This is a genomic window from Marinobacterium maritimum (assembly GCF_039523155.1).
Taxonomy (GTDB): domain Bacteria; phylum Pseudomonadota; class Gammaproteobacteria; order Pseudomonadales; family Balneatricaceae; genus Marinobacterium; species Marinobacterium maritimum.
In genome coordinates this window covers 230,524-288,194 of sequence record NZ_BAAAET010000001.1, presented here as the reverse complement: position 1 = coordinate 288,194, position 57,671 = coordinate 230,524, and the positions used below count along the sequence as shown (strand labels likewise).

Here is a 57,671-nt window from a genome sequence, read left to right as displayed (position 1 = left end):
GAACTTCCGCGGCTACTGCGGCACCCTGAGCGCCGGTATCGTGCGCCCGGGTGACGAAGTCACCGTACTGCCGTCCGGCAAGTCCAGCAAGGTGAAGTCTATTGTCACCTTCGACGGCGAACTGCAGGAAGCCTTCGCGCCCATGGCGGTGACCCTGACACTGGAAGACGAAATCGATATCTCCCGTGGCGACATCATCGTACACAGCAAGCAGGTGCCGGAATCCACGTCCAAATTTGGCGCCCACCTGGTGTGGATGTCCGAGCAGGAACTGGTCCCGGGCCGCAGCTACGAGATCAAGCTGGCCAGCACCCGTACCGCAGGTCGCATCAGCGCTATCCGCCACCGCATCGACGTCAACACGCTGGAACAGATCCCAGCCGCTACACTGAGCCTGAACGAGATCGCTCAGGTAGAAGTCACACTGGAGCGTCCGGTGGTGGCTGACGATTACCGCCGTCACAAGGGCACAGGCTCGTTCATCGTGGTGGATCGCCTGACCAACGCCACCGTGGCCGCGGGCATGATCGAAACGACCGCGGCTGATGATAGTGCGATCGAACTTCAGGACCAGTCCGTCGTGACCACCGAGCTGCGCGCCCAGCGTTGCGGCCAGAGTGCTGCCCTGATTCGCCTGGAAGGCGCCAGTGACGAGCTGCGCAGCACCCTGCTGTTCACGCTGGAGCAGCAGCTGTTCAATCGCGGGCGTCTGCCGCTGGCCCTGACCGGGCAAAATGCGGATCAGATCCAGGCATTGAAAGCGGCCGGCTTACTGCTGCTGACCGACGCGCCCGAACAGGAAGCCGACCTGGTACTGGCACTCGATGACTTGCAGGGACTGGCACCGGCCACCCAAGTCAGTAAGTTGCTGCAGCAAATCGAACAGGCTGGACTGATCTGATCAGTCAGCATCAGGAAGAACAACCGGCCCTTTGGGCCGGTTTCTGACTCAGCGGTTGCCAGACATCAACAGGCTGATCTATACCCTGAGGTTATAAATCCGGTAAAATTTCAGCAGATTCTAATACGCCTTGCAGGACTCTCCTGCAGGGGTCGAGGCAATGACAGGGGCTATGACTGATTTTCTGCTCATCCTGATCAGCACCGTACTGGTGAATAACTTCGTCCTGGTACAGTTCCTGGGGCTCTGTCCCTTTATGGGCGTGTCCAACAAGCTGGAAACAGCCATGGGCATGTCGCTGGCCACCACCTTCGTGCTGACGCTGTCGTCGGTGTGCAGCTACCTGGTCTACTCGGCACTGCTGAAGCCTTTTGGTCTGGAATACCTGCAGACGATCGCCTTCATCCTGGTGATCGCCGTGGTGGTGCAGTTCACCGAGATGGTGGTACACAAGACCAGCCCCATGCTGTACAAGCTGCTGGGCATCTTCCTGCCGTTGATCACCACCAACTGCGCCGTACTCGGTGTCGCCCTGCTCAATATCAAGAAGCAGAACGGCTTTGTCGAGTCGATCGCCTATGGTTTCGGGGCTGCCGTCGGCTTTTCGCTGGCGCTGGTGCTGTTCTCGGCCATCCGTGAGCGCGTTGCCGTGGCGGATGTGCCCATCCCCTTCCGCGGCGCCGCGATCGGCATGGTGACGGCTGGCCTGATGTCGCTGGCGTTCATGGGTTTTGCCGGCCTCGTGCAGTTCTGAGGCGGAGTGAGCAATGACCACTGTAATTACTGCAATTCTGATTCTGTTTGGCCTGGCGGTGGTGTTCGGCATCATCCTGGGCTACGCCTCGGTCCGCTTCCGGGTTGAAGGTAACCCGATCGTCGACCAGATCGACGCCCTGCTGCCGCAGACCCAGTGTGGCCAGTGCGGCTACCCGGGCTGCCGCCCCTATGCCGAAGCGATCTCCAACGGCGATGCAATCAACAAGTGCCCGCCCGGCGGCCAGAGCACCATCGAGGCGCTGGCCGACCTGCTCGATGTCGAGGCGGTCCCGCTTGATGCCGAACACGGCGAAGAACAAGCCAAAACGGTTGCTTTCATCCGCGAGGATGAGTGCATCGGCTGCACCAAGTGCATCCAGGCCTGCCCGGTGGATGCGATCCTCGGCGCAGCCAAGCAGATGCATACGGTTATCTCCAGCGAGTGCACCGGCTGCGACCTCTGTGTAGAACCCTGCCCTGTGGACTGTATCGATATGATTCCGGTGGAAACCACCATCGCCAACTGGAAGTGGCCGGCACCGGCTGAATCGCGCAACCTGAACCTGATCGCCACCGATCGCGGTCGTGGCGAGTTGCAACACCAGGAGGCGCACTGATGGGCAAGGTATTCGCATTCCACGGCGGCATCCATCCGCCGGAGAACAAGAAACAGTCGACCCGTACGCCGATCCGCAAAGCGCCGCTGCCGAAACTGCTTTACCTGCCGCTGCAGCAGCATATCGGCATGGCGGCCAGCCCGCTGGTCAATGTGGGCGACCGCGTGCTCAAGGGTCAGATGATCGCCGAGCCAGTGGGCCGCATCAGCGCCTCCCTGCACGCACCTACGTCGGGCACCATTCGTTCCATCGGTCCGCATCCAGTCCCCCACGCATCGGGCCTGGAGTCCGACTGCATCGTGATCGAGAGCGATGGCCAGGATGAGTGGCTCGAGCATAAGGGGCTGGAAGACTACACTCAGCTGGAGCCCAGCGCGCTGATCGAACACATCCGCCGCTGCGGCATCGCCGGCATGGGCGGCGCCGGTTTCCCGACCGATGTCAAACTGCACCTGGGTGACGATCACATCGTCAACACGCTGATCATCAATGCGGCGGAGTGCGAGCCTTACATTACTGCCGATGACATGCTGATGCGTGAACGCGCCCACGAGATCCTCGGCGGCATTCGGGTAATCAGCCACCTGCTCAAGCCCAGCCACATCATGATCGGCATCGAGGACAACAAGTCCCACGCCATCCATACGCTGGAATCGGTACTCAAGGGGTGCGACCTGAATATCGACATCCGCGTGGTGCCGACCAAGTACCCGTCCGGCGGCGAGCGCCAGCTGATCCAGCTGCTCACCGGCCTGGAAGTACCCAGCGGCCACATCCCGGCCGATATCGGTATTGTGTGCCAGAACATCGGCACCACGGCCGCCATCTATCGCGCCGTGCACCATGGCGAGCCGCTGATCTCACGTATCGTCACCGTTACCGGTGATGCCGTGGCGCAGCCGCAGAATCTGGAAGCGCTGATCGGTACGCCGTTCGCCGACCTGCTCGATGCGGCCAATGTGTACGAGAACAAGCTCTATCGACTGGTGATGGGCGGCCCGATGATGGGCGTGACCATCGAGCATGACCAGATCCCGGTGATCAAGACCACCAACTGCATCATCGCCGCCACCATCGACGAAATGCCGCCGGCCCCGCCGGAACAACCCTGCATCCGCTGCAACATGTGCGAACAGGTGTGCCCGGTGACCCTGCTGCCGCAGCAGCTGTACTGGTTCTCCAAGGGCCGCGAATTCGACAAGGCCAAGCACCACAACCTGTTTGACTGCATTGAGTGCGGCGCCTGCGCCTATGTCTGCCCAAGCAGCATTCCGCTGGTGCAGTACTATCGTTTCGCCAAGTCCGAGATCCGCACCGAGGAAGCGGAACAGCGCAAGGCCGATCATGCTCGCGAGCGCTTCGAGGCTCGTCAGGCGCGCCTTGAGCGTGAGCAGGAAGAGAAGGAAGCCCGCCGCAAGGCTCGTGCCGAGGAAGCCGCCCGTGCCCAGAAGGCACGTAAGAGTGCAGAGACCGAGACGACCGCCGCTGAGCCGGTACAGGATATCAATGCACTGAAAACCGCTGCTGCGGTTGCACGCACCAAGCTAAAGAAAGCACAGAAGGCTCTGGATGCCGCCCGTGACAGCGGAGAAGGTGACATTCCGGCACTGGAAGCCGCCGTGCAGGCCGCCCAGACCAGCTCTGAGCAGGCACAACAGGCGCTGGAAAAAGCCGAAGGTGCCAAGCCGGCGGCACCCGCTGCAGTCGACACCAAACAGCTGAAAACTGCCGCTGCCGTCGCCCGCACCAAGCTGAAAAAGGCTCAGAAGGCACTGGATGCCGCACGCGAAAGCGGTGAAGGCGATCTGGCGACACTGGAAGCGGCGCTCAAGGCCGCTCAAGAGAGTGCCGACCAGGCTCAGCAGGCTTTTGAGCAGGCAGAATCCGGTGCTTCAACAGATGCAGCGGCTGCAGGCCCTGACCTTAAACAGCTGAAAACTGCCGCGGCCGTGGCGCGCACCAAGCTGAAGAAGGCCCGTGACGCGCTGAAAAACGCCGAGGACAAGGGACTTGAGGGACTCGACAAGCTGCGTGCCACCCTCACCACGCTGGAGCAGAAGGCCGATGAGGCGGATAAGGCCTACAAGGATGCCGAAAGCGCCGCAGGCGCTTCAGCCGCGCCGGCCCAGGCGGCACCGATCGATATGAAGGCGCTGAAACAGCAGGTGTCAATCATGCGCACCAAGCTGAAGAAAGCCGAAGCGGCACTGGACGGTCTCGAAGGTGATGAGCGTACCCAGGCCGAACAGGCCCTTGAGGAACTGCGCCAGCGCCACGCCGAGGCAGACAAGGCGTTCAAGGCGGCTGAACAGGCTCAGATCGACGCTGCTGCCGCTCAGGGCGTCGACCTCAAGCAGTTGAAGATCGATGCTGCCATGGCCCGTGCCGCTGTCACCAAGCTGGAGCGTGCATTGGCCAAGACCGAAGAGGCACAGGAACGTACCTCCATCGAAGCCGAGCTGGTAACCGCCCGCGACAAGGCCGAACAGCTGAACAAAACCCTGCAGCAGCATGAGCCGGCCTGACGCCATGCTGACTGCATCTATTATCGTTAACGGGATCGAATCGACATGTCTCTGATCCGGATGAGTTCACCTCATGTCTACAAGACCAACACCACCGCCAATGTGATGCGGCTGGTGCTGCTGGCGACCCTGCCCGGCATCCTTGCCCTGACCTTCTTCTTCGGCTGGGGCACGCTGATCCAGATCGTCTGGGCCGGTGCACTGGCCCTGGCCTTCGAAGCCGCCATTCTGAAACTGCGTCGCCGCCCGATCATGTTCTATCTGAATGACGGCAGTGCGCTGGTGACCGCCCTGCTGCTCGCCGTCGCCATTCCGCCTTTTGCGCCCTGGTGGGTCACCGCTGTCGGCGTGTTCGTGGCGATCGTCATCGCCAAGCACCTCTATGGTGGACTGGGCCAGAACCCGTTCAACCCGGCAATGGTCGCCTATGCCCTGCTGCTGATCTCCTTCCCGGTGGAAATGACCCGCTGGACGGCGCCTTTCGTGCTTAATGGTGAAGGCTGGCCGGTGGCCTCTTTCATGGACACCCTGGGAGCGATTTTCGGATCGGTCGAGCATGTCTGGTACGACAGTTTCACCGGCGCCACACCGCTGGATGAGCTGCGCCACCGCAGCGGCCTGACCACCGAAGAAACCTGGCGTCAGTCGCTGGTATTGTCGCAGGGCATCGGTGCCTGGCATGCTGTCAGCGCGGCCTGGTTCATGGGTGGCATCTTCCTGCTCTACCGCAAGATCATTACCTGGCACGCCCCCATCTCCATGCTGCTGGCACTGGCGATCTCTGCCACCCTGTTCTACGGTTTTGACCCGGACAACTATGCCGATCCCTTCTTCCACCTGAGCACCGGCGCCACCATGCTGGCGGCGTTCTTCATCATCACCGACCCGGTATCCAGTGCGACCAGCAACCGTGGCCGCATCATTTTCGGTGCCAGCATTGGTGTACTGATCTTCATCATCCGCACCTGGGGTAATTACCCGGATGGCGTCGCCTTTGCCGTACTACTGATGAACCTGGCCGCCCCGTTCATCGACCTCTACTCCCAGCCACGCAGCTATGGCCATAGCCAGAGCAACAAGGGACGTGGAGGCAAGGCATGAACGAAATCATCAACTCCATCCGCACCAACGCCCTGGCGATCGGCCTGTTTGCCATCGTCACCTCGGCGGTAATCGCACTCACCCAGCAGGCCACCAAGGAGCAGATCAGCCACAACAAGGCGGAGTTCCAGGCCCGGGCGCTGTTCGAAATCGTCCCCAAATCGGTGGATCCCGAGCTGGTTAACCACAAGCTGCAGATGCAGGCTCCCGAACTGGGCAGCGAGACACCGATCGAGCTCTACCAGGCGATCAAGGACAACCAGGTCGTGACCGTGCTGATGCCGGTGATTGCACCCGAGGGCTACAGCGGTAACATCGAATTGCTGGTGGGCGTCAATGCCGACAGCACACTGGCAGGCGTACGCGTGCTCAGCCACAAGGAAACCCCGGGACTGGGCGATAAGGTCGAACTGAGCAAGTCCGACTGGATCCTGTCTTTCAACGGTGAACAGATGGCGATGGGCGGCGATGACAGTTGGGCCGTGAAGAAGGATGGCGGCCGCTTTGACCAGTTTACCGGCGCGACCATTACCCCACGCGCCATCGTGGGCGCCACCGCCCGCGCGATAGAGTTTTTCCGTGCCCACCGTGAGCGTCTGCTGACACCGGTCACGGACAAGGCGCAGCCCCGGGCTGCAGGAGTAACAGAATGAGCGTCGATTATCGCAAGATCACGCTGGATGGCCTCTGGCACAACAACCCGGCACTGGTTCAGCTGCTGGGCCTCTGCCCGTTGCTGGCGGTCACCGCATCCGTGGTCAACGCACTTGGACTGGGCCTCGCCAGTACACTGGTACTGGTCAGCTCCAACCTGACCGTATCCCTGTTTCGCAAACTGGTACCCGAAACCGTACGTCTGCCGATCTTCGTCATGATCATCGCCTCCTTCGTGACCGCCATCGAACTGGTGATGCAGGCGTTGACGTATGAGCTCTACCTGATTCTCGGCATCTTCATTCCCCTGATCGTAACCAACTGCGCCATCATGGGTCGCGCCGACGCCTTTGCAGTGAAGAATCCGGTGCGTGCATCGGTGCTCGACGGTCTGATGATGGGCGTGGGCTTCACCATCGTACTGGTCCTGCTGGGCGGCCTGCGTGAAGTTCTGGGCACCGGCCTGCTGTTCAGCAACATGCACCTGCTGTTCGGCGAAGCGGCACGCAGCTGGGAGCTGACCCTGTTTGCCGACTACCCCGGCTTCCTCTTCGCCATCCTGCCGCCCGGCGCCTTTGTTGGCCTGGGCCTGATGATCGCGCTGAAAAACGTAATCGATGCCCGCATCGAAAAACGCCGTCAGATGGCGCAAAAACCGACACAATTGACCGGCAGCAAGCGAGTGCGGGTTACCGGATAACTAGACTTTAGGGTTGTTGTAACACTCGGAGGTTTTGACTACTCTCGAATGTTAATACATTCATGAGTATCAGGAGCCAAGGTGGGCAACCCTCTTCCAGTCATTATCTGTGATGATTCACGACTGGCACGCAAGCATATGGAACGTGCGCTGGCACCGTGGAATCTCGCCATCACTCACGCCAATCATGGCCTGGAGGCGCTTGAAGCGATCCGGGCCGGCAAGGGCGAGCTGCTGTTCCTTGATCTGAACATGCCGATGATGGACGGCTATGAGGTTCTGGAAAGAATTCGCAGCCAGGATCTGCCGGTGCTCACCATTGTCGTCTCCGGTGACATCCAGCCTGAAGCCCACGCGCGCGTGCGCAATCTCGGCGCGCTGGATTTCATCCAGAAGCCGATCAATATCGAGCACCTGAGCCGCTCACTGCATGCCTTCGGCCTGCTGGAAGAGGTGACAGCAGCCACCCCCGCCTCCGCTTCCGCCTCTGAGCCCATCCTGACCGGAACCACCAGTAATTCACCGATTGAGCAGGCACTGGCGCTAAGCGGCCACTACCAGGAACTCGCCAACGTCGCCATGGGCCAGGCTGCCGGCCTGTTGGCCGAGCTGATGAACACCTTCATCGAACTGCCGATTCCCAGCGTCAAGCTTGTCGAGGCCGGCGAGCTGGAAATGGCGATGCAGCAATCGATCAGCCAATCGTCCTTTACCACTGTCTGCCAGGGCTTTATCGCGCCCGGTATCTCCGGTGAGGCTCTGCTGATTTTGAACGGTGCCCAGCCCGATCAGCTGGCGCAACTGCTTAACCATCATGGTGAAATCAACGCTCAGGTCGAACGCGAACTGACCATGGAGATTGCCGCAGTGCTGATCGGCGCCTTCCTCAACGGCCTCGGGCAACAGCTCGATCTGAACTTCAGTCAAAGCTCACCGAAGATGCTCGACGCACTACCACGCCGGGGCAATTTGACCCGGACCGGCCAGCCCGACCGGATCCTGAGCATCGACATCAGCTACCGCATCGAGGGGCTGGCACTCAGCTGTGACCTGCTGCTGCTGTTTACCGAAGACTCCCTCCCCAAACTGAATGAACTGGCGAGCCACCTGTCATGATCAACCCGCCTGAGCACGTATTGACCACCAACGAATTTCACTGGCAGCTGGGGCTGCTGCAGAATCTGGATGTGGGCCTGGTGGTACTGGACGCCGATCACAGGGTTGTGGTCTGGAACAGCTTCATGTCCAACCACTCAGGCATCAGTGATCCGTGCGCCTGCGGCAAGCAGCTGCCGGAGCTGTTCAGCAACTTCCCGAATGACTGGTTCAAACGCAAGCTCAACAGTGTCTTCCTGTTGCGCAACCGCGCCTTTATCACCTGGGAAGAGCGGCCTTACCTGTTCAGGTTCAAGCCTCACCATCCGATTACCGGTGTCGCCGAATTCATGTACCAGAATGTGACCCTGATTCCGCTGTCATCACCCAACGGCCAGATTGAGCATGTCGGCATCATGGTCTACGACATGACCCCGGTGGCTATCAGCCAGCAGGCTCTGCGCACGGCCAATGAGGAACTGGCCCTGCTGAGCCGCACCGACAAGCTGAGTGGACTGGCCAACCGTGGCCACTGGGAGGAGTGCCTGCATCAGGAATACGAGCGCTTTCGCCGCACCCAGACGCCTTCCAGCCTCGTCATGCTGGATGTGGACCATTTCAAGAAGATCAATGATACCTATGGTCACCAGGCCGGTGATGAAGTCATACGCATCCTGTCCAACCTGCTGAAGAGTCACGCCCGCAATACTGACACCGCCGGGCGCTATGGCGGCGAGGAGTTCGGCGTCCTGCTGGTCAACACCAATGAGGATAATGCCATGGTGTTCGCTGAACGGGTCCGCAACGCCGTTGAAGCCCTCACCATCCGCCACGGGCCTCACCAGATCCGCTTCACCATCAGCCTCGGCATCGCTCAGGTCAACAACAGTCATCAGTCGCACGAGGACTGGATACGCGACACGGACACGGCGCTCTACCACTCCAAAACAACGGGGCGCAACCGTACCACCCTGGCTGAGGATCTGGAATAATTACGGCTTCACCAACCCACCGCAAGCGGGAACCATGAACGCCGACAAGCGATACCAGATTTTCAGCCGCCTTCAGGAGCAGAACCCCAACCCTGAAACCGAACTGGAGTACGACTCCCCCTTCGAGTTGCTGATTGCCGTTCTGCTGTCAGCCCAGGCCACGGACGTCAGCGTCAACAAGGCCACACGCAAGCTCTATCCGGTAGCCAACACTCCGGAAGCGATGCTGGAACTGGGTGTCGACGGCGTGAAGGAATACATCAAGACCATCGGCCTGTTCAACACCAAGGCCGAAAACGTCATCAAAACCTGTCGCATCCTGGTTGAACAACACAACAGCGAAGTCCCGCAGACGCGCGAAGCGCTGGAGAAGCTTCCCGGTGTCGGTCGCAAAACCGCCAATGTGGTGCTTAATACCGCCTTTGGTCAGCCCGCCATGGCCGTCGACACCCACATCTTCCGCGTCGCCAACCGCACTCGCATCGCCCCCGGCAAGACCGTACTGGAGGTCGAGAAGAAGCTGCTGCGTTTCGTACCCAAGCCTTTTCTTGTCGATGCACATCACTGGCTGATTCTTCACGGCCGCTATGTTTGCACGGCTCGCAAGCCTCGCTGCGGCGCCTGCATCATCGAAGACCTGTGTGAATTCAAGGATAAAACCGAGCTTTAAACAGGCTTCGGTTACTCACAGATTCTGTGGATAAAACAGTGGATACATGTTGAGATAATGGCTCCAGACAGCGTATTTCAAGGCCTTCAGCGAATTGGTAATAAAATAGACAATTTTTGATTAAACATTTAAAAAACAGCAACTTACAGATGTCAACACTGTTTCTAAATGTTTACAATCCGGGTTATACACCGGTCTGGAGCAACGCTGCCGGCACATGTGTACAATCCAAAAAAAAAGCGCCCTGTCAAGGCGCTTTTCCACGTTTTATTGCGATTCCATGACCTTATTCAATCGTCAGGAAGCTCGATCTCAATATGGCTCTGCGGACGGCAGCAGCAGGTCAGAATCTCATCTTCCTTGAGATCTACCAGACTCTCCTGAATATAGTCCACCTGCCCTTCTATCAACTTCACCTTACAGCAGCCGCAGTAGCCTCCTCGGCAACTGTAGGGCGCCGGGATGTTCTGCGCCTCCAGCGCATCCAGCAGCGAGAATTCATACTGGTAATAGAAGGTATGATAATTGTTGACCTTGATACGCGGGATACCAGACATGGTCACCTCGATTACAGATCAAATCCGTCAAAATCGTCGGTGTCGACTTCGTTGTCGATCTGACCGACCAGGTAAGAACTGATCTCCGCCTCCTGAGGGGCCACCTGGACATTGTCACTGACCAGCCAGCCATTCATCCACGGCAGCGGGTTCTGGCGCTGCGGGAAGATTTCGGTCAGGCCCAGTGCCTTCATGCGTACATTGGTGATGTACTCGACATAGTCGCCCAGAATGCGGGCATTCAGACCGATCATGGAGCCCTCGCTGAACAAATACTCCGCCCAGTCCTTTTCCTGCTCGGCCGCCTCACGGAAGATGGCGTAGACCTGCTCTTCACATTCGGCTGCAATCTGCTTGAAGTCCGGATCGTCAGCACCGGCAGCCATCAGGTTCAGCATGTGCTGAGTACCAGTCAGGTGCAGCGCCTCGTCACGCGCGATCAGCTTGATGATTTTGGCGTTACCTTCCATCAATGCGCGCTCGGCAAAGGCAAAGGAGCAGGCAAAGCTGACATAGAAGCGGATCGCTTCCAGCACGTTCACCGACACCAGGGTCAGGTAGAGGCGCTTTTTCAGGTTGTACAGCGTCGCATCGTAGCGCTCGCCATCAATCATATGTACGCCAGCGCCGTGAACACCGTAGATGTTGACCAGCTGAATGAACTCGTCATACAGGCGGGTTACCGCCTCGGCACGCTTAATGATCTCCGGGTTGGTGACGATGTGATCGAACACTTCCGAAGGCTCGGTGACGATGTTGCGGATGATATGCGTGTAGGAGCGGCTGTGAATAGTCTCACTGAACGCCCAGGTCTCGAACCAGGTCTCCAGTTCCGGCAGGGAGACCACCGGCAAAAAGGCGACGTTGGGTGAGCGCCCCTGCACCGAGTCCAGCAGCGTCTGATACTTCAGGTTGCTCAGGAAGATATGCTTTTCGTGTTCCGGCATATCCATGAAGTCCTTGCGGTCGTTGGTCAGATCGACCTCTTCCGGACGCCAGAAGAACGACAGCTGCTTCTCGATCAGCTTTTCGAAGATCGGATACTTCTGCTTGTCATAACGGGCCACGTTCACTGAACGGCCGAAGAACATCGGCTCGCGGGTTGCATCGTGGTTACTCGGGCTGAAAGTGGAGTATGACATGAGTCCCTTTTTCCTGAACAAAACATACCGGCCATCCCCGGCGGGCGCCGGGGAGAAGCCTTAGAAAGAAGACAAAACGCTCTGATCAGAGCTTGCAGGCACCGCCTTCACAGCCGTCGTCACCCTTGTCGGACGCACCGGCACCATCGCGGGTGTTGTGGTAGTACAGCGTCTTGACGCCGTTCTTGTACGCGGTCAACAGGTCCTGAAGCAGCTGCTTCATCGGCACCTTGTCACCCGGGAATTTGGCCGGGTCATAGTTGGTGTTGGCCGAGATCGACTGATCGACGAACTTCTGCATGATACCGACCAGCTGCAGGTAACCGGTGTTGTTGGGGATATTCCACAACAGCTCGTACTGACCTTTCAGCTCCAGGAAGTCCGGCACCACCTGTTTCATGATGCCATCCTTGCTCGCCTTCACGGAGACAAAACCACGCGGCGGCTCGATGCCGTTGGTGGAGTTGGTGATCTGCGAGGAGGTTTCACAGGGCATCAGCGCGGTCAGGGTACTGTTGCGCAGACCGAACTCGCGAATATCCTCGCGCAGGGTTTCCCAGAAGTAGTGCAGCGGTTCTTCACAGTAGCTGTCGATATCACGCTTGTAGGTGTCGATCGGCAGCAGACCCTTGGCGTAGGTGGTCTCGTTGAATTTCGGGCAGGCACCCAGCTCCTTGGCCAGCTGATTGGACGCCTTGAGAAGGTAGTACTGGATCGCCTCGAAGGTGCGGTGCACCAGGCCATTGGCACTGCCATCGGAGTAACGCACTCCGTTCTTGGCCAGGTAGTAGGCGAAGTTTGTCACGCCAACACCCAGAGTACGACGCGACATGGTCGCATTGCGCGCCGCCGGGATCGGGTAGTCCTGATAATCCAGCAGGCTGTCCAGCGCACGCACGATCAGGTCTGACAGTTCTTCCAGCTCATCCAGGTTTTCCAGCGCACCCAGGTTGAACGCAGACAGGGTGCAAAGCGCAATCTCACCGTCCGGATCGTTGACGTCGTTCAGCGGCTTGGTCGGCAGAGCAATCTCCAGACAGAGGTTGGACTGCTTCACCGGCGCCACGGTCGGGTCGAACGGACTGTGGGTATTGCAGTGGTCCACGTTCTGCACGTAGATACGGCCGGTGGACGCGCGCTCGGACATCATCAGGCCGAACAGTTCGACCGCCTTGATGGTCTTCTTGCGGATAGACTCATCCTGTTCGTATTTCTCGTACAGACGCTCGAACTCATCCTGATCAGCAAAGAAAGCATCATACAGTCCCGGCACTTCGTGCGGGCTGAACAGGGTGATGTTGCCGCCCTTGATCAGTCGCTGATACATCAGCTTGTTGATCTGTACGCCATAGTCGATGTGACGCACACGGTTCTCTTCAACACCGCGGTTGTTCTTCAGTACCAGCAAAGATTCCACTTCAAGGTGCCAGAGCGGGTAGAACAGTGTGGCAGCACCACCACGAACGCCACCCTGAGAGCAGGATTTAACCGCAGTCTGGAAGTGCTTGTAGAACGGGATACAACCGGTATGGAAAGCCTCACCGTTACGGATCGGGCTGCCAATTGCACGGATACCACCGGCATTGATACCGATACCGGCACGCTGGGACACATACTTGACGATGGCAGACGCTGTCGCGTTGATGGAATCCAGGCTATCGCCGGTTTCGATCAGCACACAGGAGCTGAACTGGCGCGTCGGCGTGCGCACACCCGCCATGATCGGCGTCGGCAGGGACAGCTTGAACAGTGACGTTGCGTCATAGAAGCGCTTGACGTAATCCAGGCGAGTGTCGCGCGGGTAGTTGGCGAACAGACAAGCCGCCACCAGCATGTACAACTGCTGCGGGCTTTCGAAGATGTCGCCGGTGACACGGTTCTGTACCAGGTACTTGCCTTCCAGCTGCTTCACCGCGGCATAGCTGAAGTTCATGTCACGGCTGTGATCCAGGTATGCGTTCAGCTCATCGAACTCTTCGCGGCTGTAATCGGTCATCAGGTGCTGGTCGTAGCGCTTGTCCTCGACCATGCGCTCCACGTGATCATAGAGGTGCGGCGGCTCGAAGTCGTTAAACGCGCGCTTGCGCAGATGGAACACCGCCAGGCGTGCTGCCAGGTACTGATAATCAGGTGCGTCCTCAGAGATCAGGTCGGCTGCGGACTTGATCAGCGTTTCGTGGATATCGGACGTCTTGATGCCATCGTAGAATTGCAGATGCGCACTGAGTTCAACCTGTGATACCGATACATTCTCCAGTCCTTCGGCGGCCCAGATAATTACACGATGGATTTTTTCCAGATCGATCTGTTCACGCCGACCATCGCGTTTGGTAACCATCAGATCTTGCTGCATTGTGCACGCTCTTCCTGTAGTCGTTGATGAAACTTGAAACCCTTGCCACTCAGGCTCGCCTACAGCGGTTCATACCGGTTCAAAACCCATAGACAGCACATTGGCGAAACGCCTGAAAAGGCAACACCAAGGATAGGTCATATTTTGGACAGGAACACAAGATATAGTACAGCACCGCTTACAGGGCACTAAATATAGATACTGACACGAGGATTTCAATCTTGATTTATAGCGCTATCGGGTGTAATCCGACATCCCCGATGCGCTGGAAGCCGCGCATTATGAGGGCTTGAAGCCGCTTTTACCATCCCCGAGAAATAAAGACTTTTTTTCATGCTTATGCGACGCTTCGCGAAAATTTAGCATAGAAAAAAACCGATAATTTTCGGCTCCTTTCCCTTTACAACCCCCGCCTCGATGTCTATCATGCGCATCCTCTGGTGGGGTTCCCGAGTGGCCAAAGGGATCAGACTGTAAATCTGACGCGCGAGCTTCGGTGGTTCGAATCCACCTCCCACCACCATCGAATTACACAGAAGAGCCCTGCCATATCGGCGGGGCTTTTTTGTATCTGCCACATTCTGCTCCTCCCCTCCTGCTACCAGACGACAACATCTTTAGTTCTATGCATCTCCCGGGCAAGTCATGTTAGGCTTGTCTCATTACACACATACAGTTCGGTTGAACGACCTCTGCTCCAGCAGTTAAACCGGCTCAATAATAAAAACAAATGATCGCATGACTCATGGACTGACTCTGCCCACTCGCGGCGAACTACAACTGTTCAAAGAACAGCAGGTTATTCTGGAGAATGCCGGTGTCGGCATCTGCTTCATTCGTGACCGACTGATCCAGCGCTGCAACCGACAATTTGCCCATATCTATGGCTTCGACAGCCCTGACCAACTGATCGGCAGCAGCAGCGAGCAGCTGTATCCAGACTCGGTCAGCTTTCGCCGACTGGGCGTTAGCGCCTACCCCAGCATGGTGCGTGGTGAACGCTACACTACTGAACTGCAGATGATACGCCGTGATGGCACACCTTTCTGGTGCCGCATCACCGGCAACCTGATCAGCACCGACACCCCTTCCCTGGGCTCCATCTGGATCATTGAAGATATCGACCAGCAACGCCAGGCTAATGAGGCATTCCACGCGCTGCATCATCAGCAGCAGTTGATTCTGGATCATGCCATGGTCGGTATCGCCTTCATGCGCCAGCGCAGGATCAGCCGTTGTAACCAGCGCATGGCCGACCTGTTCGGCTATGAGCTGCATGAGCTCAAGGACCTCAGTACCCGCGCGTTCTACCCGACCACAGCGAGCTGGGAAGCAGCCGGCCAGAGGCATCGTGAGGTGCTAAAGCGTGGCGATGCGTTCAACACTGAAATTGAGTTGATGTGCAAGGATGGCAGCCGCCTCTGGTGCGATCTGCGCAGCAAAGCGATCAACCCGGACAATCTGGATGAGGGCAGCATCTGGATCATCATGGATATCTCTGAACGAAAGGCCCATGAAAGCGCACTCCTGCGGGCGCACGATGCACTCGAACAGCACGTGACTGAACGCACCCGTGAACTGGAAAGCGTGGTCAATAATCTGCACCGTGAGATTGAAGAACGCCGTATTGCCGAGGAGCGCATTCGACACCTGGCCCAGCATGACAGCCTTACCGGATTGCCCAACCGGTCACTGTTCGATCAGCGACTGGGCGACCAGCTGACCAAGGCCTCGGCCACCGGACGCAAACTGGCTGTACTGTTCATCGATCTCGACCGGTTCAAGCACATTAACGACTCACTGGGCCACCATGAAGGTGACATGCTGCTGCGCAGCCTGGCTGAAAGGCTGCGTCAGGCAACCGGTCACGAAAACACCCTCGCCCGTATTGGTGGAGACGAGTTCGTCGTCCTGCTCAACAACGTCGAACCCTATGAGCGTATCGAACAGCTGATTCACCGCATGCAGAGCGCACTTCAACCTTCGGTGCATGTTGGCGTACATGCATTCAGTATTTCAGCCAGTTTCGGGGTAGCCATCTACCCGCATGACGGCAATGATATCCAGACCCTTATCAAACATGCCAACACCGCCATGTACCGCGCCAAGGCGAACGGCGGCAACCGCTATCACTTTTACAATCATCATCTGGACCGGGAAGCCGTAGAACGAATCGAGCTCAGGAACGCGCTTTATCAGGCGCTGCGCAACCAGGAATTTGAGCTGCACTACCAGCCCCAGGTATCGGTCAGCGAGGCGCGTATCGTTGGTGTAGAAGCCCTGATCCGCTGGCACCGTCCTGGCAAGGGCATGGTGTCGCCAGCCTGCTTCATCCCACTGGCCGAGGAGTGCGGCTTGATCAACGAGATAGGCAGCTGGGTACTGGAGAGTGCCTGCGTTCAGCTCAAGACATGGCAACAGGCAGGAATGGATCTGAGGGTAGCGGTCAACCTCTCTGCGGCACAGCTGGATGATCCCGGGTTTTATGATCTATTGAAGGATTGTCTGCAACGTCACGACCTTCAGCCACATCAGCTGGAGCTGGAGCTGACCGAAAGCATTTTGATGCGGCACGTGGATCAAAGCGTCGAACTGCTTAACCGCCTGGACAAGCTGGGCGTTCACCTCAGCATCGACGATTTCGGCACCGGCTACTCCAGTTTGAGTTATCTAAAGCGCTTCCCGCTGGACACTCTGAAAATAGACCAGTCGTTCGTGCGTGACCTCTGCATCGACCAGGATGATGCGGTGATCTGCCGCACCATCATTTCCATGGCCAACAACCTGAACCTGACGGTCACGGCAGAGGGAGTAGAGCAGGCTGACCAGCTCAACAAGTTGGCCGAGTTCGGCTGCGACCTCTATCAAGGCTACCTGTTCAGCCGCCCACTCCCGGCTGGCGAAATCACCCGGCTATACCTGGAGTACAGACCAGCAGAAGCCGGGCGTTACGCCATCTAAAGGCTGGTTACTTGCCACTAAGCCCGCCCATGATGCCACGGACGGCAGCGGGGATATCGCCGGGCAGCAGCACGATCTTGGCATTCTCGCCCTGCGACATCTCTTTGATCGACTCAACGTATTTCTCACCCAGCAGGTACATCACCGGCAGTTCGTTACCCTGGATTGCTGAGGTTACCTTCTCGATCGCCTCCTGGCTCGCCTGAGCCAGTACAACTTTGGCTTCGGCATCACGACGAGACGCTTCCAGGCGCCCTTCCGCCTCAAGAATGGCAGCCGCCTTTTCACCATCGGCACGGGTCACGGTGGCACGACGCTGACGTTCAGCCGCAGCCTGCTCTTCCATCGCCATCTGCATGGTCTGCGACGGGTTGATATCCTGAATCTCAACGGTCTTCAGCGTGATACCCCAGTCAGAGATATCGTCGGAGATAGCCCCCTTGAGCTTGGCCTTGATCTGATCACGGTTGGACAGCGCCTGGTCCAGGTTCATTTCCCCCACAATGGAACGCAGGGAAGTCTGTACCAGATTCTGAATGGCAAAACTGTAATCCTCCACACCGTATACCGCCTTCTCCGGCGATACGATGTTGATATAGGCCACCGCATTGGCGATGATCACGGCGTTATCCAGGGTAATCACTTCCTGAGACGGGATGTCCAGCACGATATCCTTGGTCGTCACCTTATAGGCAACGGAATCGATGTAGGGAATGATCACGTTCAGGCCCGGGCCCAACGTCTTGTGATATTTCCCCAGCCGCTGTACCACATGCTTGCTGCCCTGAGGTACGGTTCTGACCCCCAGAAACAGAGTCACAATGACCAGCACGAGGAAGACCCCTGCCATCATCAGTCCATCGATCGTAAACATCGCTTTCTCCTTTCACTGAAGTGGGAATGGCAACAGCCTAGCCCCGTTTTTTGACAATCAAAGTATTACCCGAAATCTCGGTGATCATGACGCGATCACCGACAACGACGGAGTCATCGCAGATGAACTCCCATTCATCATCACCCAGTACCGGGGTCGCAAAGCGTACCTGCCCACGACGGGGTGGCTGGGGCGCCTGAATCACCTGCCCGGTTTCGCCCAGCACCGCCTCACGCGCAATTCCCGCCTTGGTTCTATCCACCATCAAGGGGCGCAGCAGCTTGAACCAGGCCAGCGCAAACAGACTGGAGCCGATCGCCCAGGCCACCAGCTGAATGCTGAGACTCAGGTCGGGTACCAGCCAAACCAGTACCGCCATCAGCAAGCCACCCAAACCAAACCAGAAAATGGTAAAGCTTGGTACCACCAGCTCAGCCATGATCAGCAACATGCCGAAAACAACCCAGTGCCAGTATTCAATTTGAAATGTCATTATCCATCCCTGCAACCATGTCAGTGTGTAACGATTATGGAGCAGTTTGGTGCCGGGGTCGACTCCAGCACCGACCAGTCCAGCGCCCATACCCCGTTACCTACCTGCGACCCCAGGCCCAAAGACCCCCAGACATAGTACGCAGGTGCAGCATTATTTTATGGAAGGGTGATCCAACCCTGTGGTAAAGTGCTGGCCAATCCGTTACGGGCTTCAGGTTGATCGGCGCATGCGCTCTCCGGTCGAGCCTGTTTCACCTCTCCACCTTGCTTCTCGGATTCGGGCAAGCTCCCGACTCCCGGCTCGCACCTCCCTCTGCCTGTAACCGGAACATGCTTTCCGGTGGTTGCTCCCTGCGCGGTCGCAGCAACCATGGGAACCGGTTTTGTCTAACCCGGTTGCTGCGGCAGCCAAACCGAGAAACCATAATGCCAATAAATCAACTCGGTGCTTTCGGGCACAACTTCCTGGGCAACGCCCCTGCCTGGTACAAGCAGATCATTGTCCTCTTTCTGATTATTAACCCCATCGCAGTCTGGACCATCGGTCCCCAGGCCACCGGCTGGCTGCTGATCGGTGAGTTCATTTTCACCCTGGCAATGGCACTCAAGTGCTACCCCCTGCTGCCAGGCGGCCTGCTGGCCATTGAGGCCCTGCTACTGGGAATGACCAGCCCGGAATCGCTGTACCATGAGGTAGAAGCCAACCTGCCGGTTATCCTGTTGCTGATGTTTATGGTCGCCGGCATCTATTTCATGAAAAGCCTGCTGCTGGTCACCTTCACCAATATCCTGCTGCATGTCCGTTCCAAGTATCTGCTGGCCCTGCTGTTCAGCATGACGGCTGCGCTACTGTCAGCTTTCCTTGATGCCCTGACCGTAACCGCCGTGATCATCAGCGTTGCGGTCGGCTTCTACTCCGTGTACCACAAGGTAGCATCCGGCAAGGGGCATCAGCACAAGGACCACAACCATGTGTCTGACAGCGAGGTCGTGGACCTGCACCGTGAAGACCTGGAAGGCTTCCGTGCATTTCTGCGCAGCCTGCTGATGCACAGCGCAGTCGGTACAGCACTGGGCGGCGTCTGTACTCTGGTGGGTGAACCGCAGAACCTGTTGATCGCCAAGGTCGCCGGCTGGAACTTTGGCGAGTTTTTCATGCTGATGGCACCAGTCTCCATGCCGGTACTGGCGGCCGGCCTGTTCACCTGTGTGGCGCTGGAGAAACTGCAACTGTTCGGCTATGGCGTCAAACTGCCACGCCCGGTGCTGCGCGTGCTGAATGAATTTGCTGAGGCTGAGCGCGCCAAGCGCACCCCGGCCCAGAAGGCCGCTCTGATTATTCAGGCGATCGCGGCGGTGGTTCTCGTGCTGGGTCTGGCCTTCCATGTTGCCGAAGTTGGCCTGATTGGCCTGCTGGTGATCATCCTGATTACCTCCTTCAACGGCGTCACTGACGAGCACCAGATCGGCAAGGCATTTGAAGAGGCCCTGCCCTTCACCGCTCTGCTGGTTGTATTCTTCGCCATCGTGGCCGTCATCCATGAACAGCATCTGTTCACGCCGATTATCAACTGGGTACTGGCTCTGCCGCCGGAACAGCAGCCGGGGATGTTCTTCATCGCCAATGGCGTGCTGTCGATGATTTCGGATAATGTCTTCGTGGCAACGGTGTATATCAGTGAGGTAAAACAGGCGCTGGATGCCGGCGAAATCACCCGTGCACACTTCGACCAGCTGGCCGTGGCGATCAACACCGGTACCAACCTGCCCAGCGTAGCAACGCCCAACGGTCAGGCAGCCTTCCTGTTCCTGCTGACCTCAGCCATTGCTCCGCTGGTGCGCCTGTCCTACGGCCGCATGGTGATCATGGCTCTGCCCTACACTCTGGTGCTGGGTAGCGTGGGCCTGCTGTCGGTCATCCTGTTCACCTGATCCACTCGGCGGGGCCAAAGGCCCCGCCATCATGCAACCAGCGGCCAGCCGATCAACAGCGTGGTGATCGTCACGACCGCCACCAGCAGGTTCATCGGAACGCCAACTTTAAGGAAGTCAGTGAACCTGTACCCCCCCGGACCATACACCATCAGGTTGGTCTGATATCCCAATGGCGTAGCAAAGCTCGCCGAAGCCGCAATCATGATCGCGAAGATAAAGGGTTCATGGCTCAGCTGTGCCTTCTCGGTCACTTCCAGCACGATCGGCAGCATCAGCACCGCCGCCGCATTATTGGTGATCATCTCGGTCAGCACAGAAACCGCCAGATAGGTCAGAATCAGCAATAGCCAGGGCGTGCCGCCACTGAGATCGACAATACCGTCCGCAAGCAGCGTAGCGACGCCGGTTTTTTGCAGAGCCGCGCCCAGCGCGAATGAGGCCGCGATGGTCAGAATAACGGTCAAATCCAGGCTCTTCTCGGCCTGAACCACGCTACAGCAACCGGTCATCACCATCAGACCCGCACCCACCAGCGCCGCATTCAGCATGCTGGTCAGGCCGGTGCCGGCTGCCAGCACGATGGCGGCCAGAATCCCCCAGGCCAGCCAGGCGCGTTCATGGCGGGGCTGGGTCTTGTCCAGGTCGTTGATCAGCAGGAAGTCCTTGTTGTAGCGCTGACGACTGACGAAGGCCGGACGCGCCTCCAGCAGCAGGGTATCACCCGCTTCCAGACGGATATTGCCCAGGTTGCCCTGCACCCGCTCACCACTGCGAGCCACGGCCAGTACAACAGCACCATAGCGGTCGCGGAAGCGGGCATCACGGATCGCATGTCCCACCGCATCGCAGTGGGTCGACACCACCGCCTCGACCAGGCAGCGCTCGGCCCGATCCTGATTCAGCGTATCGGAGTGACCATTCTCCGGCGATGGCACGACACCATTGATCCGCAGCAGATCGGAAATTGCCTCGGTATCGCCGGCAAACACCAGGCGATCCCCGCCCTGCAGTTTCTCCTCCGAGGACACGGCGGTCACGATATTGCCCTTGCGTTCAATCTCAACCAGATAGACGCGGTCCAGGCTACGCAGCCCTGCCTGCTCCACACTCTGACCGACCAGCGGTCCATCGGAGGCAACGGCTACTTCGAGGGTAAACTCACGCAGATTGGCAAAGGCCCGCTTGTCACTGCGATCCGGCAGCAGGCGCGGAAACACCAGCCAGATAAACACCACACCGACCAGTACCACCGGCAGAGCCACCGCGGTAATCGAGAACAGCGACAGACCGGCTTCGCCGGTCAACTGCTGATACTGCCCGTTGACCACCAAGTTGGTACTGGTACCGATCAGGGTCAGGGTACCGCCGAGGATGGCGCTGTAGCTGAGCGGGATCATCAGCTTGGAGGCCGGAATATTGATTTTGCGTGACCAGGCATGGATCGCCGGGATCATGGTCGCAACAACCGGCGTGTTGTTCAGAAAGCCACTGAGCAGAACCACCGGCGCGAAAATACGGCCCATGGCACCACGCACACCCTGAGGCCGGCCCAGTACCTTGTGCACCAACAGATCCACCCCACCGGAGGAATGGATACCGGCCGCTACCACGAACATGCAGGCTACGGTGATCAGACCGGAGTTGGCAAAACCTGCCAACGCCTCACCGGGAGTCAGCACACCACTGATGCTCAACAACGCCAGCACCGCCATCATGACGATATGCGGCCCAGTCCTTGTCAGAACCAGAACTGCCAGCGCAGCCAACATCAAACCCAGTGCGAACCAGCCTTGCCACTCCACAGCGTTAACCCGTATCCGTTGAAAACGCCCTAAGATACAGGGTTATTTTGATTCCATAAAAGAATAAATATTAACAAATTTATACTAATATGAAATATACGACCTAGCCAGATGGCATTTGTGAGCCTTGATCTCTGGCGATTGATGGCAGTCCCAGCGAGATCACCACTGTCATCGCCAACATGGCCGCACTGAGCCACAGGCAGGCCTGCAGCCCTGATGCTCCCTGCCCCGCCAGTTGGAACACCCAGCCCGACAGTAAAGTACCGATCAGCCGCCCCATGGCGTTGGCCATATAATAGAAGCCCACATCGAGAGAGACACCGTCACTGCCGGCATAGCTGACAATCAGGTAGCTGTGCAGCGAAGAGTTGATCGCAAACACCGCGCCAAATACCAGCAACCCGCCAATCAAAACCAGGGCCGGGTCCTGTCCTGACACCAGCCCCAGAGCAATCAGCACCGGCAGCACGGCCAGCATCGCCGCCCACCCCGTTGCGGCACGGCCATCCGGCACTCGCCCGGCAGCCTTGCCGGTAATACGAGGCGCCAGCGCCTGCACCAGGCCATAGCCGATCACCCAGAGCGCCAGGAAGCCGCCTGTCTGCGTGTGATTCCAACCCAGCGTCTGCGACAGGAACACCGGCAAAGCCACCACAAACCAGACATCACGGGCACCGAACAGAAACATGCGAGCGGCGGAGAGGATATTGATCGCCCGGCTCTTGGAGAAGACATCTCGGAATTTCGGCTTGTTTTTCGCCTTGCCCAGATCCTTTTTCAGCAGCACCAGACTGAACAGCCAGACCAGTGCCAACGCACCCGCCATCGCAGCCACTGCACCGGCAAAGCCAAGCCACATCAACAGGGCCCCTCCGAGGAAGAACCCCGCACCCTTGAGCGCATTCTTGGAGCCGGTCAGGATCGCCACCCATTTGTAGAGCGTCCCCTGAGCATTTTCAGGCACCAGTAGCTTGATCGAGCTTTTGGCGCTCATTTTGTTCAGGTCCTTGGCGATCCCCGACAGTGCTTGCACGGCCATCACCCAGGGCACGGTGAGCCAGGCCGGCGGCACCAGCAACATCGCCAGCGCCACTACCTGTAAGCCCAGACCGATGTTCATAGTGCGATTCAGCCCCAGATGAGCACCTAGCCAGCCACCGACCAGGTTGGTCACCACACCGAAGATCTCATAGAACAGGAACAGCAATGCTATCTCCAGCGGCGAGTAGCCCAACCCATGGAAATGCAGTACCACCAGCATACGCAGTGCACCGTCGGTCAGGGTAAAAGCCCAGTAGTTGCCGGTCACCACCAGATACTGGCGGATGGCAGGAGAAAGCTGGCTCAGCATTTTTGTCTCTCTTCAGTGCATGGTACAGGTGTTCAAACCGCAGGCATGTCGGCCGCTGGGTAGCCGCTACCCGACGCGCTGTCACATCCCTGTTCGCTCGATGGACGCCATCCATGGCGTCCAACGGTCGGCTATCGGCCACCCATCGTCCTCGGCAAGCGTTGGTGCCACATCCAAGAGAAAACACTCTCTCCACAGGAAATCTGGCACCCAACTATCAGAGGCCGAAGGCAGGTCTGCCGGTGACCGTCGGCGCCAGGGACGGCGCCGTCGAGCCGCATGGATGCCAATTGTGTGTCACCGGAAGGCCTGTCTTTGGCCGGCGGCCACCTTAATCAGTGACAGACCGACCCACTATCAACTCAGGCCTGATCCAGTCGCCCAACCTTCAGCGCCAGCTCCGCCGTGCGGTTGGCATAGCCCCACTCATTGTCGTACCAGAGGTACAACTTCACCTGGGTACCGTTCACCACCATGGTAGACAGGGCATCCACCACGCTGGAGCGTGGATCAGTACGGTAATCGATGGAGACCAGCGGACGCTCTTCGTAACCCAGAACGCCCTGCAGCTCACCCTCGGCCGCCTGCTTCAGCAGCGCATTAACCTCGTCTACCGAAGTTTCGCGCTCAACTTCGAATACACAGTCGGTGATCGAGGCATTGGCCAGCGGCACGCGGATCGCATGACCGTTCAGCTTGCCCTTCAGCTCCGGAAAAATGTGGGTGATCGCCGTGGCAGAGCCGGTGGTGGTGGGGATCAGACTCATGCCGCAGGCGCGAGCGCGGCGCAGATCCTTGTGTGGCGCATCCAGAATGGTCTGGGTATTGGTGATATCGTGAATGGTGGTCATGGAGCCATGCTTGATGCCCAGCTGCTCGTGAATCACCTTCACCACTGGAGCCAGACAGTTGGTGGTACAGGAAGCGGCCGTCACGATCGGATACTGCTCCGGATCGTACAGATCATCGTTCACGCCCATGACTATATTGAGCACGCCCTCTTCCTTCACAGGCGCGGTCACCACCACCCGCTTCACGCCCTGATCCAGATAGGCCTGCAGCAGCGCCTTGGTCTTCATCTTGCCGGAGGCTTCGATCACCAGATCGCAGCAGGACCAGTCGGTATCGTTGATCGCCTTATTGGCCGTAACCGCGATGCGCTGACCACCAACGGTCATCATGCCGTCTTCGGCAGCGGCCTCATGACTCCAGCGACCGTGCACCGAATCGAAGTTCATCAGGTGCGCCAGCGTGGCAGCATCGCCAGCCGGATCATTGATCTGCACAATTTCAATCTCGGGCTGATCGTAAATCGCTCGCATGGTCAGACGCCCCATGCGCCCGAAACCGTTAATGCCTACTTTAATTTGGGCCATGACATCTACTCGTAGTTGGAATTGGAGTCGAAAAGGTTTTGTCAGGACAGCCAGCCGCGAATCGCATCCTGAGTCGGAATGCTGCCGCTGTGCACAACCTGCTCGTCGATAACGACGGCAGGGGTACTCATCACACCGTAATTCATGATCGCTTCCGGATCCGTTTCTTTCATGACATTCACTTCAGCACCAACTTCAGCTGCTACTTTGCTGATGATCTCGGCCGTTTTGATGCACTTGCTGCAACCGCTGCCCAACACTTTGATCTGTTTCATAACCCAACCTCGTCAGAGTCTGCCGCCGGCGCTCAAATAAACGGCGTCAGCACATTGAAAACCCACCCTACCAGCGTGAAAGCCGCCAGCAACACCGCAAACAGAATCGCCAACAGGCGCCACTGCATCACCTGCTTGAGCAGGATAAACTCGGGAAAGCTGGCCGCCACGGTACTCATGCAAAACGCCAGCGTGGTTCCAATCGGCAGGCCATTGACGATCAGGCTCTCCATCACCGGAATCACCCCGGTCGCATTGGAATAGAGCGGAATCCCCAGTGCGACCGCCGCCGGTACGGACCACCACTGACCATCGCCCAAATGCGACTCGATCCAGCCATCCGGCACAAAACCGTGCAGTGCGGCGCCCAATCCAACACCGATAATGACCCACTGCCACACCCGACCGAAGACCTCACCGGTTTCGCTTTTGGCAAACTGGTGACGCTCGGCGAACGAGAGTCTGGCCGCCGGACCGCTCTGCACCGGCGACCGTTGCTGTCCGCGTTCCAGTGCTTTGCGCGCAAACGATTGCAGCCAGCGCTCGGCACGGATCTGATCCAGGAAAACACCACCGAGCACCCCGACAGCCATACCAACCAGTACGTACAGCACGGTGAACTTCCATCCCAGTAAACTCAGCAGCAGCAATACGGCCACTTCATTGATCAAGGGCGAGGTGAGCAGAAACGCCATGGTGATGCCCACCGGAATGCCCGCCGAGGTAAAGCCGAGAAACACCGGAATACTCGAGCAGGAGCAAAAGGGTGTGATGGCACCGAAACCGGAGCCCAGCAGGTACCCCACCCCGCGATGGCGTCCGGCCAGAAAGTCACGTACCCGCTCCACATTCAAAGAGGCGCGGGCCAGTGCAATCAGATAGATCATCACCACCAGCAGGACGTAGATTTTGCTTACATCCTCGACAAAAAAGTGCAGCGCATCACCCAGCTTTGTATCTGGCGACAGCCCCATCAACTGGTAAACCAGCCAGTCTGCCAGGAGGGTAAAGATCTCAAACATGACTTACCTCCCCAAACCAGTGCCGGGTGCGATTGGCGATTACCACCAGCGACAACATCACGGGCACCTCCACCAGCACACCAACCACCGTCGCCAGCGCTGCACCTGAGTGCAGCCCGAAGAGAGAAATAGCCACTGCAACCGCCAGCTCAAAAAAGTTGGAGGTGCCAATCATGCAGGCAGGCGCGGCCACTTTATGAGGCAGGCGCAACCAGTAGGCCGCTGCATAGGCGATGATAAAAATACCGTAGGTTTGAATCAGCAGCGGGATGGCAATCAGGCCAATGGTTTGCGGCTGGGCAATGATGGTTTCTGCCTGAAAGCCGAACAACAGCACTACCGTCGCCAGCAGACCCAGAATCGACCAGGGCTTGAGCTGATGCAGCAAACGCCCCAACTGCTCACCATTCCCCCTGCGTTCCAGACGATGCCGTGTCCAGGCCCCCGCCACCAGCGGCAGTACCACATAGAGCACCACCGACAGCAACAGCGTTTCCCAAGGCACATGGATATCGCTGACACCCAGCAGAAAAGCCGCGATGGGGGCAAAGGCAAAGACCATGATGATGTCGTTTACCGAAACCTGCACCAGCGTATAGTTGGGGTCGCCCTTGGTCAGCTGACTCCAGACAAACACCATCGCTGTACAGGGCGCCACGCCCAGCAGAATCATGCCGGCGATATACTCGCCGGCACTCTGAGGATCGACCCAGTCGGCAAACAGAACCCTGAAGAACAGCCAGCCCAGCGCCGCCATGGTGAACGGCTTGATCAACCAGTTGATGACCAATGTCAGCACCAGCCCCCTGGGTTTCTTACCCACATCCTTGATCGCACTGAAATCGATCTGCACCATCATCGGATAGATCATTACCCAGATGAACAGGGCCACGACCAGATTCACGTGGGCATATTCCAGGCTGGCAACAATACCGAAAAAGTCCGGCACCAGGTTACCCAGAGCCACACCTGCCAGAATGCAAAGCCCTACCCACAGAGTCAGGTAACGTTCGAAAATACCCATCATTGTCCCTCTTTCAGATATTCAGCAGGCTTTTTCACAGGCATTGCCGCCAGCCGAAGGGCGCGCATCCATCTTTACCAGTCGCGAAAGTTGCTCTTGCAGCTGCTCTCCGGCATGACTTGAAGCCTGCGCAACCACGTCGACAACCCACTCAGGCAGATCCGGATGGAGACGATAAAACACCCATTGTCCCTGACGGCGGTCAGCCAGCAATCCAAGCGTACGCAGTTGGGCAAGATGCCGGGAAATCTTGGGCTGGGGCTGTTCCAGTGCGGCCATCAACTCACACACGCACAACTCTCCCTCGCGCTGGATCAGCAACGTACTGAACAGCCGCGTCTCATCCGCCAGTGCCTTGAACAACTCCACGGGTGTCATACTGTTACCCTTTAAGATATATATGAAAAATCATATATTCGATTTTCCACATATGCAATCCTGATAAGGTTACAGTTGAGTTGCAGGCTGCATGAATAGAGCCTTTTCTGTATAATTTTGCGCCTTTATCGCTACAGAAGCCTGAACCCGGTTGCTTCTGCCGCTAGCACCTGCTGTTCCTGTACTGATTGTCATCGAACAGCCGTAAGCTCTTTCCGGCTCCGCCTAGCGCGAGCAGCCTCCGAACAACATACTACTCAAGCAAGAGACTGTAGATGCTGCAACGAATGAAACAGGAGTGGTTTTCCAACGTCCGCAACGATCTGTTGTCCGGTACGGTGGTCGCCCTGGCCCTGATCCCCGAAGCAATCGCCTTCTCCATCATCGCCGGCGTCGACCCCAAGGTCGGCCTGTACGCCTCCTTCTGCATCGCCGTAATCATCGCCTTTGTCGGTGGCCGCCCCGGTATGATCTCTGCCGCCACGGGTGCCATGGCGTTGTTGATGGTCACCCTGGTCAAGGAGCACGGTCTGGAGTACCTGCTGGCCGCTACCCTGCTCACCGGGGTGTTCCAGATCATCGCCGGCTTCCTCAGGCTTGGTGATCTGATGCGGTTCGTGTCGCGTTCGGTGGTCACCGGCTTCGTCAACGCCTTGGCAATCCTGATCTTCATGGCCCAGCTGCCGGAACTGACTGACGTTACCTGGCACGTCTACGCCATGACCGCCGCTGGTCTGGGTATCATCTACCTGTTCCCGTACATCCCGGTGATCGGCAAAAGCCTGCCCTCTCCGCTGGTGTGCATCATTCTGCTGACCGCAGTCGCCATGGTAATGGGGCTTGATATCCGCACCGTGGGTGACATGGGCGAGCTGCCGGATACGCTGCCAATCTTCCTCTGGCCGAACGTACCGCTAAACCTGGATACCCTGCTGATCATCCTGCCTTATTCTCTGGGTCTGGCCGTTGTGGGTCTGCTGGAATCGATGATGACCGCCTCCATCGTGGATGAACTGACCGACACCAGCAGCAACCGCAACCAGGAGTGCAAGGGCCAGGGCATCGCCAACATCGGTGCCGGCCTGCTCGGCGGCATGGCCGGCTGCGCGATGATCGGCCAGTCTGTGATCAACGTGAAGTCCGGTGGTCGTGGCCGCCTGTCCACTTTCGTGGCCGGCCTGTTCCTGATCATTCTGGTGGTGTTCCTGGACGAGTGGATTCGCCAGATCCCGATGGCCGCACTGGTCGCCGTGATGATCATGGTCTCCATCGGCACCTTCTCCTGGGAGTCGATCCGTGACCTGCCCAAGCATCCACTCTCGACCAACATCGTCATGATCGCCACGGTGGCGGTCGTCGTCATGACCCACAACCTGGCACTGGGCGTGTTTGTCGGCGTACTGCTGGCGGCCCTGTTCTTCGCCAACAAGGTGGGCCAGTACATGAGCATCAGCAGCGAAAAAGACCGCACCAGCGAGACCCGCACCTACCGTATCAGCGGCCAGGTTTTCTTCGCGTCCTGCGAAAAATTCAACGCTGCCTTTGATTTCAAGGAAGTGCTTGATAAGGTCGTGATTGACCTGAGCCACGCCCATTTTTGGGATATCAGCGCCGTTTCCGCGCTGGACAAGGTGGTCATCAAGTTCCGCCGCGAGGGCGTCGATGTGGAAGTGATTGGCCTTAATGAAGCCAGCCGCACCATCGTCGACAAGCTGGCTGTTCACGACAAGCCGGAACAGGTCGACAACATCATGGCCGGGCATTAAGGGGGAGACGAGAGTGAGCAAGATCATTGCCTGTATCGACGGATCACAAGCCGCACTGGCAGTCTGTGCAGCCGCCGCCTGGGCTCAGCAACAGCTGGATGCCCCGCTGCAACTGCTGCACGTACTGGAAAAAAGCGACTACCCGACCGAAAGCGACATGAGCGGCAATATTGGCCTGGGCACCCGTGAGCACCTGCTTGAGGAGCTGTCCGAACTGGACAACCAGCGCAGTCGCCTGATGCTGGAACAGGGCCGTTTCATGCTGCAGGAAGCACAGAATCAGATCCAGGCCGCCGGCGTTGCGGCCGAGCAGATCGACCGTCTGCAGCGCCATGACAACCTGGTCGACACCCTGCAGGAAAGCCAGGCCGACATGCGGCTGCTGATCATGGGCCGCCAGGGCGAAGCACACGACAGTGCGACAACGGCGGTTGGCAGCCACTTGGAAAACGTGACTCGCACCCTGCAACAGCCCATTCTGGTGGCACTGGACGGTTTCACTGCACCCAAGCGCTTCATGCTCGCCTATGACGGCAGTACAACCGCCAACAAGGCATTGAACATGGTGGCACAGAGCCCGTTGCTTAAGGGCGTTCCCTGCCACCTCGTGATGGCCGGAAAACGGGTTGAGCGCCAGCGTGAGCAGCTGGCCAATGCGGAGAAAATGCTGCGGGGCAACGGCTTCGAGGTCACCACGGCTACCCTCGAGCAGGACGAGGTCCGCCCGGCACTACTGAATTACATCCAGAAAAACGGCATCGAACTGATGGTGATGGGGGCCTGGGGCCATTCCCGTATCCGCCAGCTGCTGGTCGGCAGCATGACCAACTGGATGCTGCACAACAGCCCGGTACCACTGCTGCTGTTACGCTAATGCCTCTCCTTTCTGATCGACAGAACCCGGCTCAACGCCGGGTTCTTTTTTGCCCCCCCCTAATGAGCGGACCGCTTTCCCTCTATTTCTGCCATGAACTCTAAGGAGCCGGTGATCTACGCCCAAGCTCACCACGTAGAGAGCTTTGATTTAAGGAACTTCCTGACAGGGATAGCCTCTCCACCAAGACGTGATCGCACATCACGGGAGCAGCATCCATGAAAACAACAATACGCACGCTCGCCATTACGGCCTTCATGGCCCTCCCCCTGACAGCTTCGGCCATGGGTCCAAAAGATATCGACAGCCTGGTTGATACTGCTGTCAGAGTTAATACTGAAGGCCCTTTTGCAGGCCAATTCGACACTCTGATTACGCTGTTAACTCAGAATACGAGTAACCGGACCGCCATACTGTCTACGCTGGACAGCAAAGGCCAACGCACTGTTTTCGCCCCCACGGACAGTGCTTTTGATGAACTGGAACAAACGGTGTTAACACTCGGATACTGCAGCCTTAGTGACTTGGATCCCTCTGTTATCGATGCAGTGCTGCTGTATCACGTTGCACATGGCCGACTGTATGCGTCGGATGTACTGGAGTCCGAGCAGGTGCGTACGCTATCCGGTGGATTTCTGATGCAGGACGCTGCTGTGCTGACCGACAACCTGGGGCGCACGGCGAATTTGATACCGGGAGCTCTGGATGTGGAAGCTGATAACGGGGTTATTCACGCAATCGACGCAGTGGTACTTCCTCTGTTACCCGACATGGGCCCGGGAAACTGCTCATAAGTGATTCAGATTCATGGCTTTGCAAGCGATACAGCAGACTAGAGCATTAAGACCAACTAACGAAGGCCCACCAATACCAGAGCCTGGCTATTACGCCGGGCTCTTTTGTATCTGGCGACAGGAATTTTAATATGAACATTTTTGCGCCAAAATGATCGGACAACTTTGGTTTGAACACAGACCGTCGTTTTCGGCATATAATGGACACATTGACTCCGAAAGGCGACACAAAGGATTGATCGGTTGAGGCCCTTATGCTCAAGTTCAACGGAATACCACTGTTTGGCAGTGTTGACTCGCTTACCGGCCGGCTGGAGCAGCTCCATGACCGGATTCTGGAAAGCACCCCGGGTATCGCCAGGATTGCCTGCGCGCTCTATGACCCAGACACCGATCTGCTGAAAACCTTTATCAACAGCACGCATCGGGGGCACGCCATCGTTTCATACGAGTACCCGCTTGCGGAGAGCAAGTCACTCCTGCAGATGGCGCAACAGGGCAGCTGCCGCGTTATCGATGATATAACCCAGGAAATCCTGCCCGGCACCGCCCATTCCAACTGGCTGATCGAGCAGGGTTACAGCGCCTCTTTTACCCTCCCGATGTTCAGCGGCAAGCAGTTTTTGGGGTTCATCTTCGTTGACAGCAACCAGGCAGGTATTTTTACCGATGCCGTCCAGCGGGACCTGATTCTGTTCTGCAACATGATCACGATGACCATCGCCACCGAAATGTCCGCTGTCCACGCACTGCTGGCCACCGCACAGGCCGCGCGCGAGTTTGCCGACCTGCGCGATTTCGAAACCGGCAAGCACCTGACGCGCATGGCGCAGTTCTCAAGACTTATTGCCAAGGGAGTTGCAGAACACTACGGTTTTTCAGATGAAAAAGTAGAACACATCTACTTGTTCGCCTCCCTCCATGACATCGGAAAAATCGGCATCCCTGACAGGATCCTGCTCAAACCCGGCCGCCTGGATCCAAAAGAGCGCGCGATCATGCAAGGACATGTCAACAAGGGTGTGCAGATCATCGAAAAGGTACTGGAGGACTACCAACTGGGCCACCTGGCCGATGCTCGTGTGATGGTTAATATCGTCGCCTGCCACCACGAATTTCTGGACGGCAGCGGTTACCCCAACGGCCTCAAGGCTGATCAGATCCCGGTGGAAGCTCGCATCGTCACCGTGGCCGACATTTTCGACGCTCTGACCAGTCAACGACCGTACAAGAAACCCTGGGATGTTTCCAGAGCGGTCGCAGAGCTGGAACGCATGGTGACGGCAGGAAAACTCGACCCGCACTGCGTGGCGGCCCTCAAGTTTCATCAGGAAGAGGTCGAGCGCATCGTGATCGAATTCCGGGACGAAGATATGGCCACATTCCAGGCACGAGCGGTTTCGGCTATCGAAGGCTGAGCCTGGCGCTAGACAGCGTCCCTGGCCCCACAGCTAGGCAAATGAGACGACCTGGAAGTGCGGATTTTCCGTACAGGCCTCCATGCGGCGGATCTCCTCCAGCACGACCAGGTTTTCCACACCCGCCACTCTGAGCTTGAGACACTCCTGCCGCGCCTCGTTACGCTGAGTATCCAGCGCCTTACCCTCGATAATAGCACCTGACTTCAGCGTCAGCCTGACCGGATACCTGAACGTACAGGCAATTTCGATATAGTCATGCTGGTCACAACTCATCATAGTATGTGCTTTTTGAATTCAGCTTTGAACGTCGGCTTAAGCAGCCCCTCTTGATTCTCTTGAAAATAGCAAACATCAAAGAGAAATTGCACTGCTTACTATAGACCGATTCAGAGGCTCTGGCCTCTTGGACTCAACAGGGCCTGACAAGCCGCCCGACTGGACAGCTTATCAGGCAGATACATCAAGCCTGCTCAGGAGCCTGCTCCTGAATTTCAGTTTCAGTGTTTCCTTGTCGAGCAAACATCATGATCACAAAACAGACAACGGCATAAATAGTGCCAATCGGCCAGCCCAGAAGCATTATCCCGCAAAAAATCCCGGCAGGTATTTTCTTATTCCCAAAAGATCCCCAACAACCCAAAGCCCCTATGGCTATCATTCCAAAGGCAAAATAGGTAAACATGGATGCATCTACAAGGGCCCCATTACTGGCAAAAAGGCTCTCTAGCATTTGCCCTCCCCCCAAGAAAAACAGCCCAAACAACACCACGAGCACACCACCAGCACCAACGAGAATCCGGAGAAAAACATTCATTTAAAAGTTCCTTTTTCTGAAATTTCCATTATTAACTTCCACAATACTAAGCCAGTCATATCCACAAGCATCCTCATGGAAAATAGTGACTTATCTGTTTATCAAGCCATGCAGCACCTCCCAAATTCCGTATTTTATAGAAAATACGCCCATCCTTCGGCTAGTGCGCATCTGTACAATGGCAAGAACAGGCCGAGAAAAGCCGAGAATCTATCACTCAAACGGGAGGCGATTTAAATTGAAATATATTTTGACACTGATGTATTTTCCTTCCTTTGAAAACAATCATGTATAGGTGATGTGTTAAGCCATTCCACTCTAAGACAGCTATTTATCCCTTAATAGATGATGATGAACTAATTTGGGCCGTTTATCCATACCCTGCAGAGTACCCCCTTGATACACGACGATGATAGCCCGAAAGAGCTCCCCCTTACTCCCGAAATGATCTCCTACCGCTCCAATGTATAAAGTATATCCGCACCACTGCCCAGCTCGCTGCTCTGCCCCTCGATGCGCCACTTGTCGCTGAGCTTGTATTTCAGACTCAGGGTGTTGACTGCATCCAGCACACCGATGCCGTAGCGCAGATAGAGGCGCGGCGAAAGGTATTTACCAATGAAGAAAGCCGACTCATCGTTGGCGCTGCTGTCGAAGCCAAATTCGTCCAGCGACAGGCTCTCTCTCAACTTGCCGGTAATCTTGTTGCCCTGGCTCATGCCCAGCGCGAGCGCGGCCTGCATCATCATCTGCTGCTCCCCCGCCGAGCTTTCTCCTGGCGCTTTACCCAGCAACAGGTAGGACAGCACACTGCTGTCCGGCATGGCCGGCTCGCCGTACAGGTCCATACGAGGCTCGCGCAGGGTACCGCTGACGTTGGCCCCCACGACCACATCGTCAACCTGTCGGCCGATGCGCAGGTCCAGCCCCGGGTTGTCCACCGGACCGGCCGCATACACCAGGCTACCACGGCGAATTTCCAGGTCCTGTCCGTAGAGTCGATACTCACCACTTTCCACCTGGATACTGCCGGTGGCACGGGTGATCTGGCCTGGGGTTTCGTCAATCTGCAAGGCCCCCAGCAACCGGCCCTTGAAACCCAGTGCATCCACGCGTACGTCATCTCCCAGCTCGATGCGCAGGTCGGCATAGACCGGCACCACCGGCTCTTTCTCGACCACCTTGCCCTCTTCGACACGCACCACGTCGGACGAGGGTTGCACCGCGCTCTCACGGGTTTTCGGCGGTGAGATATGAGCCAGAGGCACCTTCAGCGTGCCGCCCAGGCGAATCTCCCGAGTGCCCAGCGCCAGTTGCAGATCAGGACTGATCAACGCCTGAATCTCTGCCGTATCCATGGCGGTAAAGTTTTCCCCCATCAGCGTCAGTTCCCCGGCGCGTTCAGCCAGATCATAGTCGCCGGCCAGGTTCAGCGTGCCTTCACCCGAGGTCGCGGCCGCCGTAAAGCGTACCTGCCCCGGCAGACCACTCTGATTCAGACGGAACTCCAGCGGCGTGATCACCAGCCCCAGCGCCGGCAGCTCCACGCCGCCCTCCAGGTAGTTCAGTTCACCACTCAGCTCCGGTGAGTTCAGGGTACCGCCCAGCACCAGCTGGCCACCTACCTGCCCCTGCATGTTTTGCAGGTCTGGCACCAGCACTGACACCAGGCTCAGGTCGTCCGCCTGCAGCGTCAAGCCGCCCTGCAGCTGCTGCTGTTGGCTCAGCCCCCGAACGTCCAGCGCCAGATCCAGTTCACCCGACAGGAATTCCAGCAGCGTTTGTGCCTGTAACTTCAGGTTGTCATCTGCCAGCGTAATGCTGGCCTCAAGCGGCGCCAGCGGCAGGGTCTGATCGGCCTGTGCCGGCGTCAGCTCACCGGCGCTGGTGCTCAGGGTGGCATTCAACACCGGCTTACCGCCGGGCTCCTGGCTAAACGCAACCTCGGCAGACAGAGTCGGCGTCAGGCGCATGCCGTTGAGCAGCGGTGTCAGCAACCCCAGCGCCAGCTTGTCCAGCGTCGCCTCAGCCTGGGCACGACCGGCAAAGCTGCCCTGCGCCTGCAGGCACAAAGCCCCCCCTGCGCTCAGCTCATCAAGACAGAAGGATTCCAGCTGATAACCTTCGGGAGATACCGTCAGCCCCGCGGGGGCCGACGCCCGCCAGTGACTGAGCGGCTGCGGCTGCAGCTCCAGCTGCTGTAATTGACCAGTCCAGCGCTGTTCCGCTGCGGCCCAGCCACCGGCTGCCGCCAGCTCCACGCTCCCCGGCGACCCTTTGGCATTGAGAGTCAGTCGGTGCTGTTCCGGGGTTCCATTCAATTGCAGCGCCACCTGATCAAGCTTCTGCCCCGAGGCTTCCATATTCACCAGTTGCAGATCTGCCGACCAGTCACTCTGGCCTGACAGATCCAGGGCAATATCGCCGCTGAGTTTTTCGAGACTGGCCTGGGCTGCATAGGCCAGACGATCGGCCCGAATCCGCGCTTTAACGGCCGGTTGCTGCAAAGCGCCCGTGGCCTGTCCACTCAGCTCCAGCTGGCCACTGGCCTCGGGCAGCAACCGGGCGAGATTGGGTGCCCGCAATTCCCACTTGAGCGCCAGCTGGTCACTGATGCTGCCACTGACCGCCGCCCGTGCGCCGGCATAACTCAGCTTCAGCTCATCGATCTGCCACTGGCGGGTATCGCCAGTCAGCCTGGCGGATGCACTGATCGACTGCTGTTTCAGCTGCCCCTGCAGGCTGGTCAAGTCCAGCACCAATTGCGGCAGCTCACCGCCCAGCTCAACCTGGCCGTTGGCATCCAGCGCCAGCTTGCCAGGCCAGTCCGGCGCTGCCAGTGCCGGGTCAACACCCTGTGCGCTGAGTTGATAGCGAATATCCATGCCCTCAGCCCCGTCGATTTGAGACTGCAACCGCAACCGGGTTCCCCCCTGATCGGCACTCAGTGAGAGCGTGATATGACGGGCAGCACCATCAAAATCCACGACCAGGTCGGCATTGAGCGGCAGACTTTCAGGCCAGTGCTCCAGCCGCACCCAGCGAGTCAGGTCGGTCCCGCCCTGCAGCTCAAGGTGGGTCAGGAACTGCCGCGACGGCTCGGTCCAGCCGTTGAGGGTCAGGCTGCTGGCGGGCTGCTCCAGCTGCAGCTGCTCGATCAGCACCAGCCCCCCCTGAGTCCGCAGGGCCAGGCTCAGATTCAGTTCGTCCACCAGTACCTGCTCAGCCTGCACGACACTGATGTGGCCCAGCGCCACGCGATCCACTTCAATGGCCAGTGGCAGCTCTACGGCAGGCAGTGTTGGCAGTTGTAAGGGTGCAGACTTTTCGGCAGGAGGCTCGGGCTGATCACTGGCCGGTGGCAGGCTGATATCCAGTCTGGCGGCACTGAGTTCGTGCACTTTCAGCAGTGGCTGCGTCAGCGACCAGGGGTGCCAATACAGGCGCAGTTGCGCCAGCTCGACATTCAGCCCGTTCTGCTCGAAACGCAGACGCTCTATCTGCAGATCGGAGGTCAGCGTACCGTCAACGCCTTCAAGCTCCAGTTGCGGCAGCAAGGATGCGGCGAAATTGAGCGCGAAGCGGGTACCGGACGGCAAAAACAGTACGGCGGCCAGCAACAGCAGAACAGACAACAGCAGGACCAGAACTGTGCCCAGCCCCCAAAGTAACAGCGGTCTCACAAATCAGGCCCCAAAGTGAAGTGTATCTGCCAGCCGTTCTCATCCAGGGGCACGGCAAAATCGAGTCGTACCGGCCCAACGGGGGACTGCCAACGAGCACCGATGCCAGCACCGGTTTTCAGGTTCATATCGGTATCATCAAAGGCGTTGCCGGTATCAACGAAAGCAGCCACCCGCCATTTATCCTTGATCAGGTAGTCCATCTCAACGCTGCCGGTTACCAGGTAGCGGCCACCGATCACCTCACCGTCGCTGCCCTCGGGCCCCAGTGACTGGTAATCATAACCGCGTACACTGTTGTCACCGCCAGCATAGAAACGCATGCTGGCCGGCAGGTCGTCGACAGAGTCGATCAGCGTCAGTCCCAGCTCGGCGCGCGTCAACAGGCGCCAGCGCTCAGACAGCGTATCGACTCGCTTGCCGCGCAGGTCCAGCTGGAACAGGTCGGTATCGGACAACAAGGTCTCGGCAGCGGCGGCCACACCGAAACTGATCTGGTGACCACGGCTGGTGTTGAGGCGGTTATCGGCTCGGGTTCGGCTGAATCGGGCACTGGGGATCAACAGGGTCGAGTCCTGTTCTTCATCTTCAAAAGTCCAGGTTTCCTGCTGCCAGTCCAGCGCCAGACGACGCTCCCATTCTCCAAGCTGTTTTTGCCAACTGCCGCCAATGCTGTAAGTACGTGCGTCGATGGTATCGGACTGCTCATCCTCCAGCAGCAGATTAAACGCAAAACGATCCGTCGTCGGATTATCTCCGGGAATCTGGTAACTGCTGGTGAACTGCTGACGAATCTGGGACAGGCGCAAGCGGGTTTCCAGCGTATGCCCACGGGTGTTGAGCCAGCGCCGGGTCAGCCCCAGTTGCATGCGCGCCCCGGTATCGGTGCCATAGCCGAAACCGGCCTGATAGAGGCTACGCTTCTGCGGGGTCAGTTTCACATCTACCGGCAGCTCGGCATCGGCCAGCTCGTCCAACCGGGGTCGCACCTCCACATCCGCGAAGTAATCGCTGTTGATCAGATTGCGCTGGAACTCCACCAGCTTGCCGGTTTCCACCGGATCCCCGGAATCAAAGGGCATATAGCGGCGCAACAGGGACTCGGATACCGGCGCTTCATCAAAGCGGATTTCACCAATACGGGCACGGGGACCGGTTTCATAGACCAGTGCGATATCAGCCCGGTTACCAGCCACATCCACCCGAATCTCACTGACCTTGAAACCGGCTTCATAATAGCCGCGTTCGGCGGCATGTGACTGCAGGTGACTCTTCAGCGCACTATAGTCGCCATGCAACAAGGGAGCTCCGACCTTGACGGGGGACTCGGCAATCACCTGCAGCAGGATCGAGTCATCAGCGCCCTCGCCTTCGAGTTTGAGCCTGGCACTACTGATCTTCATCTGCGGCCCGGCCTCGACTCGGTAACGGGCCTGCCACTGTTCAGGATCGCCCTCAACCTTCAGCTGCAGGTCCAGTTGTGGGTGGTAGTAGCCATAGGGCTCAAGCGCGGTACGGATTTCGCCTTCGGCCTGGCGATGCAGGTAGCGCAGACGACTGGCTGTAGGCAGCGCCCCCTCGGACGTCATCAGATCATCAATGCGCAGCAGAGCTCGAATGTTGTCCGCAGGCTCACCCTCGATACCTTCCAGAATGAACTGGGCTGCCAGCAGCTGCCAGCTGCAGGGCAACAGCAATAACAGCACCAGTAAACGCGGGGGAAACAACAGATGCACTCAGGCGGCTCCTTCGGTTGAGTCTGGGTTTATTCTAACCTGCCAGCTTGCTGAAAGTCCTTGCCAGCCGGTGTGTAATTGGCATATTAGCAGCCCATGGTGGTTAAACGGGTAGAAAGCCTCTTGTTATGTAGTAACATAATGCTTTTCGCTATCGACAATGAGGTCCGCATGCGCCTGCCACTCAGAATACTGTTGACCGCCCTTTTGCCCATACAGAATCTGATGGCCGCTGGGGTGCATCAACATGGTGCCGCCCAGCTGGATATGGTGATCGAACCACCGCTGATGGCGATCTCATTCAGCTCACCGCTGGCCAACCTGACCGGCTTCGAACACCGACCATCCAGCGACGCGGAGCAGCAGAGCTGGGACGATACGCTGGCACAACTGCAGCGCGCCGAAGAACTCATCCAGCTGTCAGCCGAGGCGGACTGCAGCCTGAGCCGGGTGGATCTGCATCTGCCTTTTACGGCCAAGTCCCGGATTCAGAGCAATGAACATGAACATGAACATGAACATGAACACGCACATGATGATGTCTCCCAAAACAGCCATGCCGACCTGATGGCGGAGTATCAGTATCTCTGCGCCAACAGCCCGGCACTGAAGGTACTCCAGCTGCCGTTGATGCAGCGCTTCCCGGCCATTGAGTTGCTCGAGGTTCAGATGGTCACCCCTTCGGGACAACATCAGCGCACATTGACTGCCAAACAGACCGGTTTGCAGCTGCCATGAAACCGGTGCTGCACCTGGAATCCCTTAGTTTCGCCTGGCCTGGCAGCACGCCGCTGGTTCAGATCGAGCAACTACAACTCTCTGCCGGGGAGCACCTGTTTATCCAGGGGCCTTCGGGCAGTGGCAAGACCACTTTGCTCAACCTGATCTCCGGGCTGCAATCAGGTTTCACCGGCACAGTGGAGCTGGCCGGCCAGAGTCTGGCCGGGCTGTCCACTCGTGCCCTGGATCGATTCAGGGCTGACCACATCGGCATGCTGTTTCAGCAGTTCAACCTGCTGCCTTACCTCAATCTGATCGACAATGTCTGCTTGCCCTGCACCCTGTCCAGAAAACGCCGCGCAGCCGCCAGCCGCGACGGGCGCTCCGTAGAACAGGAAGCTGAGCGCCTGCTGACCCGGCTGCAACTTGATCCCAGCCTGTTCCGTCAGCGCCGGGTGGCCGAACTGTCGATCGGCCAGCAACAACGCGTAGCCGCGGCACGTGCCCTGATTGGTCATCCGGCATTGATTATCGCGGATGAACCCACCTCAGCTCTCGATGCCACAAGTCGTGATCTGTTCATGCGCCTGCTGTTCGAGGAACTTGAACAGAACGATAGCACCCTGCTGATGGTCAGCCATGACCCGGCACTGGCATCACATTTTCCACGACAGCTCCACCTGGGAGAGCAGTCATCATGCTGATCCGTCTGGCCTGGAACAGCCTGCTGAGCCGGCGGACTACCGTGTTGCTGACACTGTTTACCATCGCCCTGAGCAGCGCCCTTCTGCTGGGCGTACAACAGATCCGCGAACAAAGTCGGCAGAACTTCATGGCCACCGTCGCCGGCACCGACCTGATTGTCGGCGCCCGCTCAGGGCCGGTACAGCTGCTGCTCTACTCGCTGTTCCATATCGGCTCTGCCACCAGCAATATCCCCTGGAGCAGCCATGAAGCTCTGGCTGATGACCCGCGCATTGACTGGACCATCCCGCTGTCGCTGGGCGACTCTCACAAGGGCTACCGGGTGGTCGGAACCCGAAACAGCCTGTTCCGGCATTACCACTACGCTGACCAGCGCCCGCTGACATTTACCGAGGGTGACGAGTTCGATGACCTGTTTGCGGTCGTGCTCGGTGCCGAGGTGGCCCGAAAGCTGGGTTACCGCATCGGTGACCCGATCGTGATCGCCCACGGCAGCGGCAATACCAGTTTCATGCAGCACAAACAGATGCCGTTCAGTGTCAGCGGCATCCTGGCCCCTACCGGTACTCCGCTCGACCGAGCCTTGCTGGTATCGCTGGAGGGGCTTGAAGCCGTGCATCTGGGCTGGCGTGCGGGCGTGCCTTTACCGGGCCTTAAAGTCACGCCCGAACAGGCCCGACAGCGTGACCTGACCCCGCGTGAAGTCACCGCCGTACTGGTTGGACTGAAGTCGCGCCTGCAGACCTTCCATCTGCAACGAGAACTGAATAATCGTCGGGACATACCCCTGACCGCGATTTTGCCGGGGGTCGCGCTGCAGGAACTCTGGCAGCTGGTCAGCGTAGCCGAGAAAGCCCTGCTGGCCGTTTCCGGCGCCGCGCTGCTGATCGGCCTTGCCGGCATGCTGGCGGTGCTGCTCGCTGCCATCCAGCAGCGGCAACGCGAGATCGCGGTGCTGCGTGCACTGGGCTGCTCTCCTGTCAGAATTGCATCGCTGCTGCTGCTGGAAAGCCTGTTGCTGACCCTCGGCGGCATCCTGCTCGGCATCCTGCTGCTGCAGGCCGGCCTGGTTCTGCTGCAGGCCCCCCTGCTGGAGCAGTTCGGGTTGCTGCTTTCCCTCGGCACCTTGAGCCAAGCACAGTGGCAGCTCTGTGCACTGATCCTCTTGCTGGGACTGGTCAGCGGGCTGCTGCCAGCGCTTCTGGCCTGGCGCATGGCATCAGCCAGCCGCCTGATTCGACGTAACTGACCTATTACAACCGACTGAGAAATACACGATGCGAATACTGCCCCTTATGCTGACGGCCTGCCTGAGTTTCTCCGCCGTCAATGCTGAAGAAATCATGGTCAATGGCGAGCCCGCTCCCGAGATTGACTGGGAAGCACTGATGCCCAAGGACTATGTCCTGTCACTGGAGAAGATGTACAACAACCCGGAGCTGGAATTGCTGGACGACTACAGTGACAAGGCGCAGCGCATGTATGACGAGCTGACGCAGTCTCTGGCCTCGGCCCCCGTGGTGAATGCCATGAATGGCCGCATGGTCAGTATTCCCGGATTTGTCGTGCCGCTGGAAGGGGAAGGTCAGTCGGTCGACCGTTTTTTCCTGGTGCCCTACTTCGGTGCCTGCATCCATGTGCCACCACCGCCCTCCAACCAGATTGTCGATGTGCACTACGAGCCAGGTACCCGGGTGGAAAGTCTCTATGACGCCGTGTTGGTCAGCGGTCGCCTGACCACCGAGGTGTTCAGCCATGAGATGGGAACAGCAGGCTACCGGCTGGAAGCCTACCGTATTGAACCCTATGAACTGCCGGAGGAGATGCTCCCGGCCCCGACAGAGAAGTAAGACGGCACTGGCTGGTTCAGTACAACGGCTCAGATGGACAGGCTCTCGGCTTCAAACAGCTGCTCGACTGGCACCGGGCGCCCAAACAGGTACCCCTGCACACAGTCACAGCGCTGACGCTGCAGAAAAGCACTCTGCTCAGCCGTTTCCACACCTTCAGCCAGCACTTCGATTCCCAGGCTGTGCCCCAGCGCAATGGTACTGATCACCACCGCCTCATCCTTGGGGTTGCGACCGATATCACGAATGAAACTCTTGTCGATCTTGATCCGGTTCAGCGGCAGGTACTTGATCCGGTCAAGCGAGGAGTAGCCGGTACCGAAGTCATCCAGCGCCAGGTGGTAACCTGACAGGCGAAGACGCTGCAGCTGCTGAATCACGAAATCCGGGTCCTGCATGATCATGGATTCAGTGATTTCCAGTTCCAGCAGGTGCCGGTCCAGCTCATGCTCGGCGACAATCTGGTTCAGACGCTGGATGAAATCAGCCTGGAGCAGCTGTTGCGGCGAGATGTTGATAGCAACCAGAGGCACGGCGAGGCCTTCATTACGCCAGGTCGCCAGTTGACCGCAGACCAGTTCAATCACCTGCCACCCCAGTGGCACGATTAGTTGAGTCTCTTCCGCTAGCGGGATGAACCTGTCTGGCCCCAGCAGCCCCTGCTCAGGATGCTGCCAGCGAACCAGTGCTTCCAAACCACATAAGGAACGCCCCCCGAGTTGATATTGAGTCTGGTAGTGGATGACCAGTTGTTGCTTGTGCATCGCCAGGCGCAGATCCTGCTCAAGCGAAAAGTGGTTCACAGCATCGGCAGTCAAGTCGGATGAATATAACTCGTAGCGATTCTTGCCCCGCCCCTTGGCCCTGTACATGGCGGTATCTGCATGCTTGATCAGCGTGTTGGCATTGTCACCATGATCAGGGAAAAGGCTGACCCCGATACTGGCTGTCAGCTGCAGACGGTGGCCGGCCACGGGAAAGGAACAATCCAGCACCTCGAGCACCCGACGCGCTTCGGCTTCGGCATTCGCCTGACCACCGGGCACCAGCAGGATGAATTCATCCCCGCCCATACGAAACAGTTTCACACCCTTGGGCATCTCCCGTGTCAACGCTTTGGAGAGAGTCTGCAACAGCGCATCGCCCACCTGATGCCCAAGACTGTCATTAACCCGCTTGAAGCGATCCAGATCGACAAACAGCAGTGAAAAGGCAATCTGGGGGCCCCGCAGGAGGCGTGCCAGCGTTTCATGCAACCCCTTGCGGTTCGGCAAGCCAGTCAGATCATCATGGCGTGCCTGCCAGGCCAGATCATCGGTTTGCTGTTGTACCCGAGCCTCCAGCAGTTGCTCCCGGTTGTGCATCGACAATACCAACAAGGCTCCCAAACAGCCGACACCAACCAGCAGCACCTGCAGGTACTGTGCCTGGCTGATCGGATGGGCTGCCAGATAGTCTGGCCCGGCCACGGCTTCGACCCGCCATGTTTGCTGGGCCAATTGCACATCAAATGCCTGTCTCAGGCTCTCCTGGTCGAGTTCTCCAGCCCCTGACGTAGTGTAGAACGGCGGCTTTTCGGCTTCACTGACCCGAAGCTCGATGTTCTGCACACTGCTGCCGATCAATACGTTCTCCAGCAAGCGCTCAACCGTAAACACCCCCACGACAAACCCTTCCAGTTCGCGCTGACTCTGCAACAGCTCCTCGCCTATCAGCCGGTAGACCGGCTGCAGCATCAGCAGCCCGGGCTCATCGGGTGCCTGGGTCAGGTAAAGCACCTCAGTTACAACCGCCTCACCACGCGCCTGCGCCAGCTCTACCCAGCGTTTCCGGTCTTCCAGCGAGTAGAGGTTGAACCCCAGAGCGGCGCGGTTGGCCTCCATGGGTTCCACGTACTGAACCGGAATCATGATCTTTTCGGTCTCTGGGGACTCACCATAAATACTGTAGCTTGACCACTGTAGTTGCTCACGGGTCCAGCGTTCGAACTCGCTTCGCTGATCACGCACCACCAGCGGATCCCAGGAGTAGGCACGCAGGGCCTGGTTGTTCGCCAGTAAGGGCGTTACCTGCTGCTTGAAGTCATGACGTGTCAGCGGTAATTCCTTGTTCAGCGCCTGTGCCAGGCGAGACAGGTCACGCAGATTCTGTTGGATAATGGCCTGGATGCGCGCATCCACCAGCTGCACATCCTGCGCGAAGCTTTGCTGCAACAGACCTGACAGGTTGGAGAGGTAGTACTGGTTGATCAACACCACCGCGACCAGGGTGCCACTCAAACGCACCGGCAGCAGCCAGCGGCGATGCTGACAGGCACCTTTAAAAGCACCCGCGAGGGAAAGGAACAGCGGGGTCCCCAATATCACACCGAAGCTGTCCCCGAGCCACCAGGTCGTCATATCAAGCAGCATCCCCTGGCTGCCACCTGCCTCGTTGAAGAAGGTAACCGCACAGGTACCAATAACGGCGTTCAACATACACACCAGCAGGCCACTGAACAGGATATAACGCAGCATCCACTGCTCACGGGAGGGTCGGGTAGGGTCAGCACCAAAGCGTTGCAACAGCCAGCTTCCCAGCGCCGTCTGCAGCATCGCTCCGGATGCGATCAGCAATGCACTCCAAAGATGGCCAAGCTCAAGGGGTTGATGAAAGGAAGGCAGAATCAGGTTGACCAGCAGGCTGCCCAGTCCAACCCCGGGCAGAAGTCCAAAGCCACCGCGTAAAACAGCCGCCAGCCCCAGCCCGGCCGGCAACCAGAGGGGAACGATATGCTCATGCAGGCCGGTGGACATAAACAGCAGTCCCAGCAACAGATAGCCCAGCGCCAACAGCAGGTTGGCGCCGATTGAACTGGGGGCAAGGGGCTGAGCGGATATCGTCACGGTGGTGAGACTTCCCTGTCGGCGATTAGCAGACATTCTAACTGTCTGCCAAATCCTACAGGAAAACGTCCCGAACCCCAGCAAAACCTGAGCCTGATACCGAATTGATTAGCCGCAGGTTGTTTCAGGTCAACACTGGTCACCCAATAGCAAGGCCTCCAGCTCTGCCGCCGGCAAGGGCTTGCTCTTCAGGTATCCCTGGAACTGATGACACCCCAGTCGCTCAAGCTCCATGCGTTGCGCCTCCACTTCGACCCCTTCAGCCAGCACGCTCAGGCCCAGCTTATGGCCCAGCATGATGATCGTTTCCACAATCGCCAGCGCTTCATCGCTCGCCAGCAGATCATCGGTAAACGACTTGTCGATCTTGAGCAGGTTGAGTGGAAAACGCTTCAGGTAAGCCAGCGAGGAATAGCCGGTTCCAAAATCATCAATCGCCAGACTGACCCCCAGAGCACGCAAGGCGTTGAGCATGTCCACCGCCTCAAGTCCCGGCGACATCAGCGCGCCTTCGGTCAATTCCAGCTCCAGCAGGGCCGGGGTGATGCGGGTCTGCTGCAGGTTATTCGCCACTTCCTGCGGCAGATGATGAAGGTATAACTGCTGCGGTGATACATTGACGGCCACCCGCGGCACCCTTATCCCCCGCGCTTGCCAGGCAGCGATCTGTTCGCAGGCATTGCGCAGCACCCAACTACCGATCTGACTAATCAACGCACTCTGCTCTGCCACCGGTATGAACTCGGCCGGTGATACCAGCCCCTGCTCCGGGTCCTGCCAGCGTATAAGGGCTTCCACACCGGTCATCCGGCTGCCATCAATCGACCATTGCGGCTGGTAGTACAGGCAGAACTCATCCTGCTCCAGCGCGCGCCTGAGCCGCTGCTCCAGTTGCAGGCGATGGTGGACGGCGGCCGTCAGGTCATCACTGAAGAACCTGAGACTGCCCCGCTGCTCCTTGGCATTGAACAGGGCCGCATCCGCCTGCTGCAAAATGACTTCCGGTGACAAGTTAAGACCCTCGATCAGGCTGATACCAAAGCTGGCACTGGCTCTCACCTCGGCACTGTCACTGAGCCTGAACACGCTCTGTAGTTGCTGCATCAGCGTGTCTGCAATGTTGGCAGCCTCATTGCTGTCGGCCACTTCATCCAGCAGGATGGCAAACTCATCCCCCCCCAGGCGGAACAGGTGCTCCCCTTCTCTAAGCACCGCACTGAATCGCTCCACGACCTGCAGCAACAGCCGATCTCCCTCCAAGTGTCCGAAGCTATCGTTGATATCGCGGAAATTGTCCAGGTCCGCCATCAACAGGGCCGACAAGCGCTCATGGTGCAGATTGTAACGACGGCATGCCTCCAGCTGCCGGAACAGAGCCTTGCGGTTGGGCAGCCCGGTCAGGGCATCATGGGTCGCCAGATGCTCAATTCGCGACTCACTGTTCTTGAGTTGCGTCAGGTCGGTGAACACACCGATGTAATGGCTGACATCACCACTGTCCTGACAGATCCGGCTGACACTCAGCAGCGCCGGAAACACCTCTCCGTGGCGGCGCCGGCACATGATCTCTCCTTGCCAGTGCCCTTGTTCGCCAACCTTTTGCCACAGCGCATGGTAGAAACTCTCCGGATGGCGCTCCGAACGCAGGATGTCCAGCGTCTTGTTCCTCAGCTCATTTTCGCTCCAGCCGAACATGTCGCTAAACGCCGGGTTAGCCCTGGTAACTCGCTTGCGGGCATCGGTGATCAGCACGGCTTCCCGGGTGTTCTGGATTACGGCCGAGGCCTGCTGCAAGCGGCTTTCCTGGTGGCGCCTTTCGGTAATATCGGTCAGCACACCCTCAATAGCCACCACTTGGCCACTGCCATCACGCAGCACATGGGTTTGGTCCTCGACCCAGCGCTCATCGGCACCGCCCGTACTAACCAGGCGATAGGTCTGTGTGAACGATGCCAGGCCCTGATGCAAATACTCGTCCGCCTCGGTCAGAACTCGGGCACGGTCACGGGGATCGATAAGGGAATCGAACCGGCTTTCCGAAGGCAACAGCGTATCAGGCTCGATACCCAGGTTGCGGATATTATCCGATACATACTCGATCGGCCAGCCGTGCTCATAACGCCAGCGCACCAGTATGAAAGGGCTTGAGTTAATCACCTGGTTGGCCGCTTCCAGCGCCTGATCACGGTTGATCGAATCCAGCGCAAAGCCGATATCATGGGCAAGCTCTTCCAGCGTTTTGACCAGTTTCGGTGAGAAGAAGTCGACCGTGCTCCCATAAAGGGTCAAGTTGGCAAACACTCGTCCCTTGTGATGCAGTGGCAGAGCGATTGCAGAGCGGCAATTGAAGCGGCGGGAAAAATCGTGCCAAGGCTCATACTCGGGCGTTCCCAGACAGTCGTTGACGACCACGGTCTGATCATACAGGACCGCACGCTCACTCAGGCCTCGCCCGGGATGACGGTCAAAGCTCTGCAGCAGCTGACCGACGCCGGTGGCGGTGGCCTGATCTCCGGCGTGGGCGCGTGATGAAGTAATACGCCGCTGGTCATCACAAAGGCCGATCCAGGCAAAGCTCATCTGCCCCTCCTCGACCGCAATCCTACAGGCTGCCTGCAACACCTCATCAACGGAGCGGCTGTACAGGATCACCTGATTGACCCGTGAAAGCATGTTGTAGAGGTTCGACTGACGCTGCAACGCCTGCTGGTTGAGCCGCTCCCGAGTCAGGTCCTGAATCATGCAGATGACATGCTCGGGATGCCCGTTACCGTCACGCAGAAGCTTGATATAGATTCGTACCGGCACCGCTTGACCGCTCGCGGCGATAAAGCGCTTTTCCAGTTGATAGGCCTCGGTCTCACCGGCAAGTAAACGGCCAAAGGCATGCTCGTCAGTAGTCAGGTCACTGGGGTGCGTCAGGGCCTGCCAGTTTTTTTGTCGCAGCTCTTCGGCACTGTACCCCAACAGAGCCTCAAGGCAGTCATTGACCTTGATCCAGCGCCCCGTGTGAGGGCAGGTAAGGCCCATGCCGATAAACGGCATGTCGAAAAAGCCCCCCAACAGCTGCTCGCGCCGGGAGGCTTCATTTTCTGCCAGATGGGACAGTGTCAGGCCCAACTGGCGGCGCTGGATGGCTATCAACAATACCGTCAGGGTCATCGCCGCCAATCCGGCCAGCAGCCCTCCATGTGAGGCCTTGGTCACGAAAGCCTTCTCGGCGTCCAGCCAGCGTACCAGAAGCTCTCCCATTGAAGGCAGGGCCAGTGCGACCAGTAACAGGCCGGCAAAAATCAGCCACTGCCCGCGTCCGGGGGGCACTTCCAAGTTACGCGAAGGAGGCGCCCAGGAGGCCAGCGCGAGATACAGACAGCCGCCGCTGATGGCAACAAAAGCACTGCCCTTGAAGCGGCTGATCAGCTCAAAAGCTTCCATGCTAGGCACCAGCCAGCCGACCAGTGCATCAGACCCGTTAACCCACAGTAGTCCGAACACCAGGTACAGAGCAACGTAGCCACAAGGCTGCCACCCTTTTCGGTGCATCATCCCAATCCACCTCTTGCTGCAAAACATCCATATAAACTGTCACTGTACCTAAGCCTGTGGCTCAGAACTACCAGTCGATGACAGTGCCGTCATAGTTCAAAAAGCGTCCGCTTTGTTCCATATCCAGTTGCTGCAACAGCCCGCGCAGAGAAGTAACGCTCTCCTCAGGCGTAATCAGTGCATTCTCGCCCCCCATATCGGTCTGTACCCAACCGGGGTGGAGCGCCACCACCTTGATCGCGGCCCCCTCCAAATCGATGGAAAGGCTTTTCACTACCTGGTTCAATGCCGTTTTGGAGCTGCGATAGTAATAGCCACCGCCTGACTGGTTGTCACTGATACTGCCCACTTTGCTACTCAGGAAGGCTACGGTTTTCAACTTGCTGGTGGCAATGCGAGGGTACAGCGCCTGTGTCAGCATCAACGGACTCAGCGTGTTGGTTTCCAGTACCTGACGCCAGAGTTCCCGCTCGACCTTGCCAAAACAGACGCCCTTGGGACCGTAATACCCCGCATTGTTGATCAACAGGTCAATGGTTTCATCACCCAGCACCCGGTCCAGTGCCTTGATCTGGCCATCCTTGTTTACATCCAGAGTATGCAGCTGCACCTGCTCCGGAAAACGCGCTTCCAATGCCAACAGGTCCTCGGCACGTACCAGGTCACGGGCACAGGCGTGCACGCGCCAGCCATCACGGGCATACTGATAGGCAAACTCGAGTCCCAGACCACGATTACAGCCGGTAATCAAAACAGTTCCTGACATCTGACCTACTCCCAGTGAGACTACCTCTCAGTCAAGCAGTCCGTCCGGCATCTGACAAGTACGCTCATTCTCTGGCACAATCCCCGCCCTTTGGTTCCCACACTTATCCCCCTCAAACGCTGGAGAGTTCGGATGCGTATTCTGCTTTTATCGGCCTATGACGCAGTGAGTCATCGCTACTGGCGACACGGGCTGGTAGCCGCCTTTTCAGAGCACGACTGGACCACTCTGTCATTGCCCCCCCGATACTTTGCCTGGCGCATCCGCGGCAACAGTCTGAGCTGGGCGTTCAACGAGCGCGAAACACTGCTCAAGCCCTACGACCTGATCATCGCAACCTCCATGTGTGACCTGACCGGGCTGCGCGGACTGGTGCCGGAGCTGGCGAGCATCCCGACTCTGGTCTACTTCCATGAGAACCAGTTTGCCTACCCCGAGTCCGGTCGAGAGTTCAGCAGTGTGGAGCCCCAGATACTCAATATCTACAACGCACTGGCGGCCGACCGGATACTGTTCAATTCAGAGTTCAATCGCCAAACTCTCGTCGAAGGTGCGGCAACGCTGCTGCGCAAGCTGCCCGACCAAGTGCCTGTCGGGCTAACGGAACGAATGACCGATCGCTCAGAGGTGGTCCCCGTCCCCTTGCCTGACGAGGTATTCCTGCCTGCAACGCCGGAGCCCGGGCCTCTGCAGCTGGTCTGGAACCACCGTTGGGAATTCGACAAGGGACCCGAGCTGCTGCTGACCGCGATCAGAGCGATGCAAAACAGGGGCATCGACTTCCAGCTGCATGTGGTCGGCCAGCAGTTCCGTCACACCCCCAAGGTATTTGACGAGGTCCATCAGCAGTTGCAGAGCAGAGGTAATCTGGGCTGCTGGGGCCATGTAGAGTCGATTGATGATTACCGTCGTCTGCTGCAGTGCTCGGATGCGGTACTTTCAACGGCACTGCATGACTACCAGGGCATCGCCATACTGGAGGGGGTTGCGGCCGGCTGTACACCGGTAGTCCCGGACCGACTCGCCTACAGGGAGCTGTTTGAACCCGGCTATCGATATGACTCCGACCATGAAGCGGACAGGTTAGCCGAACGTATAGAACGACTCGCCTCAGCCAAAGCTCGTGGTGAGCGCTTACCCTGTCCTGATATCCGGCCACTAAGCTGGGCACAGCTGAAGCCCAGCTATGAGCGCGCGATTACCCGGGCAGTAACGGCCCGACAGTCGGGTTAATCCTTGTCGGGCTTATCAACTTGCGAGCGAGCGCTCGCCAACCGGTGCAGCACCTTGAACTGAGCATCGCACTTGCGGCAATGCCGGCACATAAACAGGTGCATCTTCAGGCTGAGTTTTTCACTGCCAGACAACTCCCGGTCGAGCTGCTGCGACATCAATTCAGTTGCACGTTTACAGGATTGCATTGCTATCCCCCTTGCTGAACCAACCGTTCTCCAGGCAAGCTCTCAGCTTCAGCCGAGCACGATGCAGGATCACCCAGCAGTTCTGCTCGCTGATACCCAGTGACTCGCAGATTTCCGCGGTTTCCAGCCCCATCAGCTCTCGCATTGAGAACACCCGGGCGGTACTTTCCGGCAGATGCAGCACACAGAAATCGAACACCTGCCAGAAGCCATCCTGGAGGCAGGCCTGCTCTGGCTCGTGCCATTTTTGCGGCCGACTGGCCGGTAACCAGTGCGCACGCGGATTGAACAGACCATCGATCTCAGGCATTTCATCGGGGTTGAACCCTGTTGTCTGCTCACGGTGGCGGTGTCGAATTTCATCCACCAGCTTGTGCTTCAGAATACCGAACACCCAAGTCTCCAGTTTTGCCGCCCCTGTAAAGGCCCCTATACCTTCCCAGGCCGCTATCATTGCATCCTGTACCAGGTCTTCCGCCTGCACCGGATCACCCAGTTGAATACGGGCAAACGCCAGCAACCTGGGTCGAATAGCCTGCAAACGCTGCTGTACCTCGTCACTCCCCAGCGGCGTTCGCCCTTCTTTATCCGTCAACGTCCCTTCCCCCTCTACAACACCGAAGCGATATCCCGACACCTGCACTGTATCAGCATAGTCGGCCAAGGTCGCTGATCCTTACACACGGCCTGCTCGATACCCGCGACATGGAGTTTGAGCGGCGCTGACCGTATGATGCCGATTTCGCCACCCAGACAGAGGTTATCGTCACCGGCATGAACCCGCCCGCCCCAGCCGCCTTTACCCTGCGTGATTACCAGCAGGACGCCGTGACCGCCACGGTGCAACACTTTCGCGCCAGTGATGACCCGGCTGTGATTGTGCTGCCCACGGGGGCGGGCAAAAGCCTGGTCATCGCCGAGCTGGCCCGTCTTGCACGGCGAAGGATTCTGGTGATTACTCATGTACGCGAGCTAGTGGAACAGAACCATGCCAAGTACGCGGCTCTGGGCCTGGAAGCCGGCATCTTCTCTGCGGGCCTTGGGCGCAAGGAGTTCAGCCACCAGGTTACCTTTGCCAGTGTGCAGTCGATCGCCCGTAACCTTGAACACTTTGCCGATGCCTTCTCGTTGCTGATTATCGACGAATGCCACCGGGTCAGCGAAGAAGAGGACAGCCAGTACCAGCAAGTGATCAGCCACCTGCGTGAGCACAACCCCGGCCTCAAGGTGCTCGGACTGACTGCCACCCCTTACCGCCTAGGCTATGGCTGGATCTATCGCAGCCATTACCGCGGCTTTGTCCGCAGCGAAGAGCCACGCGTATTTGACAAGTGCATCTTTGAGCTGCCGCTGAGCCATATGATCCGCAACGGCTACCTGACACCGCCGGAGGTGGTCGACGCGGCCATCGCCCACTATGATTTTTCCTCGCTGACACCCTCGGACACTGGCCACTACCCGGAGCGGGAACTGAACAGCCTGCTGGCGAAGCACCCGCGCGTCACCCGCGCCATCTGCGAGCAGATCGAGGAACTGGCGCAACAACGCCAGGGTGTGATGGTGTTCGCCGCCACCGTTGAGCATGCCCATGAGATCGGCAGTTACCTGCCCGCTGGGCACACCGCCGTGATCACCGGCGAGACCCCGGGAGACGAGCGTGAGCGGCTGATCACGCGATTCAAGGCACGTGAACTCAAGTACCTGGTCAATGTAGCGGTGCTCACAACAGGCTTCGATGCCCCCCATGTGGACCTGATCGCCATCCTCAGGCCCACCGCTTCGGTTAGTCTCTACCAACAGATCGTCGGGCGCGGCCTGCGCCTGAGTGACGGCAAGGACAACTGCCTGGTGATTGACTACGCCGGCAACGGCTTCAACCTGCATCATCCCGAAGTGGGCACGCCCAAGCCGTCTGCGGATTCAGAGCCGGTGCAGATATTCTGTCCCGGCTGCGGTTTTGCCAATATTTTCTGGGGCAAGACCGATGGTAACGGCCAGGTGATCGAGCATTTTGGCCGTCGCTGCCAGGGACTGCTGGAGATGGAGGGAGAGAAACCACAGCAGTGCGACTACCGTTTCCGCTTCAAGGAGTGTCCTCACTGTGGCGCCGAGAACGATATCGCGGCACGCTATTGCCAGACGTGCAATGAGGCGATCATCGACCCGGACGACCTGCTCAAGCGAGCACTGCAGCTGAAGGATGCACGGGTCATCCGCTGCGCAGGTATCAGTTTAAGTGCAAGCGGCGAATGCCTGACGGTCACCTACCATGAAGAACAGGGCGAGGAGCTGCGTGAGCGCTTTCACCTGGACCGGCCGGCACAACGCGCCCTGTTCAACAAGCTGTTTGGCCGACGTTGCGGCAACGGCGAATCCCCCCGCCAGTTCAAAACAGTCGCGGAGGCCATCGCCGCTGAATCGCTGTTGCCGGCACCTGACTTTGTGATTGCCAAACAGGCCGGCAAGAAAGGGCGCCAGGGTGGCTACTGGCAGGTACGTGAGCGCCTGTTCGATTATCAAGGCGCCTACCGCAAGGCCAACGAGATGTAATTCAACTCTTTTTCTGTGCCTTCAGCCGGTCGCTGAAACTGAGTGACGGCCCGAGCAGGATCGGCAGGTAACGCCAGGCGAACAACGCAAAAGCCAACAGCCAGAACAACGCCGATGCGATTATCAGGTTCATCATTGCCGCCGGCCAAAGTGCTGCCAGCACTCGTACCAGCGCTGCCAAGTGAAGCACCAGGAACGCCAGCACCAGCAGCGGCCCCGCACGGAGTTCACGCCCGGTATGGCCCAGCGCCGCCCGAGAGGCCACCGCCATGATCATTCCCCCCATGGCGCCAACCGTCAGCGCATGCAGACCGGCACTGGACGACCAGAGGCCGGCACTGCTGCCGGCCAACAGCAGCAACCCAGCCCCCAGCCAGGCGTAACCGATGTGCAGTACCAGCAGCAGCGGCTCAGCGCGCGTTTGCCAGCCACGCCAGCGAATCAGGCGTACCAGTTGCGCACTGCCGGCCAACAGCAGCAGCACCGCGGTGACAGCGCCCTGCTCCCAGAACACCCAGACGATGCCAGCCAGTGGTGTCAGCGCCGCAGCGGCAATGTCCACGGGACCGAAGGCGGCCGGCATGCGGGCTCCCTCAATCGCCTGACGGTTGAGCCAGTTGCGCGTAAATGCCGGCGTAATTCGTCCACCAATCAGAGTCAGCAACATCAACACCAGCACCAACACCAGGTGCAACACATCCCGTTCAGGCAACCAGTGCAGATGAAACGCCAGGCTTAACAAGGCAAAAAGCCCAAGGATCACCAGTACCTTGAGATTACGCCGGTTGCCGGCCAGGATCAGCTCGCGGCCAAACAGGAACGCCAGCACCAACCAATAGCTGACCGCTGCCAGCGCATTCACCGGCTCGGCCCAGGCGCCACCGACCAGCGCCACGGCCCGTGCCAACAGCCAGGCCAGCGCCAACCACACCAGTGAAGCCCCCGATACGGGCTTGCGCCCGGTCCAGTTGGCTACCGCCGCCAGCAGAAAGCCACCGATTGCGGCACCGACAAAACCGAACAGCATTTCATGACCATGCCAGAGCAGCGGAGGCAGCATACCGGCGGGCGGATTGACCCAACCGTTCCAGAACGCCAGCCATCCCGCCAGCGCCAGCAGCGCCTGGAGGCTCGCCAGGGCAAACATCGGCCTGAAGCCATTACTCAGGATCCAGCCTCGGCGGCTGCTCGGGGTGTGTTCCAGGTTGATCACGGACATCGGGCACCCTTTTAGATGTATATTGTATCCATTTTAAAGCTCAAAAAGATTCTCGCTCTTTTACCTGACCAATGTCTATAGTCTCGAATAAATTTGGCAATAGACTGATTTCGCTATAGCAATGAGTCTCTGACACGCTACACTTTGCACTTTTGAGCAGTTGTAGACCTGACCTGAAGAACTGATGAGCCATTCCTCCACCCGCAAGTTGAAGCTGATTCTGCTGCTGACAGGCGTCAACCTGTGCGTGCTCTTCTTTATGCTTTGGCAGGGAAGCGGCGCAGGCTCTGGTGACGCCAGTATCGACAGTCGCGTCATCGGCGTTGCCATGTTTATCGTGTTTGCGCTGGTGCTTTTGCTGATGGGCGACCTGATGCGTCGCTTTGTCATTCTGCGGCGTCACTCGGAATCAGCCCGCGAACGCATGAATGATGCCGTTGAAAGCCTGTCCGAAGCATTCGCGCTGTATAGCCCCAAAGGCAAAATGCTGCTGTGCAATAGCCGCTGGCGGCAGGTCTACCCCTGGCTGGACACCCTGGAGATGGATCGCTGGGAGGTGTTCAAGGAGCAGCTCAAGCCTCATATCACTCAGCTGGAGTCTGTTGAAAGCGAACAGGCTGGCAGCAACAGTTACATTGAGCACCTGGACAGCGGCCATGCCATTCTGGCCAGCGACAGCCGTACCCGGGAAGGCGGCCTGGCCTGCGTACGCACCGACATTACCCACACTCAAAGAATCGAGCAGAAGCTGCGCAATCTCGGGCGCGCACTGGAGCAGAGCCCCGCATCGGTGATGATCACCAATACCCGGGGCATCATCGAATATGTAAACCCCAAATTCTGCGAAGTCTCCGGCTACAGCCGCGATGAGGCACTGGGACAAAAGGCCGACCTGCTGCGTTCAGGCGAAATGCCGGATGAAGTCTACCGCGACCTCTGGCAGACACTGGGACAGGGCCACGAATGGCATGGCCAACTGCTGAACCGGCGCAAGAACGGCGAACTGTTTTGGGAGCAAGCCTCCATCTCGGCGGTTCGTGACGAAATCGGCAACTGCCAAAGCTATATTGCGGTCAAGGAAGACATCACCCACCAGAAGGAGATGGAAGAACAGCTGAAGATGATCGAAGCGGTGTTCAGCACCAGTAACGAAGCGATCATGGTGGCCGACCGCGACGGCCTGATCAAAACGATCAACCCTGCCTTCAGCCGCATCACCGGTTATACCCTGGAAGAAGTTCAGGGGCGCAACCCCAGCATTCTCAGCTCCGGCCGGCACGAAGTCGGCTTCTACCAGAGCATGTGGCATGAGATCATGCAGCAAGGATCCTGGAGCGGTGAGATCTGGAACCGGCGCAAGAACGGTACCATCTACCCGGAATGGCTTTCCGTCTCGGTGGTATATGACAGCGAGGGCGAGCCCAGCGAATATGTCGCCGTCTTCTCCGACATTACCAAGCGCAAGAACGATGAAGCCCAGATCGTACGCCAGGCCTACTACGACGAACTCACCGAGCTGCCCAACCGCACCCTGCTATCCGACCGTCTGAATCTGGCTATCGCCACCGCCAACCGCGATGAACAGATCATCGCGCTTTTGTTCGTCGACCTGGACAGATTCAAGTACGTCAATGACTCCATGGGGCACGAGTACGGTGACGACCTGCTCAAGCAGGTGGCCTACCGGCTTAACGGCTGCGTACGTGATACCGATACGGTCGCCCGTTTCGGCGGTGACGAATTTGTCATCCTGTTGCACAACATCAAGTCCGAGGCCGATGCCTCCTATGTCGCGCACAAGCTGATCGAAGCCCTCAGTACGCCCTTCATCCTGGCCGAGCGCGAGATCATCATCGGCGCCAGCATTGGCATTGCCATGCATCCCGGCGATGCTGACACCGCGGAAACACTGATTCGCAATGCAGACCTGGCGATGTACAAGGCCAAACAGTCCGGCCGCAACCAGGCTCACTTCTTCACCGCCGCCATGCAGGAACATGCCAACCAGCGCATGACACTGGAGCAGGACCTGCGCCATGCCCTGGAACGTAACCAGCTGGAGGTGTACTACCAGCCGATTATCGCCGGCAAAAGCGGCCGTGTGCAGGGGCTCGAAGCCCTGCTGCGCTGGCACCACCCCGAGCGCGGCCTGATTCCTCCAGATCAGTTCATTCCGATGGCGGAAGAGACCGGCCTGATCGGCAGTATCGGCGAGTGGGTACTCGAAACCGCCTGCGAGCAGGTGCAGCAGTTTTACGCAGCGGGCCACGAACTCTACCTGTCGGTCAACATTTCTGAGCGCCAGCGCGACCTGGGGCTGGACGCCGATGCGGTAGCCAGTGTGCTGAAGCACCACCAGCTTGACCCGTCGCGGCTGATTCTGGAAATCACTGAAGGTCTGCTGCTGCAGGACAGCCAAGAGACTGTCGCCTGGCTGCAGGGCTTCAAGGGTCTCGGCATTTCACTGGCGATTGACGATTTCGGTACCGGCTACTCGTCACTGAGCTACCTCAAACGTTTCCCGGTCGATACGCTCAAGATCGATCGCGAGTTCATCCGCGACCTGAACAGCGACCGCTATGCCGATTCACTGGTCAGCGCGATCATTTCCATGGCCGCCAGCCTTGAGCTGCGCCTGATCGCCGAGGGCGTCGAAACCGAGAAACAGCGCCTGACCCTTATCGGACAGGGCTGCAATTACATGCAGGGGTACCTGTTCTGTCCGCCGCTACCGGCAGATAAGCTGACGCATTGGCTAAGCAGTTACCAGCCATCGCCCTGCGTGATGGAGCCCTGACTTAACGGCTCACTGCCACATTCAGCAAGGGTTGTAGCGCTTCGGCCAGCGTCGGCGTGAACCTTAGCTCCCCTTCCACCGGCACCATTCCGGCACGGGCCAGGGCACGCAACGGCTGGAACTGCAGATCGGCAACGACCAGCGCCACTCCCTGCTGATGGCAGACCTGAATAAAGTGATTCAACGCACTCAGCCCGCCAGCATCCAGCAAGGGTACGGCATCCATGTACAGCACCACCCCGCGCACCCCATCCGTTTCCGCCTGCAACTCATCAAAGACTCGATCCGCGGCGGCAAAAAACAGTGGCCCACTGAGTTTGAACACCTTCCAGCCCTGTGCCAGTTCACCCGGCACATGCTTGGTCTGGCGACTGATATCCGTGAAGCGGGTCATGCCGGACAGGTCACGCATGAACAGCAGTGACGCCAGTACAATGCCAGCAAAGATGGCGATCACCATGTCGAAGAGCACGGTCAGCAACAGGCAGGTCAACAGCACCAGCACATCCCCACGGGGGGCCCGTCGCAGCAGGAGAACCACCTTGGGCGCCTCACTCATGTTCCA

General features: G+C 58.3%; 46 protein-coding genes and 1 tRNA gene (2 of these 47 only partly in view). 24 read left to right on the top strand and 23 right to left on the bottom strand.

Features of this window, described 5'->3' with window-relative positions; translation table 11 throughout:
* The 10 genes from cysN to nth form a co-directional block, all read left to right on the top strand.
* Positions 1–901: the 3' portion of a sulfate adenylyltransferase subunit CysN gene (gene cysN, locus ABD013_RS01290; RefSeq protein WP_343801080.1), read on the top strand. Its footprint begins 761 nt before the window's first position; the window shows 901 of its 1,662 coding nt (coding positions 762–1,662); the start codon falls outside the window, past its left edge; the stop codon is at positions 899–901.
* A gap of 172 nt (positions 902–1,073) precedes the next feature.
* A complete protein-coding gene (rsxA, locus tag ABD013_RS01285; protein WP_343801077.1) occupies positions 1,074–1,655 on the top strand; it encodes an electron transport complex subunit RsxA in 582 nt (193 codons plus the stop codon).
* A gap of 13 nt (positions 1,656–1,668) precedes the next feature.
* Positions 1,669–2,274 (top strand): electron transport complex subunit RsxB, encoded by a 606-nt coding sequence (gene rsxB / locus ABD013_RS01280; RefSeq protein WP_343801074.1) that lies wholly within the window; start codon positions 1,669–1,671, stop codon positions 2,272–2,274.
* Positions 2,274–4,799, top strand: a complete 2,526-nt coding sequence (gene rsxC, locus ABD013_RS01275; protein WP_343801072.1) for an electron transport complex subunit RsxC — start codon at positions 2,274–2,276, stop codon at positions 4,797–4,799. Before rsxB ends, rsxC begins: the two co-directional genes overlap by 1 nt.
* Before the next feature lie 45 nt (positions 4,800–4,844).
* Positions 4,845–5,900: an electron transport complex subunit RsxD gene (gene rsxD, locus ABD013_RS01270; protein ID WP_343801069.1), complete on the top strand. Its 1,056-nt coding sequence runs from the start codon at positions 4,845–4,847 to the stop codon at positions 5,898–5,900.
* Complete coding sequence (rsxG, locus tag ABD013_RS01265) at positions 5,897–6,553, top strand: electron transport complex subunit RsxG (protein ID WP_343801066.1); 657 nt, start codon at positions 5,897–5,899, stop codon at positions 6,551–6,553. The genes rsxD and rsxG overlap by 4 nt, the downstream gene beginning before the upstream one ends.
* The gene (locus ABD013_RS01260) at positions 6,550–7,254 is read left to right on the top strand and encodes an electron transport complex subunit E (protein WP_343801063.1); all 705 of its coding nucleotides are present in this window, start codon (positions 6,550–6,552) and stop codon (positions 7,252–7,254) included. The genes rsxG and ABD013_RS01260 overlap by 4 nt, the downstream gene beginning before the upstream one ends.
* An 81-nt stretch (positions 7,255–7,335) precedes the next feature.
* Positions 7,336–8,370 (top strand): response regulator, encoded by a 1,035-nt coding sequence (locus ABD013_RS01255; protein ID WP_343801060.1) that lies wholly within the window; start codon positions 7,336–7,338, stop codon positions 8,368–8,370.
* Positions 8,367–9,341: a sensor domain-containing diguanylate cyclase gene (locus ABD013_RS01250; protein WP_343801057.1), complete on the top strand. Its 975-nt coding sequence runs from the start codon at positions 8,367–8,369 to the stop codon at positions 9,339–9,341. Before ABD013_RS01255 ends, ABD013_RS01250 begins: the two co-directional genes overlap by 4 nt.
* 34 nt (positions 9,342–9,375) lie before the next feature.
* Positions 9,376–10,011, top strand: coding sequence for an endonuclease III (gene nth, locus ABD013_RS01245; RefSeq protein ID WP_343801055.1), 636 nt, complete (start codon positions 9,376–9,378; stop codon positions 10,009–10,011).
* A 290-nt stretch (positions 10,012–10,301) separates the two neighbouring features.
* Here nth and yfaE read toward each other — a convergent pair whose 3' ends face one another.
* From yfaE to nrdA, 3 genes are all read right to left on the bottom strand, one after another.
* Positions 10,302–10,568 carry a class I ribonucleotide reductase maintenance protein YfaE gene (gene yfaE / locus ABD013_RS01240; RefSeq protein ID WP_343801053.1) on the bottom strand — a complete coding sequence of 89 codons (267 nt, stop codon included), beginning with the start codon at positions 10,566–10,568 and terminating at the stop codon, positions 10,302–10,304.
* A gap of 11 nt (positions 10,569–10,579) precedes the next feature.
* Positions 10,580–11,710, bottom strand: coding sequence for a class Ia ribonucleoside-diphosphate reductase subunit beta (nrdB, locus tag ABD013_RS01235; RefSeq protein ID WP_343801050.1), 1,131 nt, complete (start codon positions 11,708–11,710; stop codon positions 10,580–10,582).
* Between the two features lie 85 nt (positions 11,711–11,795).
* A complete protein-coding gene (gene nrdA, locus ABD013_RS01230; protein ID WP_343801047.1) occupies positions 11,796–14,063 on the bottom strand; it encodes a class 1a ribonucleoside-diphosphate reductase subunit alpha in 2,268 nt (755 codons plus the stop codon).
* Between the two features lie 439 nt (positions 14,064–14,502).
* On the opposite strand from nrdA, the gene ABD013_RS01225 reads away from it, so the two are divergent.
* A tRNA-Tyr gene (locus tag ABD013_RS01225) sits at positions 14,503–14,586 on the top strand.
* A gap of 215 nt (positions 14,587–14,801) precedes the next feature.
* The gene (locus ABD013_RS01220; protein WP_343801044.1) at positions 14,802–17,024 is read left to right on the top strand and encodes a sensor domain-containing protein; all 2,223 of its coding nucleotides are present in this window, start codon (positions 14,802–14,804) and stop codon (positions 17,022–17,024) included.
* Positions 17,025–17,031: 7 nt separating this feature from the next.
* On the opposite strand, the gene ABD013_RS01215 is transcribed toward ABD013_RS01220, so the two are convergent.
* Positions 17,032–17,898 (bottom strand): SPFH domain-containing protein, encoded by an 867-nt coding sequence (locus ABD013_RS01215; RefSeq protein ID WP_343801041.1) that lies wholly within the window; start codon positions 17,896–17,898, stop codon positions 17,032–17,034.
* Between the two features lie 37 nt (positions 17,899–17,935).
* Positions 17,936–18,391: an NfeD family protein gene (locus ABD013_RS01210; RefSeq protein WP_343801038.1), complete on the bottom strand. Its 456-nt coding sequence runs from the start codon at positions 18,389–18,391 to the stop codon at positions 17,936–17,938.
* 428 nt (positions 18,392–18,819) lie between these two features.
* Between ABD013_RS01210 and nhaB the strand changes: the two genes are divergently transcribed.
* Positions 18,820–20,325 carry a sodium/proton antiporter NhaB gene (nhaB, locus tag ABD013_RS01205; RefSeq protein WP_343801035.1) on the top strand — a complete coding sequence of 502 codons (1,506 nt, stop codon included), beginning with the start codon at positions 18,820–18,822 and terminating at the stop codon, positions 20,323–20,325.
* A 29-nt stretch (positions 20,326–20,354) separates the two neighbouring features.
* Here the strand turns inward: nhaB and ABD013_RS01200 are convergent, their stop codons facing one another.
* From ABD013_RS01200 to ABD013_RS01170, 7 genes are all read right to left on the bottom strand, one after another.
* A complete protein-coding gene (locus ABD013_RS01200) occupies positions 20,355–22,130 on the bottom strand; it encodes an SLC13 family permease (RefSeq protein WP_343801032.1) in 1,776 nt (591 codons plus the stop codon).
* Positions 22,131–22,233: 103 nt separating this feature from the next.
* The gene (arsJ, locus tag ABD013_RS01195; RefSeq protein WP_343801029.1) at positions 22,234–23,484 is read right to left on the bottom strand and encodes an organoarsenical effux MFS transporter ArsJ; all 1,251 of its coding nucleotides are present in this window, start codon (positions 23,482–23,484) and stop codon (positions 22,234–22,236) included.
* A gap of 362 nt (positions 23,485–23,846) precedes the next feature.
* Positions 23,847–24,860 carry an ArsJ-associated glyceraldehyde-3-phosphate dehydrogenase gene (locus ABD013_RS01190; RefSeq protein WP_343801026.1) on the bottom strand — a complete coding sequence of 338 codons (1,014 nt, stop codon included), beginning with the start codon at positions 24,858–24,860 and terminating at the stop codon, positions 23,847–23,849.
* A 41-nt stretch (positions 24,861–24,901) separates the two neighbouring features.
* Positions 24,902–25,135 carry a thioredoxin family protein gene (locus ABD013_RS01185; RefSeq protein ID WP_343801023.1) on the bottom strand — a complete coding sequence of 78 codons (234 nt, stop codon included), beginning with the start codon at positions 25,133–25,135 and terminating at the stop codon, positions 24,902–24,904.
* A 32-nt stretch (positions 25,136–25,167) separates the two neighbouring features.
* A complete protein-coding gene (locus ABD013_RS01180; protein ID WP_343801020.1) occupies positions 25,168–26,157 on the bottom strand; it encodes a permease in 990 nt (329 codons plus the stop codon).
* Complete coding sequence (gene arsB / locus ABD013_RS01175; protein ID WP_343803935.1) at positions 26,150–27,181, bottom strand: ACR3 family arsenite efflux transporter; 1,032 nt, start codon at positions 27,179–27,181, stop codon at positions 26,150–26,152. The genes ABD013_RS01180 and arsB overlap by 8 nt, the downstream gene beginning before the upstream one ends.
* A 21-nt stretch (positions 27,182–27,202) precedes the next feature.
* Entirely contained in the window at positions 27,203–27,559 is a 357-nt protein-coding gene (locus ABD013_RS01170; RefSeq protein ID WP_343801017.1) for a metalloregulator ArsR/SmtB family transcription factor, read from the bottom strand.
* 275 nt (positions 27,560–27,834) lie between these two features.
* Here ABD013_RS01170 and ABD013_RS01165 point away from each other — a divergent pair, with 275 nt between their 5' ends.
* The 4 genes from ABD013_RS01165 (at position 27,835) to ABD013_RS01150 (ending at position 32,411) form a co-directional block, all read left to right on the top strand.
* Positions 27,835–29,325, top strand: coding sequence for a SulP family inorganic anion transporter (locus tag ABD013_RS01165; RefSeq protein WP_343801014.1), 1,491 nt, complete (start codon positions 27,835–27,837; stop codon positions 29,323–29,325).
* A gap of 13 nt (positions 29,326–29,338) precedes the next feature.
* A complete protein-coding gene (locus tag ABD013_RS01160) occupies positions 29,339–30,199 on the top strand; it encodes a universal stress protein (protein WP_343801011.1) in 861 nt (286 codons plus the stop codon).
* 218 nt (positions 30,200–30,417) lie between these two features.
* Entirely contained in the window at positions 30,418–30,993 is a 576-nt protein-coding gene (locus ABD013_RS01155) for a fasciclin domain-containing protein (RefSeq protein ID WP_343801008.1), read from the top strand.
* A gap of 254 nt (positions 30,994–31,247) precedes the next feature.
* Positions 31,248–32,411, top strand: a complete 1,164-nt coding sequence (locus ABD013_RS01150) for an HD domain-containing phosphohydrolase (RefSeq protein ID WP_343801006.1) — start codon at positions 31,248–31,250, stop codon at positions 32,409–32,411.
* Between the two features lie 33 nt (positions 32,412–32,444).
* Here the strand turns inward: ABD013_RS01150 and ABD013_RS01145 are convergent, their stop codons facing one another.
* The 4 genes from ABD013_RS01145 to ABD013_RS01130 all read right to left on the bottom strand — a co-directional run bounded on the left by ABD013_RS01145 (position 32,445) and on the right by ABD013_RS01130 (position 38,647).
* Positions 32,445–32,690: a Rho-binding antiterminator gene (locus ABD013_RS01145; protein WP_343801004.1), complete on the bottom strand. Its 246-nt coding sequence runs from the start codon at positions 32,688–32,690 to the stop codon at positions 32,445–32,447.
* 184 nt (positions 32,691–32,874) lie between these two features.
* Entirely contained in the window at positions 32,875–33,228 is a 354-nt protein-coding gene (locus ABD013_RS01140) for a hypothetical protein (RefSeq protein ID WP_343801001.1), read from the bottom strand.
* A 452-nt stretch (positions 33,229–33,680) separates the two neighbouring features.
* Positions 33,681–36,911, bottom strand: coding sequence for a translocation/assembly module TamB domain-containing protein (locus ABD013_RS01135; protein ID WP_343800998.1), 3,231 nt, complete (start codon positions 36,909–36,911; stop codon positions 33,681–33,683).
* The gene (locus tag ABD013_RS01130; protein WP_343800993.1) at positions 36,908–38,647 is read right to left on the bottom strand and encodes an autotransporter assembly complex protein TamA; all 1,740 of its coding nucleotides are present in this window, start codon (positions 38,645–38,647) and stop codon (positions 36,908–36,910) included. The genes ABD013_RS01135 and ABD013_RS01130 overlap by 4 nt, the downstream gene beginning before the upstream one ends.
* 171 nt (positions 38,648–38,818) lie before the next feature.
* Here ABD013_RS01130 and ABD013_RS01125 point away from each other — a divergent pair, with 171 nt between their 5' ends.
* Genes ABD013_RS01125 through ABD013_RS01110 form a run of 4 tightly spaced genes read left to right on the top strand, consistent with a single transcriptional unit; the run spans position 38,819 to position 41,922 of the window.
* Positions 38,819–39,385, top strand: a complete 567-nt coding sequence (locus ABD013_RS01125; RefSeq protein WP_343800986.1) for a ZrgA family zinc uptake protein — start codon at positions 38,819–38,821, stop codon at positions 39,383–39,385.
* Positions 39,382–40,071 (top strand): ABC transporter ATP-binding protein, encoded by a 690-nt coding sequence (locus tag ABD013_RS01120; protein ID WP_343800983.1) that lies wholly within the window; start codon positions 39,382–39,384, stop codon positions 40,069–40,071. The genes ABD013_RS01125 and ABD013_RS01120 overlap by 4 nt, the downstream gene beginning before the upstream one ends.
* Entirely contained in the window at positions 40,065–41,321 is a 1,257-nt protein-coding gene (locus tag ABD013_RS01115) for an ABC transporter permease (RefSeq protein WP_343800980.1), read from the top strand. The genes ABD013_RS01120 and ABD013_RS01115 overlap by 7 nt, the downstream gene beginning before the upstream one ends.
* 28 nt (positions 41,322–41,349) lie before the next feature.
* The gene (locus tag ABD013_RS01110; RefSeq protein WP_343800977.1) at positions 41,350–41,922 is read left to right on the top strand and encodes a DUF3299 domain-containing protein; all 573 of its coding nucleotides are present in this window, start codon (positions 41,350–41,352) and stop codon (positions 41,920–41,922) included.
* Positions 41,923–41,951: 29 nt separating this feature from the next.
* On the opposite strand, the gene ABD013_RS01105 is transcribed toward ABD013_RS01110, so the two are convergent.
* The 3 genes from ABD013_RS01105 to ABD013_RS01095 all read right to left on the bottom strand — a co-directional run bounded on the left by ABD013_RS01105 (position 41,952) and on the right by ABD013_RS01095 (position 49,119).
* Positions 41,952–44,843, bottom strand: coding sequence for a bifunctional diguanylate cyclase/phosphodiesterase (locus tag ABD013_RS01105; RefSeq protein WP_343800974.1), 2,892 nt, complete (start codon positions 44,841–44,843; stop codon positions 41,952–41,954).
* A 93-nt stretch (positions 44,844–44,936) separates the two neighbouring features.
* Positions 44,937–48,353, bottom strand: coding sequence for an EAL domain-containing protein (locus ABD013_RS01100; protein WP_343800971.1), 3,417 nt, complete (start codon positions 48,351–48,353; stop codon positions 44,937–44,939).
* A 67-nt stretch (positions 48,354–48,420) separates the two neighbouring features.
* Positions 48,421–49,119: an SDR family oxidoreductase gene (locus ABD013_RS01095; RefSeq protein WP_343800969.1), complete on the bottom strand. Its 699-nt coding sequence runs from the start codon at positions 49,117–49,119 to the stop codon at positions 48,421–48,423.
* Positions 49,120–49,251: 132 nt separating this feature from the next.
* Between ABD013_RS01095 and ABD013_RS01090 the strand changes: the two genes are divergently transcribed.
* Entirely contained in the window at positions 49,252–50,352 is a 1,101-nt protein-coding gene (locus tag ABD013_RS01090) for a tRNA-queuosine alpha-mannosyltransferase domain-containing protein (RefSeq protein ID WP_343800966.1), read from the top strand.
* On the opposite strand, the gene ABD013_RS01085 is transcribed toward ABD013_RS01090, so the two are convergent.
* Positions 50,349–50,540, bottom strand: coding sequence for a zf-HC2 domain-containing protein (locus ABD013_RS01085; RefSeq protein WP_343800963.1), 192 nt, complete (start codon positions 50,538–50,540; stop codon positions 50,349–50,351). The two genes, ABD013_RS01090 and ABD013_RS01085, sit on opposite strands and share 4 nt — an antisense overlap.
* Positions 50,527–51,204, bottom strand: a complete 678-nt coding sequence (locus ABD013_RS01080) for a sigma-70 family RNA polymerase sigma factor (RefSeq protein ID WP_343800960.1) — start codon at positions 51,202–51,204, stop codon at positions 50,527–50,529. The genes ABD013_RS01085 and ABD013_RS01080 overlap by 14 nt, the downstream gene beginning before the upstream one ends.
* Before the next feature lie 110 nt (positions 51,205–51,314).
* Here ABD013_RS01080 and radD point away from each other — a divergent pair, with 110 nt between their 5' ends.
* A complete protein-coding gene (radD, locus tag ABD013_RS01075; protein ID WP_343800957.1) occupies positions 51,315–53,090 on the top strand; it encodes a DNA repair helicase RadD in 1,776 nt (591 codons plus the stop codon).
* A gap of 1 nt (position 53,091) precedes the next feature.
* Here radD and ABD013_RS01070 read toward each other — a convergent pair whose 3' ends face one another.
* Positions 53,092–54,309 carry an NnrS family protein gene (locus tag ABD013_RS01070; RefSeq protein WP_343800954.1) on the bottom strand — a complete coding sequence of 406 codons (1,218 nt, stop codon included), beginning with the start codon at positions 54,307–54,309 and terminating at the stop codon, positions 53,092–53,094.
* A 184-nt stretch (positions 54,310–54,493) separates the two neighbouring features.
* Here ABD013_RS01070 and ABD013_RS01065 point away from each other — a divergent pair, with 184 nt between their 5' ends.
* Complete coding sequence (locus ABD013_RS01065; RefSeq protein ID WP_343800952.1) at positions 54,494–57,106, top strand: sensor domain-containing protein; 2,613 nt, start codon at positions 54,494–54,496, stop codon at positions 57,104–57,106.
* Between the two features lies 1 nt (position 57,107).
* On the opposite strand, the gene dauA is transcribed toward ABD013_RS01065, so the two are convergent.
* Positions 57,108–57,671, bottom strand: partial view of a C4-dicarboxylic acid transporter DauA gene (dauA, locus tag ABD013_RS01060; RefSeq protein ID WP_343800950.1) — the 3' portion only. It continues 1,170 nt past the right edge of the window; 564 of the gene's 1,734 nt are visible here — the last part of the coding sequence; the start codon falls outside the window, past its right edge; its stop codon occupies positions 57,108–57,110.

Bases quoted from the DNA above. Each gene is read 5' to 3' on its own strand.
- ABD013_RS01150 (WP_343801006.1), top strand. From the start codon at position 31,248: ATGCTCAAGTTCAACGGAATACCACTGTTTGGCAGTGTTGACTCGCTT.
- ABD013_RS01180 (WP_343801020.1), bottom strand. From the start codon at position 26,157: ATGTTTGAGATCTTTACCCTCCTGGCAGACTGGCTGGTTTACCAGTTG.
- ABD013_RS01105 (WP_343800974.1), bottom strand. From the start codon at position 44,843: ATGTCTGCTAATCGCCGACAGGGAAGTCTCACCACCGTGACGATATCC.
- ABD013_RS01095 (WP_343800969.1), bottom strand. From the start codon at position 49,119: ATGTCAGGAACTGTTTTGATTACCGGCTGTAATCGTGGTCTGGGACTC.
- nrdB (WP_343801050.1), bottom strand. From the start codon at position 11,710: ATGTCATACTCCACTTTCAGCCCGAGTAACCACGATGCAACCCGCGAG.
- ABD013_RS01110 (WP_343800977.1), top strand. From the start codon at position 41,350: ATGCGAATACTGCCCCTTATGCTGACGGCCTGCCTGAGTTTCTCCGCC.
- radD (WP_343800957.1), top strand. From the start codon at position 51,315: ATGAACCCGCCCGCCCCAGCCGCCTTTACCCTGCGTGATTACCAGCAG.
- ABD013_RS01145 (WP_343801004.1), bottom strand. From the start codon at position 32,690: ATGATGAGTTGTGACCAGCATGACTATATCGAAATTGCCTGTACGTTC.
- rsxC (WP_343801072.1), top strand. From the start codon at position 2,274: ATGGGCAAGGTATTCGCATTCCACGGCGGCATCCATCCGCCGGAGAAC.
- ABD013_RS01165 (WP_343801014.1), top strand. From the start codon at position 27,835: ATGCTGCAACGAATGAAACAGGAGTGGTTTTCCAACGTCCGCAACGAT.
- ABD013_RS01170 (WP_343801017.1), bottom strand. From the start codon at position 27,559: ATGACACCCGTGGAGTTGTTCAAGGCACTGGCGGATGAGACGCGGCTG.
- nrdA (WP_343801047.1), bottom strand. From the start codon at position 14,063: ATGCAGCAAGATCTGATGGTTACCAAACGCGATGGTCGGCGTGAACAG.
- rsxG (WP_343801066.1), top strand. From the start codon at position 5,897: ATGAACGAAATCATCAACTCCATCCGCACCAACGCCCTGGCGATCGGC.
- rsxA (WP_343801077.1), top strand. From the start codon at position 1,074: ATGACTGATTTTCTGCTCATCCTGATCAGCACCGTACTGGTGAATAAC.
- ABD013_RS01115 (WP_343800980.1), top strand. From the start codon at position 40,065: ATGCTGATCCGTCTGGCCTGGAACAGCCTGCTGAGCCGGCGGACTACC.
- ABD013_RS01190 (WP_343801026.1), bottom strand. From the start codon at position 24,860: ATGGCCCAAATTAAAGTAGGCATTAACGGTTTCGGGCGCATGGGGCGT.
- ABD013_RS01220 (WP_343801044.1), top strand. From the start codon at position 14,802: ATGACTCATGGACTGACTCTGCCCACTCGCGGCGAACTACAACTGTTC.
- rsxD (WP_343801069.1), top strand. From the start codon at position 4,845: ATGTCTCTGATCCGGATGAGTTCACCTCATGTCTACAAGACCAACACC.
- ABD013_RS01140 (WP_343801001.1), bottom strand. From the start codon at position 33,228: ATGAATGTTTTTCTCCGGATTCTCGTTGGTGCTGGTGGTGTGCTCGTG.
- arsB (WP_343803935.1), bottom strand. From the start codon at position 27,181: ATGGGTATTTTCGAACGTTACCTGACTCTGTGGGTAGGGCTTTGCATT.
- ABD013_RS01100 (WP_343800971.1), bottom strand. From the start codon at position 48,353: ATGATGCACCGAAAAGGGTGGCAGCCTTGTGGCTACGTTGCTCTGTAC.
- nth (WP_343801055.1), top strand. From the start codon at position 9,376: ATGAACGCCGACAAGCGATACCAGATTTTCAGCCGCCTTCAGGAGCAG.
- arsJ (WP_343801029.1), bottom strand. From the start codon at position 23,484: ATGCTGAGCCAGCTTTCTCCTGCCATCCGCCAGTATCTGGTGGTGACC.
- ABD013_RS01215 (WP_343801041.1), bottom strand. From the start codon at position 17,898: ATGTTTACGATCGATGGACTGATGATGGCAGGGGTCTTCCTCGTGCTG.
- ABD013_RS01250 (WP_343801057.1), top strand. From the start codon at position 8,367: ATGATCAACCCGCCTGAGCACGTATTGACCACCAACGAATTTCACTGG.
- ABD013_RS01120 (WP_343800983.1), top strand. From the start codon at position 39,382: ATGAAACCGGTGCTGCACCTGGAATCCCTTAGTTTCGCCTGGCCTGGC.
- ABD013_RS01185 (WP_343801023.1), bottom strand. From the start codon at position 25,135: ATGAAACAGATCAAAGTGTTGGGCAGCGGTTGCAGCAAGTGCATCAAA.
- ABD013_RS01070 (WP_343800954.1), bottom strand. From the start codon at position 54,309: ATGTCCGTGATCAACCTGGAACACACCCCGAGCAGCCGCCGAGGCTGG.
- rsxB (WP_343801074.1), top strand. From the start codon at position 1,669: ATGACCACTGTAATTACTGCAATTCTGATTCTGTTTGGCCTGGCGGTG.
- ABD013_RS01210 (WP_343801038.1), bottom strand. From the start codon at position 18,391: ATGACATTTCAAATTGAATACTGGCACTGGGTTGTTTTCGGCATGTTG.
- ABD013_RS01085 (WP_343800963.1), bottom strand. From the start codon at position 50,540: ATGCAATCCTGTAAACGTGCAACTGAATTGATGTCGCAGCAGCTCGAC.
- ABD013_RS01155 (WP_343801008.1), top strand. From the start codon at position 30,418: ATGAAAACAACAATACGCACGCTCGCCATTACGGCCTTCATGGCCCTC.
- ABD013_RS01090 (WP_343800966.1), top strand. From the start codon at position 49,252: ATGCGTATTCTGCTTTTATCGGCCTATGACGCAGTGAGTCATCGCTAC.
- ABD013_RS01260 (WP_343801063.1), top strand. From the start codon at position 6,550: ATGAGCGTCGATTATCGCAAGATCACGCTGGATGGCCTCTGGCACAAC.
- nhaB (WP_343801035.1), top strand. From the start codon at position 18,820: ATGCCAATAAATCAACTCGGTGCTTTCGGGCACAACTTCCTGGGCAAC.
- ABD013_RS01065 (WP_343800952.1), top strand. From the start codon at position 54,494: ATGAGCCATTCCTCCACCCGCAAGTTGAAGCTGATTCTGCTGCTGACA.
- ABD013_RS01125 (WP_343800986.1), top strand. From the start codon at position 38,819: ATGCGCCTGCCACTCAGAATACTGTTGACCGCCCTTTTGCCCATACAG.
- yfaE (WP_343801053.1), bottom strand. From the start codon at position 10,568: ATGTCTGGTATCCCGCGTATCAAGGTCAACAATTATCATACCTTCTAT.